Source organism: Leptospira andrefontaineae, from assembly GCF_004770105.1.
Taxonomy (GTDB): domain Bacteria; phylum Spirochaetota; class Leptospiria; order Leptospirales; family Leptospiraceae; genus Leptospira_B; species Leptospira_B andrefontaineae.
In genome coordinates this window covers 57,672-115,342 of the sequence record NZ_RQEY01000005.1, presented here as the reverse complement: position 1 = coordinate 115,342, position 57,671 = coordinate 57,672, and the positions used below count along the sequence as shown (strand labels likewise).

General features: G+C 40.3%; 48 protein-coding genes (1 of these 48 only partly in view). 25 read left to right on the top strand and 23 right to left on the bottom strand.

What is annotated here, in order from left to right:
- Positions 1–103 precede the first annotated feature (103 nt).
- Positions 104–1,285 (bottom strand): MFS transporter, encoded by a 1,182-nt coding sequence (locus EHO65_RS02325; protein ID WP_135772603.1) that lies wholly within the window; start codon positions 1,283–1,285, stop codon positions 104–106.
- A gap of 105 nt (positions 1,286–1,390) precedes the next feature.
- Between EHO65_RS02325 and EHO65_RS02320 the strand changes: the two genes are divergently transcribed.
- From EHO65_RS02320 to EHO65_RS02305, 4 genes are all read left to right on the top strand, one after another.
- Positions 1,391–1,870, top strand: a complete 480-nt coding sequence (locus EHO65_RS02320) for a hypothetical protein (RefSeq protein ID WP_135772602.1) — start codon at positions 1,391–1,393, stop codon at positions 1,868–1,870.
- Between the two features lie 313 nt (positions 1,871–2,183).
- Positions 2,184–3,458, top strand: a complete 1,275-nt coding sequence (locus EHO65_RS02315; protein WP_135772601.1) for a hypothetical protein — start codon at positions 2,184–2,186, stop codon at positions 3,456–3,458.
- Between the two features lie 81 nt (positions 3,459–3,539).
- Positions 3,540–4,220 (top strand): hypothetical protein, encoded by a 681-nt coding sequence (locus tag EHO65_RS02310; RefSeq protein WP_135772600.1) that lies wholly within the window; start codon positions 3,540–3,542, stop codon positions 4,218–4,220.
- Between the two features lie 5 nt (positions 4,221–4,225).
- Entirely contained in the window at positions 4,226–5,839 is a 1,614-nt protein-coding gene (locus EHO65_RS02305; protein WP_244243410.1) for a HEAT repeat domain-containing protein, read from the top strand.
- 69 nt (positions 5,840–5,908) lie between these two features.
- Here the strand turns inward: EHO65_RS02305 and EHO65_RS02300 are convergent, their stop codons facing one another.
- On the bottom strand, positions 5,909–6,295 hold the full coding sequence (locus EHO65_RS02300) for a DUF1304 domain-containing protein (RefSeq protein ID WP_135772598.1): 387 nt from the start codon (positions 6,293–6,295) through the stop codon (positions 5,909–5,911).
- A 910-nt stretch (positions 6,296–7,205) separates the two neighbouring features.
- On the opposite strand from EHO65_RS02300, the gene EHO65_RS02295 reads away from it, so the two are divergent.
- From EHO65_RS02295 to EHO65_RS02265, 7 genes are read left to right on the top strand one after another with little or no spacing between them, the layout of a single operon-like run.
- Entirely contained in the window at positions 7,206–7,568 is a 363-nt protein-coding gene (locus tag EHO65_RS02295; RefSeq protein WP_135772597.1) for a response regulator, read from the top strand.
- A 24-nt stretch (positions 7,569–7,592) separates the two neighbouring features.
- A complete protein-coding gene (locus EHO65_RS02290) occupies positions 7,593–7,907 on the top strand; it encodes an STAS domain-containing protein (RefSeq protein WP_135772596.1) in 315 nt (104 codons plus the stop codon).
- Positions 7,897–9,927: a chemotaxis protein CheA gene (locus EHO65_RS02285; RefSeq protein ID WP_135772595.1), complete on the top strand. Its 2,031-nt coding sequence runs from the start codon at positions 7,897–7,899 to the stop codon at positions 9,925–9,927. Before EHO65_RS02290 ends, EHO65_RS02285 begins: the two co-directional genes overlap by 11 nt.
- Positions 9,928–9,960: 33 nt before the next feature.
- Complete coding sequence (locus EHO65_RS02280; protein ID WP_135772594.1) at positions 9,961–12,912, top strand: methyl-accepting chemotaxis protein; 2,952 nt, start codon at positions 9,961–9,963, stop codon at positions 12,910–12,912.
- Between the two features lie 12 nt (positions 12,913–12,924).
- The gene (locus EHO65_RS02275) at positions 12,925–13,446 is read left to right on the top strand and encodes a chemotaxis protein CheW (RefSeq protein ID WP_135772593.1); all 522 of its coding nucleotides are present in this window, start codon (positions 12,925–12,927) and stop codon (positions 13,444–13,446) included.
- Positions 13,443–14,252, top strand: a complete 810-nt coding sequence (locus EHO65_RS02270; protein WP_135772592.1) for a CheR family methyltransferase — start codon at positions 13,443–13,445, stop codon at positions 14,250–14,252. The genes EHO65_RS02275 and EHO65_RS02270 overlap by 4 nt, the downstream gene beginning before the upstream one ends.
- On the top strand, positions 14,249–15,319 hold the full coding sequence (locus EHO65_RS02265; protein ID WP_135772591.1) for a protein-glutamate methylesterase/protein-glutamine glutaminase: 1,071 nt from the start codon (positions 14,249–14,251) through the stop codon (positions 15,317–15,319). Before EHO65_RS02270 ends, EHO65_RS02265 begins: the two co-directional genes overlap by 4 nt.
- Here EHO65_RS02265 and EHO65_RS02260 read toward each other — a convergent pair.
- On the bottom strand, positions 15,316–16,611 hold the full coding sequence (locus tag EHO65_RS02260; RefSeq protein ID WP_135772590.1) for a sensor histidine kinase: 1,296 nt from the start codon (positions 16,609–16,611) through the stop codon (positions 15,316–15,318). The two genes, EHO65_RS02265 and EHO65_RS02260, sit on opposite strands and share 4 nt — an antisense overlap.
- A gap of 129 nt (positions 16,612–16,740) precedes the next feature.
- Here EHO65_RS02260 and EHO65_RS02255 point away from each other — a divergent pair, with 129 nt between their 5' ends.
- Positions 16,741–17,793, top strand: a complete 1,053-nt coding sequence (locus tag EHO65_RS02255) for a helix-turn-helix domain-containing protein (protein WP_135772589.1) — start codon at positions 16,741–16,743, stop codon at positions 17,791–17,793.
- Positions 17,794–17,898: 105 nt separating this feature from the next.
- A complete protein-coding gene (locus EHO65_RS02250; RefSeq protein WP_135772588.1) occupies positions 17,899–18,717 on the top strand; it encodes a sterol desaturase family protein in 819 nt (272 codons plus the stop codon).
- A gap of 46 nt (positions 18,718–18,763) precedes the next feature.
- Here EHO65_RS02250 and EHO65_RS02245 read toward each other — a convergent pair whose 3' ends face one another.
- Positions 18,764–19,339 (bottom strand): class I SAM-dependent methyltransferase, encoded by a 576-nt coding sequence (locus EHO65_RS02245; RefSeq protein ID WP_135772587.1) that lies wholly within the window; start codon positions 19,337–19,339, stop codon positions 18,764–18,766.
- Between the two features lie 74 nt (positions 19,340–19,413).
- On the opposite strand from EHO65_RS02245, the gene EHO65_RS02240 reads away from it, so the two are divergent.
- Positions 19,414–20,094 carry an ArsR/SmtB family transcription factor gene (locus EHO65_RS02240; RefSeq protein ID WP_135772586.1) on the top strand — a complete coding sequence of 227 codons (681 nt, stop codon included), beginning with the start codon at positions 19,414–19,416 and terminating at the stop codon, positions 20,092–20,094.
- Between the two features lie 42 nt (positions 20,095–20,136).
- On the opposite strand, the gene EHO65_RS02235 is transcribed toward EHO65_RS02240, so the two are convergent.
- Together EHO65_RS02235 and EHO65_RS02230 are read right to left on the bottom strand one after the other, a co-directional pair.
- Positions 20,137–21,396 (bottom strand): circularly permuted ATPgrasp domain protein, encoded by a 1,260-nt coding sequence (locus EHO65_RS02235; RefSeq protein WP_135772585.1) that lies wholly within the window; start codon positions 21,394–21,396, stop codon positions 20,137–20,139.
- Positions 21,397–21,438: 42 nt separating this feature from the next.
- On the bottom strand, positions 21,439–21,768 hold the full coding sequence (locus EHO65_RS02230; RefSeq protein ID WP_135772584.1) for an ArsR/SmtB family transcription factor: 330 nt from the start codon (positions 21,766–21,768) through the stop codon (positions 21,439–21,441).
- Positions 21,769–22,034: 266 nt separating this feature from the next.
- Here EHO65_RS02230 and EHO65_RS02225 point away from each other — a divergent pair, with 266 nt between their 5' ends.
- Positions 22,035–22,538 (top strand): hypothetical protein, encoded by a 504-nt coding sequence (locus tag EHO65_RS02225; protein WP_135772583.1) that lies wholly within the window; start codon positions 22,035–22,037, stop codon positions 22,536–22,538.
- A gap of 99 nt (positions 22,539–22,637) precedes the next feature.
- Here EHO65_RS02225 and EHO65_RS02220 read toward each other — a convergent pair whose 3' ends face one another.
- The 7 genes from EHO65_RS02220 to EHO65_RS02190 all read right to left on the bottom strand — a co-directional run bounded on the left by EHO65_RS02220 (position 22,638) and on the right by EHO65_RS02190 (position 27,892).
- Positions 22,638–23,177, bottom strand: coding sequence for a hypothetical protein (locus EHO65_RS02220; protein ID WP_135772582.1), 540 nt, complete (start codon positions 23,175–23,177; stop codon positions 22,638–22,640).
- A 143-nt stretch (positions 23,178–23,320) separates the two neighbouring features.
- Positions 23,321–23,785: a hypothetical protein gene (locus tag EHO65_RS02215; RefSeq protein ID WP_135772581.1), complete on the bottom strand. Its 465-nt coding sequence runs from the start codon at positions 23,783–23,785 to the stop codon at positions 23,321–23,323.
- Complete coding sequence (locus EHO65_RS02210; protein WP_135772972.1) at positions 23,785–24,699, bottom strand: PdxA family dehydrogenase; 915 nt, start codon at positions 24,697–24,699, stop codon at positions 23,785–23,787. The genes EHO65_RS02215 and EHO65_RS02210 overlap by 1 nt, the downstream gene beginning before the upstream one ends.
- A 76-nt stretch (positions 24,700–24,775) precedes the next feature.
- Positions 24,776–25,219 (bottom strand): bactofilin family protein, encoded by a 444-nt coding sequence (locus EHO65_RS02205; RefSeq protein WP_008592184.1) that lies wholly within the window; start codon positions 25,217–25,219, stop codon positions 24,776–24,778.
- A 104-nt stretch (positions 25,220–25,323) separates the two neighbouring features.
- Entirely contained in the window at positions 25,324–25,788 is a 465-nt protein-coding gene (locus EHO65_RS02200) for a GNAT family N-acetyltransferase (protein WP_244243409.1), read from the bottom strand.
- Positions 25,785–26,555 carry a hypothetical protein gene (locus EHO65_RS02195; RefSeq protein ID WP_135772580.1) on the bottom strand — a complete coding sequence of 257 codons (771 nt, stop codon included), beginning with the start codon at positions 26,553–26,555 and terminating at the stop codon, positions 25,785–25,787. Before EHO65_RS02195 ends, EHO65_RS02200 begins: the two co-directional genes overlap by 4 nt.
- A gap of 56 nt (positions 26,556–26,611) precedes the next feature.
- Entirely contained in the window at positions 26,612–27,892 is a 1,281-nt protein-coding gene (locus EHO65_RS02190) for a hypothetical protein (RefSeq protein WP_135772579.1), read from the bottom strand.
- Between the two features lie 58 nt (positions 27,893–27,950).
- Between EHO65_RS02190 and EHO65_RS02185 the strand changes: the two genes are divergently transcribed.
- The 7 genes from EHO65_RS02185 to cfa all read left to right on the top strand — a co-directional run bounded on the left by EHO65_RS02185 (position 27,951) and on the right by cfa (position 37,007).
- Positions 27,951–30,206 carry a lytic transglycosylase domain-containing protein gene (locus tag EHO65_RS02185; RefSeq protein ID WP_135772578.1) on the top strand — a complete coding sequence of 752 codons (2,256 nt, stop codon included), beginning with the start codon at positions 27,951–27,953 and terminating at the stop codon, positions 30,204–30,206.
- Positions 30,207–30,360: 154 nt separating this feature from the next.
- Entirely contained in the window at positions 30,361–31,647 is a 1,287-nt protein-coding gene (locus EHO65_RS02180) for a citrate synthase (RefSeq protein WP_135772577.1), read from the top strand.
- A gap of 68 nt (positions 31,648–31,715) precedes the next feature.
- Positions 31,716–32,969 (top strand): class I SAM-dependent rRNA methyltransferase, encoded by a 1,254-nt coding sequence (locus tag EHO65_RS02175; RefSeq protein WP_244243408.1) that lies wholly within the window; start codon positions 31,716–31,718, stop codon positions 32,967–32,969.
- Complete coding sequence (locus EHO65_RS02170) at positions 32,942–33,844, top strand: class I SAM-dependent methyltransferase (protein ID WP_425269318.1); 903 nt, start codon at positions 32,942–32,944, stop codon at positions 33,842–33,844. The genes EHO65_RS02175 and EHO65_RS02170 overlap by 28 nt, the downstream gene beginning before the upstream one ends.
- Positions 33,841–34,641: a TrmH family RNA methyltransferase gene (locus EHO65_RS02165; RefSeq protein ID WP_135772575.1), complete on the top strand. Its 801-nt coding sequence runs from the start codon at positions 33,841–33,843 to the stop codon at positions 34,639–34,641. The genes EHO65_RS02170 and EHO65_RS02165 overlap by 4 nt, the downstream gene beginning before the upstream one ends.
- A complete protein-coding gene (locus EHO65_RS02160; protein WP_135772574.1) occupies positions 34,641–35,756 on the top strand; it encodes a glycosyltransferase family protein in 1,116 nt (371 codons plus the stop codon). Before EHO65_RS02165 ends, EHO65_RS02160 begins: the two co-directional genes overlap by 1 nt.
- A 132-nt stretch (positions 35,757–35,888) precedes the next feature.
- Positions 35,889–37,007: a cyclopropane fatty acyl phospholipid synthase gene (gene cfa, locus EHO65_RS02155; protein WP_135772573.1), complete on the top strand. Its 1,119-nt coding sequence runs from the start codon at positions 35,889–35,891 to the stop codon at positions 37,005–37,007.
- A 6-nt stretch (positions 37,008–37,013) separates the two neighbouring features.
- Here the strand turns inward: cfa and mdoH are convergent, their stop codons facing one another.
- The 4 genes from mdoH to gltB form a co-directional block, all read right to left on the bottom strand.
- Positions 37,014–39,188: a glucans biosynthesis glucosyltransferase MdoH gene (gene mdoH, locus EHO65_RS02150; RefSeq protein WP_135772572.1), complete on the bottom strand. Its 2,175-nt coding sequence runs from the start codon at positions 39,186–39,188 to the stop codon at positions 37,014–37,016.
- Entirely contained in the window at positions 39,185–39,595 is a 411-nt protein-coding gene (locus tag EHO65_RS02145; RefSeq protein WP_135772571.1) for a hypothetical protein, read from the bottom strand. Before EHO65_RS02145 ends, mdoH begins: the two co-directional genes overlap by 4 nt.
- Positions 39,582–41,144, bottom strand: coding sequence for an OpgD/OpgG family glucan biosynthesis protein (locus EHO65_RS02140; protein WP_244243407.1), 1,563 nt, complete (start codon positions 41,142–41,144; stop codon positions 39,582–39,584). Before EHO65_RS02140 ends, EHO65_RS02145 begins: the two co-directional genes overlap by 14 nt.
- Before the next feature lie 186 nt (positions 41,145–41,330).
- Complete coding sequence (gene gltB, locus EHO65_RS02135; protein WP_135772569.1) at positions 41,331–45,818, bottom strand: glutamate synthase large subunit; 4,488 nt, start codon at positions 45,816–45,818, stop codon at positions 41,331–41,333.
- A 225-nt stretch (positions 45,819–46,043) separates the two neighbouring features.
- Between gltB and mdtD the strand changes: the two genes are divergently transcribed.
- Positions 46,044–47,453 (top strand): multidrug transporter subunit MdtD, encoded by a 1,410-nt coding sequence (gene mdtD / locus EHO65_RS02130; protein WP_135772568.1) that lies wholly within the window; start codon positions 46,044–46,046, stop codon positions 47,451–47,453.
- Positions 47,454–47,552: 99 nt separating this feature from the next.
- On the opposite strand, the gene EHO65_RS02125 is transcribed toward mdtD, so the two are convergent.
- The 5 genes from EHO65_RS02125 to EHO65_RS02105 all read right to left on the bottom strand — a co-directional run bounded on the left by EHO65_RS02125 (position 47,553) and on the right by EHO65_RS02105 (position 53,545).
- The gene (locus EHO65_RS02125) at positions 47,553–48,827 is read right to left on the bottom strand and encodes a hypothetical protein (protein ID WP_135772567.1); all 1,275 of its coding nucleotides are present in this window, start codon (positions 48,825–48,827) and stop codon (positions 47,553–47,555) included.
- Positions 48,828–48,897: 70 nt separating this feature from the next.
- Complete coding sequence (locus EHO65_RS02120; protein WP_008592154.1) at positions 48,898–49,215, bottom strand: hypothetical protein; 318 nt, start codon at positions 49,213–49,215, stop codon at positions 48,898–48,900.
- Between the two features lie 323 nt (positions 49,216–49,538).
- Complete coding sequence (locus tag EHO65_RS02115; protein WP_244243406.1) at positions 49,539–51,620, bottom strand: NHL repeat-containing protein; 2,082 nt, start codon at positions 51,618–51,620, stop codon at positions 49,539–49,541.
- A gap of 50 nt (positions 51,621–51,670) precedes the next feature.
- Entirely contained in the window at positions 51,671–52,567 is an 897-nt protein-coding gene (locus EHO65_RS02110) for a hypothetical protein (protein ID WP_135772566.1), read from the bottom strand.
- Positions 52,568–52,918: 351 nt separating this feature from the next.
- Positions 52,919–53,545 (bottom strand): hypothetical protein, encoded by a 627-nt coding sequence (locus tag EHO65_RS02105; RefSeq protein ID WP_244243405.1) that lies wholly within the window; start codon positions 53,543–53,545, stop codon positions 52,919–52,921.
- 191 nt (positions 53,546–53,736) lie between these two features.
- Between EHO65_RS02105 and ispG the strand changes: the two genes are divergently transcribed.
- Both ispG and EHO65_RS02095 read left to right on the top strand, forming a co-directional pair.
- Entirely contained in the window at positions 53,737–55,743 is a 2,007-nt protein-coding gene (ispG, locus tag EHO65_RS02100) for a (E)-4-hydroxy-3-methylbut-2-enyl-diphosphate synthase (RefSeq protein WP_135772564.1), read from the top strand.
- Positions 55,744–55,925: 182 nt separating this feature from the next.
- Complete coding sequence (locus EHO65_RS02095) at positions 55,926–56,993, top strand: Lcl C-terminal domain-containing protein (protein WP_135772563.1); 1,068 nt, start codon at positions 55,926–55,928, stop codon at positions 56,991–56,993.
- A 51-nt stretch (positions 56,994–57,044) separates the two neighbouring features.
- Here EHO65_RS02095 and EHO65_RS02090 read toward each other — a convergent pair whose 3' ends face one another.
- Positions 57,045–57,671 carry the 3' end of a C45 family autoproteolytic acyltransferase/hydrolase gene (locus tag EHO65_RS02090; RefSeq protein ID WP_135772562.1) on the bottom strand. 1,125 nt of this gene lie beyond the right edge of the window, so only the last 627 of its 1,752 coding nucleotides appear in the window; its start codon lies off the right edge, out of view; the stop codon is at positions 57,045–57,047.

The following is a 57,671-nucleotide window of genomic DNA, read 5'->3' as shown; positions in this document are numbered from 1 at the left end:
AACTACGTAAGGAAGAAAATCTAAAATTACTAAACCTCTACCACCCGCCACGACTCTTTCGTCTTTAAGTGAGAAAACTCTCCATTCTGCCCTCTCCGCGTCTCTAATAATGGCTTCTTACCTGGTCCATTCTCCAACTGAGGTAAACCAATGCTCCCATTTCCAAAAACCCGGACCAAACAAATGTAGAAGGAATTCCAATCCTATCCGAGAAAAATCCGGATAAAATTCCGGAGAATGCAGGTACCAAAAGAAAGACCAGGCTATAAAGAGAAAGTATCCTTCCTCTGATATGATTTTCCGTATTTTGTTGGATCCCCGCCGGAATGAGAGTGATGATCACACCGGTCATAAACCCAAACACAAAAAAACAAACCGCAGTCAGCACCAAACTATCCGCAAGAAAAGGGATCAGTGAAAATAGAAAACAACTGAATAACGCGGATCCGAAAAGAATATGCCCCTTCTTCCTTAAACCATGAAGAAGAAATGTAGCTCCTCCTCCGATCACAAGGCCTACTCCCAAAGCGGAAAGCAAAGCTCCTCTTTGTCCTTCACTCAATCCCAAAATTTCCTTGGCGTATTTAGGAAGAAGGACCTGGACCGGACCGACTAACAGAACCACTGCACCCATAAGCAATAAGAACTGAGATACTAAAGGAGAATCTTTTAAATATGTAATTAGTTCAGAGATCCCAGGTCCGGAAGAAATTTGGCTTCTTTCTCTCATCTGGACCGGGATCAAGATCAAAAAGAAAACACTCAAAACATATGCGGAACCAATGCTTATAAAAACATATTTAAAGGAGAAGTATTCCTTAAAATATCCGGCGACTAAAGGAGCGAGGCCGTATCCAAAAAGAACAAGGGTGTTTAACCAAACACTATGTTTTCCTATTTTAGAATGTTCTAATAGATCTCCGAGTATAGCGAATCTTCCAGGCATCACGAAAGAAAGTCCGATTCCGGAAAGAACCGAGGACACAAGAAGAAGATAGGGTTTTCCCGGAGAGATCCAACCCAAATGTAATGCCAAGGCTGCAAACCCGGAACCGCAGGCCATCGATATCTGTGCGGCTGCAAGAAGCCATTTTCTGGAATATTTATCCAATAATCTTCCTGCAGTAAAACTCAAAAATAGAAGAGGAAAACATACGAAGAAGAATACCCATCCGGAAAAAGTATCAGAATTAGAAATACTTTGGGAAAGAATAATGGCGGTATAATTGAACATATTTCCCGCGAGTAGGCCAAGGATAGAGGATAGATAATAAAAAAGAATCACGTAAGGAGATTGATAAAAATCAATTCCCTCGGCAAGCGCAATTCAGCACCCAGAAGTGAGATAAAAAGTATTCAAATATCGAAACTTGGGCATGTTGTTTACAAGATGAAGTTATGCAAAATCGCGGTCCTGATTTTCGGCCTTACATTTTTTGCCTGTAGCGAAGAATCGAAGGATATTCCGAATTCATTCCTTTTTCCTTTATTACAAAATTTTGACATAACCCCTGGTACAAATTTGGCCCAGGTGAGTTTCGATACTTTTACCGCCGACAATCAATTTATCACTTCCTGTGATGTGGACAATTCGTCCGGACAAGGAATCGTAGTGGACCTACCGGATATGTTTCCTTCTAACTATGTAGTCAAAATCGAAACTGTTCCTTCAGTTTCACCTTTTACGTTCCCGATAGGAGGAGCACTCGATCTGTATTTAGGCTCTTCTCACAAACCGGATGATCCGGCTAACTGTGTTTTGACTAGAACTTCCAACACTATCTTTCGATATTCAGCGACTTTATCAACTAACTGCACTGTGATGAATCACACCCTAACTCGATTGGAAATAGATTGTATCCCGAATTAAAATCTACATCCTAAAATTTATCATAGGCCCTTAAGTAGCGCTCGAACAAACCGAACACTGTTTAAACTTATATATCCTGCCATCCGGTCACCTATTCGAGGGATCATAAACTATATTACAAAAATTTAATTTTAAATCAAACATTAAGTTCTAACAGTGTTCAGTGAGAGACCACTCACTGTAATATTACGAATGTTCAATATACAAAAAAATATTTTCCATTTGAAAATTGACTTCATAGTACACAGTTCCATGCTTTGGCTCGAAGAGAATATAGAAATCTCCTTCAATAGAGAGTGGAGTTAATTTAAAAATGAACATTCGAAACTTTTGGAAAATCCTAAGCGGGACTTTCCTAATCGTGGGAGCGTCTACGCTTTCGGCACAAAGCCAGGCGCAAATGTTTTCCAGACCCGGAGTAATCGGAGACTCCTTAAGCCAGGGTTTTTATGGCGCAACTGTAGAAGAAAAAACTCAGAACTGGGCTTACCCGGTTTTAGTTTCCAAACAAGCTGGTTCCAACGTTTCGTATAACGTATTAAAGGGACCATACTTAAATTTCGAAGACGTGCTTAAAGGTGATTGCGGGGTATTCTGCATTGCTGCTTCCATCATCGGTGGAAACGGATCTACTGTTGGACTTCCAACTCATGCAGGGATCACCGGCGCGGATTACACTACGGTTCTACAAACTTCCGGTCAGTGCGAAAACATCAACGCAACTACTTGGGCAAAACAATGGTATTGGGAAACTTGGTACTGGTATACGTATCGTTGGGTGCAAGTCCCTGATTGCCAATCTCCTGATAAATTCCATCAGTTTGGTTTAAGAAGTTCCGGAACCCAAATGCAAGTAATGCAAGCTGTGAAGCCTAGTTTCTTATTCGGAACTGCTGCAGCAAACCATGTTCTTTGTACTGCATTGAGCACTTCTACAGATTGTTTAGACCAAGCAAGATTTGTCCGAGATATTCGTTCTACCATGTCCAAAATGGCTGCGATCGGTTCTATCAAAGGTGGGGTTCTATTCACCGTTCCGAATGTAACTTCTATCGCATTTTTGGAAAACTATAACGATCCCCAAGGAAGAGTAAACTATTCCGGTTTGAAAGCATTCTTCCGTTCTTCAGTTTCAGATCCTTCTCAAGTTTTAGATAAGAATGAAGTGGCAACAATCACTAACTTCTTAACTTCTATAAACAACGAAGTAAAGGCTCAGGCTGTGGCTATGGGATTTGCATTAGCAGATCTTAAAGTTCTTTTTGACGACTTGAAAGAGAATGGCCGTTTGATCAAAAGCCCTTCCGGTTATAGCCCTGGTTATGCAAAAGCGAACTGGCCTCTTCCTGGCCAACCAGGTATTTTCGGATTGGACGGTGTACATCCAAATATGTACGGTCATGCGGTTTTTGCGAACGAGCTGATCAAAGCGATCAATTCCAAATACGGTTATTCCATTCCACAAGTGAGCGAATACACCGCTTGGTACTACGATTCCTTAAATCGTAACCCGGTTGACTTGAAAAAATTCCTGACGGATACTCTGTTCGGTCAGTTTATTTCTTGGGTCATCGGAATTTTCGTCTAACATTCCGAAATATTTCCCGCTCTCGGTATAGGGCGGGAAATATTCCAAATTCAACATTCTAATTTCAATCTTTTTATCATAATGCAATTCTTTCGTTCTTATTGGCCCTGGATCTCAGGTGCAGTTATTTTTGTTATTTGTATTTTATTTATATTTTGGCCGGAAAGAAAAACGAATTCTCCCAGTTTAGGAGAAGAAGCTTCCGAGGTAGTCGATCGAAAATATGGAAGCGGCGGCTTGGAATTCCCGGATGCTCCCCACCCTTTTGAAGAAGATCCTGATCTGGAAGGCCCCGCCAAAAGACTTTGGCCTGCAGCTTTTAGAGAAAAGAAATCGGAAGAAGAAAGAGAAAAGATCAGAGAAGAATGGATCGATTTTGCTGCAAGATACCCTCGTAATATTTATATTCCGAGTGAATTCCGCCCTCAGCTCACTTCTGAAGATGAGAAAAAAGCGAGAGAACAACTAGATAAAGTTACTTCTGCTGAATCTAAATTTGCATTGTCGAGGAATGAAGGTAAATACGCGCAACCTGGATCGGTTCCTACTCGTCCCACTGATCCTAATGTAACTCCGGAAGAGCAAAAGGCTTATTTCTCATATAAAATTTCCGAACTAGAATCCAGGATACAATTAGTCCAATACGCGATACAACAAGGCAGAATGGATGTTTCTCAGATCCCTCAAGCAAATTCTGATATAAGTTCTTGGCAGAAGGAATTACAACAATTAAGACAAGCCTCCGAGTCGGTGCCTAGATAATATTTATGAAATTACTAGTATATTCTATTTTTATGATATTTAGACGCGCTATAATAAGTATAATATGCGGCGTTACGGTTTTTAGCTTGATGTTGGGATGTTTCGGTCCTCCTCGCCCAGACCTTTTACCTGAAGCCGAGGAAGAAGAAAGCCCAAGCTTAGAGCAAGTAGTTTCCGATCTAAAAAGCCAAAATCCAAGAATGAGATCCCAAGCAATTTTAGAATTAGCTTCCTTAAACGAAAGGAAGTATATTCCAATCGCTCGAGAATGGATGAGATCATCCGAAAAGATTACGAAAGGTCCCGCTATTTTAGCATTAGGAATTTGGAAGGATAAGTCCTCTCTTCCTGAAATCTTAAATTTTTTAGATCCTAAATCAGAGATTGATATAGCAACGGTTCTGGAATCCATCGCAAGAATGGAAGATCCTGGGGCAGGCAATCGGGTTTCTTCTCTTTTAAACCAAGAAGATGGAAGTATCCGATTATTGGCAGTAGACACCTTAGTCCGGATCAATGCAAGGCAATCCGGAAAGATCATCTTAGCTTCCGCCAAATCGAATAAAGATCCGGATAAGGCCAAAACGTTTGCAATGGCATTAGGGAAATTGAATATTATTGAAGCAGAAGATTATCTAATTGATCTTGCTTCCAATTCTGAGCCTGGTCCTAGTTTAGCCGCATCCTATCTTGCTCTAGGAAAGATCAGAAGCAAAAAATCCATTCCACTTTTAGTAAAAGCAATTCAGTCTAATTTCGACAAGGGAAGGGAAAATTCTTCCATCGCTCTTGTAGATATTAAAGACCCTAAAATTTTACCTTTGGTCCTTCCTATTTTAGAGAACCAAGATAGAGAGATCCGATATAGAGCGGCTGATGTTTTGATCGGAATCCCGGATCCTGGATTTTCAACTCGCATTTTAGAAGTTCTAATTAAAGGGAAAGCAGCAGCAAAAGCTCCGGCTTCTCATGTTTTGGGTCGTATCAAATTCTCAAAAGCAAGGGAAGAAATAGAAAAAACATTATTAGATCCTAATATTCCAGATAGAGAGATTATTGCTCAATCATTAGGATATTTAGGTGATAAAAAGAGTATTCCAGTACTTGTTAAAATATTAAAAGAAGATCAGACCGAAGCAAAATACGGAGCTGTTTGGGCGCTTGGAGCAATCGGCTCGGAAGAAGGCCTCCCTTATGTAGAAGAAGCTTGTAAATCTAAAGATCAAAAATTGGCGAAGATCGCTTCCGAAAGTTTAGGGATGATCGCTTCTCCTAAATCTTTGTCTCTATTAGATAAAAAAACAGAAGATTTTCCGGATTTAGCTCCCATCACTCTTGCTGCAATCACCTCTATCCCAAGCGAAGAATCTCGTAAAATTTTGGAAAAATATGCGGAAAGCGAAAACATCAATCTTCACCAGGTAGCTGTTTCCCAATTAGGAGCTAAAAAAGATCCGGCGAGCGTGCCTGTTTTAATTCGATTGCTTCAAGAAGATTCAAGATCTCGAAACAGAAAGTTGCTTATTTCTGCATTAAAATCGGTGACCGGATTGAAGTTTGCCTCTAAGAATGAATGGATCAATTGGTACATTCTAAATTTTTCTAATAAACATCCGTAAGTTTAAAAGTTTCGCCCGAAAAAATCCTAAGAAGTATCTTAAAAATTTTCGGGCGAATCTATTAGAATTTTATCCGTTGATAGAAATAAAATACAGTATAACTGCAATCAAAGGAGGAAGTCCTTGGATGATCGCAGCTCTTGCCATCGCAGGTTTAGAAACTAATAATACAAGTCCCGCACCAAAGACAGAAAGACAAGAGAATACAAGGATTGATGGGGCAAAACATGTGTGCATCTCGAAAAAGATCGCTCCATACAACGCACCGATCGCAAGAAATAAATTATAAAATCCTTGATTTAAAAAAACGCCCTTCATCGCTTCCGCCAATTTTGTATCGGTTACTCCGAATCTTCTGTGAATACGAGGACGCATCCATAACACACTTTCCATAATGAAAATCCAAACATGCAATAAGCCGACGATAGCCGCTAAAATCCTTGCTGCTAATATCATTTAAGTTCTCTCCCTGGACATAAATCCCGGGGAGTTATAATTCAGTAATATTTTTTGTAAAGAGTAATCTTATACAAACAATTCCGTCCGCCCATCCCAGAAATTGCACCACCCTCCGATGGGCATAGTTTAGATGAGGATTCGCTTCATGATATTTAGTGAGTTATTGATCAATTCTTTGGAATATTCTTCCAATCGTTCGGACATTTACATTTCGATTTCTGTGGATACCTGAACAATAATCTTAAAAACGAGTTCGAAGTAAGGTCGATCCCAGGTATACCTAAAAACAAGGAATTACCGTTACAGTTTCTTTACCTATTAAAGATTAGAACACGTTTAATTCTCAACGCGCGTCATCTCTTCCGGTTTTCTAGACTAACGTTATCCGAAAGACAAATTACGCAGAAAATGTTCCCATTTCATTCATATTGATCTCCAAGAAATTGATAAAGATCAATTTTCACCAAAATGTTTGAAACCAAATCAATCTTTGGAAATTTATTTTCTAATCCAAAATAACTAACGTATACCGAGAAACTTGATTCTTAAATCATCATACCTCAGAAGAGGTATCGATCTTGTACTAATCTGCCTCATTTGACATGCAATGAACTTCAACACAACACTCTATCGAATCTATTATTAATTAGAGAGAAAAATCACACACGTTATTCTGATTCTATTAAGGCTGTTTTTTATAATCTGTTCCACAAAATAATTATTTCTATCAAATGAAATTAATTGAAAGATTTTCGTTCTCCAATCGTCCTATTTCATCCAGGAAAGCTTAGTAGCAACTCTCTCCCTAAGTTAAAATCCAGAATAAGATTCAACTATATAAAGAATATCTAATCCGATTACGTAAGGTCGGATAAATAAACCCTATTCCGGATGAGGTGTATATTGTATGTCCAAAAAAATATTGATCGTAGATGATTCTCCTGCTCAGAGAAAATTAGTGAAGGTAACCCTCGAGTCAAAAGGGTACGAAGTTTTAGAAGCCGAAAACGGTGCTCAAGGTTTAGAGTTATTAAGCTCAGATCTCAAACTAATAGTCTGCGATGTGAATATGCCTATCATGGACGGAGTCGAGTTTGTCGAAAAGATCAAATCTTCCGGTAACTATCAATTCCTTCCTATAGTTATGTTAACAACCGAGTCCCAAACTGCAATGAAGGAAAAGTTAGTTGCTCAAGGAATTCGGGCTTGGATCACAAAGCCGTTTAGTATGGATCAACTACTTTCTTCCGTTTCCAAACTAGTAGTGTAAAGAACGGACTTCCACTATTCATCGATGGATATTAACCGTAAGAATAAAATTAAGATCAAGGGAGAGCTGAGGGCGCGTAGGTTAGCTGCGATGCGCTCTAAGTTACTTCCATACACGGATTTAGATCTATGTTTGGATCTTTCTGAAATAAGCGAGTTCGATACATCCTCTTTACAATTTTTACTCTCCATCCAAAAGGAATTGGAATCAAAGGGAAACAAACTAGTCGTAGTTTCACCATCCGAATCTGTGGAAAGAATAGTAAGATTTTATAATAAAGATTTTTTGTTAGGCCCGTATATTGCATCCGCTAACGAAGGAATAAATCATGGATCCTAGGGAAAAACCCGGGTTCAGTGATTTCGTTTCGGAGACTAGAGATATGCTCGAGTCTCTGGAAAGAGATTTAGTTAAGATCGGAGAAGGAAACAGAGAAAAGGAATTATTGAATTCGTTATTCAGATCGGTTCATACAATCAAAGGAACCGCTGGAATGTACGATTTCTCTAAAATCGCGGACTTCGTACATTTTTTAGAGGAAACCTTGGATAAGGTACGCTCTGGCAGCTTAGAACCGTCCACTGATCTTATCCAGATAATCCTTCAATGCAAGGATCATTTATTTCTCCGCTTGGATACTTTTGAAACGGGAGAATTCGAAAGCGAAGAGATCTTAAAAGAAGGTGAAAATCTGATTTTCAGCCTTTCTAAACATAGTCCTAATTCTTTCCATTCAGATCAAAAAACTTCTGACAAAAATTCGAATACTATGGAATCCAAAACTTGGAAACTCCATATTTCATGTGGTAGCAATCTTTTTGTTAATGGACTGGATCCTTACCCTTTTCTCAGATATCTTTCCGAAAAAGGCGAACTGAGCGAGATCAAATTAGATGAAGAAAAGATACCTAAATTTTCCGATCTGGAAGCAGCCAGTTGTTTTTTCGATATAGAAGCCGTTTACAGATCTGAACTTACTAAGGAAGAAATCGTAGAATCCTTCGAATTCGCAAGCGCGGACATGAGTATCCAACTCGAATCCGCTTCCAGTCCTTCTTCTATTATTTACTCCGATCAAAATGAGAGCACTTCGAAGAATGTATTTCAGGGAAAATCGGATACTGGGACAAAAAAAAAGACCTCTGCCTCGAGAAGTATACGTGTAGATGCGGATAAATTAGACTTAGTAGTAGATCAAGTGGGAGAAGTTGTAGTTATCTCTTCCGCTCTTCAACAGATAGCGTTAGGATTAAAAGACGAATTCTTAGAAGAACTCACTCATAGAATGTCTCGCCTCTTGGAGGAAATACGTTCCAACAGTTTAAAACTCAGAATGGTCCCTGTACAAACCTTATTCAGCAGGTATTCAAGAGTCGTCTTTGAATTAGGAAAACAAACAGGTAAATCCGTCCGTTTAGAAATTAAAGGCGGAGAAACAGAACTTGATAAAAACTTAATAGACAACCTAGTCGATCCATTGACGCATATGGTCCGAAATTCCATAGATCATGGAATTGAGTCCTCTCAAGAGGAAAGGATAAATTTAGGAAAACCTTCCGAGGCATTAATAGTATTAGCGGCTTCTCATAAGGCTGGAGAGATCTTCATAGAAATATCCGATGATGGAAAAGGAATAGATCCTCAAGCAGTCCTTGAAAGAGCGAAAGAAAAAGGCTTATATAAAGAAGGAGACGCAATTAATGAAGACCAGATCTATTCACTTTTATTCGAACCAGGATTCTCCACTGCGGCAAGTGTAACAGAACTCTCAGGAAGAGGAGTCGGACTTGATGTTGTAAAGAAGAACGTAGAATCCTTAAGAGGAAGAATTGAGATAAGCTCCGGAAAAGGAAAAGGTACTACTTTTAAGATCATACTCCCTCTTACTCTCGCGAATATAGACGGATTCCTTTTGAGGATCGGAAAAAACAAATACGCGATCCCATTGGACATGGTGAAGGAATGTATGGAATTCCATCCTCAGGAATTCCTAGTCGGAGAGCAAAATTATATCAAAGTTCGGGATAAGATCATGCCTTACGTCGACATGAACGATTGGTTCGGCGAGCCGATCGGAACGGAAGGAAGAAGAAACCTGGTCATCGTAAACTCCGGAAATCTTCAAGCAGGACTGATCGTTAACGAACTTTTAGGCAGGATCCATTCCGTTATAAAACCGTTAGGTGGTCTTTTTGAAGATACTCAAGGCGTCAGCGGATTTGCTCTCATGGGAGATGGATCCGTAGCAATGATTATAGATACTACAACGTTGCTTTCCAGAGTTAGGATAAATAACGAGAAAACACTAAATAATGAACTGAATCTGCAAATCACCAGCCTCTCGGAGGCTTCGAAATAATATTAACGTCCCAATCGGGAGTTGGAGGATAATATGAGCATTGCACAGAAGTTACTTGCAATCATTGTAATTGGGTTAGTCGGTCTTGGAATTATAGACGGACTTTCCATCTATCAAATGAATCAGATACAAAAAGGTGGAAATGGGGCATCCGCTTCTTCTAATTGGGAAAATATATCCGCTTCTTTTTCTGAATTAAGATCTCTAGTCAGAGAAAATTATTGGAATAAGGACCAGAACCGAAGATCGGAAATTATATCCCAAATCCAAAAAGATCGGGAAACAATCTCTTCCACCTTATCCGAAAACTCAGATATAGTTTCCGATAAAAAGGAAGCAGAACTTATTTCCACTGTGAAATCGGCTTCTGAGGAATACTTACAAACCTTTGCAAACGGGATCCTACTAGAAAACGCGAATAGTTTAGAAGAAAGTGAATTCAAAGCGAAGGAAGAAATAGCTGCGAAGAAGTTTCTTTCTTCACTGAAAGGTAGATCAGAATATGCGACCGTTTCCTTTAAACAAAAAGGTATAGAAACTGAATCTTCCGTTTTATCAGCATCCATTCTTTTGATCTTAATTTCCATAGGGATTATAACGTCTTTCGCCATCCTGAGCTGGAGGATCGGAATTCAGATCAGCCAACAGTTAGGTGGAGATTATTCTCTTCTTTCCAAGATTACGAAAAAAATTGCCTCAGGAGATCTGACTAGCGAGATCGATACGGACCATATGAACCAAAACGGTCTGCTATTACAGTTATCTATCCTTCAATCTTCCTTAAAGGATCTTTTGTTCGAAATGACAAAAATGTCCAAAGAACATGAAGCCGGGGACATCGACGTTAAGATCGATAGCTCCAAGTTCACCGGTGCATTCAAAACAATGTCGGAAGGCATTAACGATATGGTCTTTGCTCATATCGCAGTTAAGAAAAAAGCGATGGAATGTTTTAAACAATTCGGCGAAGGAAATATGGATGCCGATATCGAAAAACTTCCAGGTAAAAAACAATTCATTAACGAAACCATCGACCAAGTTAGAGCTAATATAAATGGTTTAGTAACTGAAATGAGTAAAATGTCCAAGGAGCATGAAGCCGGAGACATCGACGTTAAGATCGATAGTTCCAAGTTCAAAGGCACATTCAAAACAATGTCGGACGGCATTAACGATATGGTCTTCTCTCATATCGCAGTTAAGAAAAAAGCGATGGAATGTTTTAAACAGTTCGGCGAAGGAAATATGGATGCCGATATCGAAAAACTTCCGGGTAAAAAACAATTCATTAACGAAACCATCGACCAAGTAAGAGCTAATATAAAAGGCCTGATCGCGGAAATGACAAAAATGGCCCAAGAACATGAGGCCGGAGACATCGACGTTAAGATCGATAGCTCCAAGTTCAAAGGCGCATTCAAAACAATGTCTGACGGCATTAACGATATGGTTTTTGCTCATATCGCTGTTAAGAAAAAAGCGATGGAATGTTTTAAACAATTCGGCGAAGGAAATATGGATGCCGATATCGAAAAACTTCCAGGTAAAAAACAATTCATTAACGAAACCATCGACCAAGTTAGAGCTAATATCAAAGGTCTGATCGAAGAGATGTCAAAAATGGCCCAAGAACATGAGGCCGGAGACATTGACATTAAGATCGATAGCTCCAAGTTTAAAGGTGCATTCAAAACAATGTCTGACGGCATTAACGATATGGTCTTCTCTCATATCGCAGTTAAGAAAAAAGCGATGGAATGTTTTAAACAGTTCGGCGAAGGAAATATGGATGCCGATATCGAAAAACTTCCAGGTAAAAAAAGATTTATCAACGAAGCGATCGATCAAGTTCGTGCGAATATTAAAGGTTTAATCGCGGACGCTAACGAATTGGCGGAAGCGGCAGTATTAGGAAAACTTGATACCAGAGCAGATGCAACCAAACATAAAGGAGACTTCAAGCGGATCATTGAAGGTGTAAACGCTACTTTAGAGGCGATCGTCGGACCGATCAATGAAGTAATGGATATCCAATCCTCCTTAGAACAAGGGGATCTTACCCAATTCGTCAAAGGAAACTATAAAGGTAAATTAGGCGAACTAAGAGATTCGGTAAACAGTACAATAGACAAACTTTCCAGAAGCATTTCGGAAGTAGGAAAAGCCGCGTCTTCCTTTGCGAGTGCTGCCGAAGAAGTAAGTGCTACTTCCCAGACAATGAGCCAAGGTGCAACCGAACAATCGGCTAACGTAGAGGAAACAAGCGCTTCCTTGGAAGAAATGACTGCGACTATTGAGCAGAATGCGGATAACTCCAGACAAACCGAAGTGATGGCTTCCAGCATGGTCAACCATGCGAACGAAGGTGGAGAAGCGGTCCGTCTTGCGGTTCAGGCCATGAAAGATATCGCGGAAAAGATCACGTCTGTGGAAGATATCGCCTATCAAACGAATCTTCTTGCATTGAACGCAGCGATTGAAGCAGCTCGTGCTGGAGAACATGGAATGGGATTCGCGGTAGTGGCTAATGAAGTAAGAAAACTTGCGGAAAGAAGCCAAAGTTATGCGGGAGAGATCAGTCACTTTGCCAAAAATTCGGTTAACGTGGCAGAAAGAGCAGGAAGCCTGATAGAGGAGATTATCCCGAATATCACCAAAATTTCAGATCTGATCAGAGAAGTTTCTGCAGCGAGTAGAGAGCAAAAGCAAGGCGTGGGACAGATCAATACTGCGATGAGCCAGTTGGATCGAGTAACCCAACAAAACGCTGCCGCTTCTGAAGAGTTGTCCAGTATGGCTGAAGAGTTATCCGCGCAGGCTCAAGGTTTGCAGAAAGTCGTTCAACATTTCAAAATCAACGGAATGGAAGAAGTTTACTCAGGCTCCTCTTTTGAACCTGTTCACTCCGGCAAATCCTCAGGAAACTCCAAAGAATATCGGAATGGAAACCATACCTTCAACGAATCGAAGTTCGGAAGATTCTAAGGAGATGTTCCGATGAGAGCAATGCAAATTAACGCAAACCAGTATCTCACATTTCGACTTGGTCAGGACGAGTTCGGAGTGGAGATACTTAAGGTAAGGGAGATCTTAGAATTTCGCGAACCTACTAGGGTGCCTAGAACATCCAAGTTCATCAGCGGAGTGATCAATCTAAGAGGAAATGTAGTCTCGGTAATGGACCTTGCAAAATTATTCCAGAACCGCGACATAGAGTCCACAAAACGTACCTGCATTATCATTTTAGAAATTCCTAATGAAGAGAATAAAGTGATTGCGGGAGTTTTAGTGGATTCAGTGAACGAAGTGGCTACCATTCCTCCGGAATGCGTGGACCCTGTTCCTGCTTTCGGGGCTAATATCAAGACCGATTTCATTCGAGGAATAGGAAAACTGGAGAACAGGGTGATCATTCTTCTTAATCCGGCGATGATGCTTGATTTTAACGAAGTAATTTCCTTATACGGTAAAACCGAAGAAGAAATGGAAAATCTTACTCCGGTAGGCCAGGAAGGATGAACGCCAACCTCAGTATCAGCCAGTCGGAATTTCTCTCCTTTGCGGCCCTGATATTTAAATATACAGGTATTCGTATGGGGGAGAAGAAGAAAAATCTGATCGTTAGTCGTTTATCCAAACGAGTTCGGGCTAGGAATTGCAACTCTTACGGAGAATACTTGGATATAGTCAAAAGTGATTTTGACAAAGAAGAAAGAAACATTTTCATTAGCCTGATTACTACGCATGTAACTCATTTTTTTAGAGAGCCTGCTCATTATGACTTCCTTGAAAATATATTAGAAAATCGAAATAATCCGCCCACTAAGATCTGGAGCGCGGCTGCTTCCACTGGGGAAGAGGCTTATAGCGCCGGATTGATCATGCAGGATAAATTAGGTTCGGACAATTGGTCGATCTTAGGAACCGATATTTGCACGGACAGTGTAGAAAAAGCGAGAGATGCTTTTTATCCTATTCAAGGTTCGGAACAGATACCTAACCATTATCTAAAGCGTTATTGTCTGAAAGGAAAAGAAGAATTCAACGGGTATTTCACTTTTGCTAAGGAGATCAGATCCAGGATCCGTTTCGAAGTTACAAACCTTACAACTTTTGAAAGATTACCGGGAAGTTTCAAACCGGATATAGTTTTTCTTAGGAACGTTATGATCTATTTTGAACCGAAGGAAAAACAAATGATAATAGATAAGATCGAATCCATTCTTTCTCCAGGAGCCATCCTTATTATAGGTCATTCCGAATCATTAACCGGCATTCGTAGTAATTTCAAATTAATACGGACTTCCGTGTATCAAAAAATATGAGCGGACATTATTCAGTTATGATAGTGGACGACTCTGCAGTCGTTCGCCAAAACTTAACAACGATCCTAACGAAAGATCCGAATGTTTCCGAAATTTTTACCGCTTCGGATCCGATTTTCGCTCTTCAAAAAATGCAAAACTATTGGCCAGATGTAATCGTATTGGATATCGAAATGCCTAGAATGGATGGAATATCCTTTTTAAAAAAAATTATGGCGGAGAGACCTACTCCAATCGTGATCTGCTCTTCCCTGACACAGGAAGGAGCCGCCGTCACTATGGAAGCCTTTAGTTCCGGAGCTGTGGATATCATTTCGAAACCGAAATTAAATGTAGGCGGTTTTTTGGAGGAATCTGCGGAAACCTTTTTGAGGATCGTTCAAGCGGCTTCCCAATCCAGAATTTCTAAATTAGCGATTCCTAATACTAGTAAACCTCAAATACACAAAACTAATACTGATAATAAAATATCTGCGGATACAACTTGGAAATTAGTCGCCATAGGAACTTCTACAGGAGGAACAAACGCCTTAGAGACTATACTAACGGAACTTCCTCCTCTTTCCCCTCCTATCGCGATCGTCCAGCATATGCCGGAAAAGTTCACGGCACAATTCGCCAAACGTTTAGATTCCATTTGCCAAGTAGGAGTAAAGGAAGCGGAACAAGGTGAGGAAATCCCACCGGGAAAAGCTGTGATCGCTCCTGGAAACAGACATATGACGATCCGAATGAGTGGAGCTAGATTTTACGTCGACCTAAAAGATGGGCCTCCGATCAATCGGCATCGACCTTCTGTAGATGTACTTTTTCGATCCGTCTCCCAACAAGTTGGAAAGAACTCAGTGGGGATCATTATGACAGGAATGGGAGACGATGGAGCTAGAGGATTATTAGAAATGAGGAAGACTGGAGCATACACTGTTGCCCAGGACGAAGCTAGCTCTGTCGTATTCGGAATGCCTAAAGAAGCGATCGAATTAGGCGCAGCAGAAGCGATATTACCTTTAAGAAGAATGGCCTCCGAAATCCTTTCGAAAGGCGGACACGCCGGAAGTCGATTCTAAGATTCAACCATTTGGAACTGAATAGAAATACAGACTTCACGTTCTTCTTTTTCGTAGATATTGGATTTTGTGACGGTAAAATAAACTCTCGCATTCATATCTTCCGCCAACTTTCGAACGATAGGCAAACCTAGACCGATCCCGAATTCTTCTTTGGTATATCTTTCATCTACCGCTTTTTTTAATCTGAAAAAAGGTTGGAATAAGGCGATCTCTTCCGAGTTTTTACAATCCAAGTTCTCTATCTCCTTGTAATTTGGAGGATTGATAAACTTCATTATAAAATTGTTTTCTGTTCTAAGATAAAGAACGATGATCTCCGCTCCTTCAGGAGAATATTTCATCGCATTGATGAAGATCTCTCTGACGATCGTCTTTAAAGCATCTTTGCAAATAATGATCTTTTGCGATTCTATGTTCTTCAAAATGGACATTACTACATTCTGCTTCTTGATCTGAAGCATATCCTGCATATAGTCGACTTGTTCATCTACAACCTTCAGAACTTCCGCTAAGGATAGCTCTTCAGTATTCAGAGAATTTTCCTCAAAGACAATTTGGGCATCGGCCATTGTTTTGATCAGTCTTTTAGTAACTTGAAAATTCTCTTCTAGTAAATCCATAAAGGCGAGAGGAACGATTGCATTTTTCTCATCTCTCTGAGCGGTATCAAACAAAGCTCCTAAGGAAGTAATCAAAGCCCCTATACCGGAACCTTGCATGAGGGAAGTATTCAAGTTCGGAAGAGCTTGTCGCATCCAAATCCGATTTCCGCCCTTACCTTCTATCTCCTGTCTCCAGTTAAATATAGAAATAATCTCCCTATATAAAGATTGCTCCTGCTTGAGGAAGGCGATCTGCCTTTCAGTAAGATTCGAAATTTCTCCCGTTTGATTAGTTTCGTCACCTAGTTCATTGCATGCCAGAAAGATCAGCTTCGAATCATTATCGGGGAACTTAAGAAGAGAGATACGGATCCGAAACATCCTATTTTCAAAATTACTATCGATTTCGAAAGAAGTCCCTTTTAGAACATGTACAAATCTATCATCATCGATAGGTAAAAAATTCGAACCAAATTCGGAGTATTTTTTTCCTAAAAAACTTCCTTTATCCGAGCCTTGACCGAAAGAAGACAATCGAAAGTATACACATCTTAGGTCTGAATCAAAAACGGCGAATTCTTCTCTAGGAAAAGAGGAAGACCAGACGTCGAAGATCGGGATCAATTTTGATCCAACAAAATTATCTGAAGATATGTAATCTGCACTGGAAGTATTGGAAACCGACATCGATGCCCTCGCTAAGTTATATGACGATTTGTTAGGTAAAAAAGCCTTTCCCACTTGAAATATTAGTTAGATACGTAAAGTATTCTTTCCCAAAAGAAGCCCCCGATAAAATATATATTTTCAAAACAAATGTTCGAAACGACCGATTTAATCCTTTATCTAAAAGCGGCCACGATCGCTCAGTTGGGCTTTCTGATCTTAAACTTTCTGGTCCAAGTAAAACTAAGTACGCGTAGTCTCCTCGGAAGTTTATTCACTTCTTCTTTGATCGCTTATTTTATTTGTCCCTGGTTGGATCATTCTACAAACATATTTATTCTGATACTTGTCCATACGGGTTGTTTTTCGGTTTCCATCTTTTTCTATCTATTTGTATCCAGCCTATTCGAAGACGGATTCAAACTAAAGATCTGGCATGGGGTATTATTTCTTTTTCTGAATATATTCTGTTTTTATGTTTTTCTGGCTTCGGATATCAGAAAGCAAGCCTCTATATTTGCCAAAGTTTTATTCAGCATGCCTCAGGTATTCTATCTTACACTTATCTTACTCACCTTAGGGAAAGTTTTAAAAGATAAGAATATAGACTTACTTGAATCTAGAAGAGAATTTAGGGTCATCTTCTCCTGGGTAACCGGACTCTATAGTATGTCAGTCGTATTGATGGAAGTGATCACAAAGGATGCCGGTTATTCCGCTCAATTAGACCTGATCAATTCTTCTTTCATATTTGTATTGGTATTTTTCATTTCCTTTCGGATCTTCCAATTCAGAGAGAATGTATTCCCCAATGAAGAAATACAAAAAGAAGAAGAAACCGAAGATCCTTTAGACGAGAACCTTTTACAAAAACTGAATTCTCTTTTGAGAGACAAAAAGATATTTCTGCAAGAAAACCTAACCATCTTGGCCTTGGCTAAACAGTTAGCCGTTCCAGAGAAGAAGGTCCGTAGGCTCATAAATAAAGGTCTGGGATATCGAAACTTCAACGAATTCCTAAATCATTATAGGATCGAAGAAGCGAAGTTTATGCTCTCTAATCCGAGCAAAAACGATTTCCAGGTGCTCAGGATTGCAATGGATTTGGGCTACGGATCTCTTGCCCCATTCAATAGAGCCTTCAAAGAAATTGTGGGAATGACTCCAAGCGATTTTAGAAAACAAAACAATTCCGCAAAATAACCGATCGAATCCGGAATCGATCAGACATTGTCCGAAATCCATCGGATTCAAATCTGAAAAAATGTTCTAATCCATCAAATCCGACACAGGAGCGAAGGATCGAACATGTGCTTTCACAAACAATTATTTCAATACATGATGGATTTGGTTCCCCAAATCCCAATCATATTCCTAATAGATTTTCTAAGATACTTTATATTTGCGGGTATCGCGTTTTTGATTTTCTATATTTGGAAACATCCGTTTCAATTTAGAAAGATCCAAGATAAGAATGCAAAACCATCTCAGTTTAGAAAAGAATTCTTATATTCTGTTTCTTCAGTAATCGTTTATACTTCGGTAACTCTGATCGTATTCTTATTTAGAAAATACGGCTACTTTAAGTTTTACGAACGTATAGAAGATTATGGATGGGGGTATCTGATCTTAAGCACAATATTGATCTTAGGCATACAAGATTTTTATTTTTACTGGACTCATAGATTAATGCATACTCGCCTATTCTATAAAAGAGTTCATAAGGTGCATCATGATTCAGTCACACCTTCTCCTTGGACGGCCTACTCTTTTCATCCCTGGGAGGCTTTGATCCATTCTCTCATCATGCCGATCGTGGCTTCAATCTTTCCTGTCCATCCTCTGGCCTTGATGATCTTTATGACTTTTCAGATCATACGGAATGTTCTAGGTCATAGCGGATATGAAATTTTCCCAAGCTGGATGGGAACGAATAAGATCTTAAAATTGGTAAATTCAAATACCAACCATGATATGCACCACCAAAGTTTCAGATATAATTACGGACTTTATACCACAGTTTGGGATTATCTCTTTGGAACAGTTCATCCGGAGTACGAAAAAACTTTTGCGAAGATAACGAATAAAGAACGCAAGCAAACACAACTACAAGAAATTAAAACCTAATAGAAACAATGATAGTTCGTCGCGTCTGGGATTAGACGCGAATTTTTTACATAGGTTTAGTAGCGATAAACCCATAATGATAAGGAGGCAGATCGATAGGTTTTTCCGAATCAATTTTAAATCCTGCTTTGATAGCCCAACTATAAATCTCATCAGGTTTAGGACGGATCTCCATCTTAGGTCCTCGGGGAGTATTAGGATCATAATTCCAATGCATGAGTCCAGCAATTCCTCTAGGTTTTAAAATCCGAAACGCCTCTTTTAAAATGGAAACAGGATCTTCATGATGTAATAAATTAAAGATCATTACGTAGTCCACGGAGTTTCCCTCCAACCCGGTCCCTGAAGCTACAATATCCCTTTCACGAACCGAAATATTTTCATAATGGTATAAATTCGCCTTTTCCATTAATTCCCGAACCAGTTCCGGTTCGATTTCGAAAGCAAGAATAGTACTTTTATTTTTATCCGCGAGCGGAAGGGTAAAAGTCCCGTATCCGGAACCGAATTCCACGATATTCCCGTTTATTCGGATCAAATCCATTCTTTCCAATGCCAACGAGACATCGAAAAGTGTGTCCCAGTAAGCTGCTTCTGGCATTCCGCTATCCCTAACTTTCATAAATCCTATTTCTAATATTTGATTGACTAATGTCAATCAAATATTCAAATGTATATTTGAATATTTGAGGAAATATGAACAATTCGAAAACCGGAAGGGAATTTAAGAATTTCATCTATTCTTCCCTTTCCAAATACGGAAAGGCACTTTCCGACCCAAAACGTATAGAACTATTGGATCTTCTTGTTCAAGCGGAAAAGAACGTAGATCTTTTGTCTAAAGAGATTGGCATGAGCGTCGCTGCGACTTCCCACCATCTACAGGTCTTAAAGGAAACGAGACTAGTAAGAGATAGGAAGGAAGGTCGAAGTATTTTTTACCAAATAGAAAAAGCGGGACTTACTATTTTCCATACGATCTCCTCTATAGGTCAAGAGTTCAACGCGGAAATACAAGTTGAAATGGATTCTTTTTTCAATCCGGAGAACGAGTTAAAAGAATTGGATTATAAGGATTTTCTAAAACGTGTATCCTCAAAAGACGTACTTCTTCTGGATGTAAGGCCGGAAAACGAATATAATTCTGGACATGTTCCCGGTTCGGTATCCATACCGCTAAACGAGCTCAAATCCAAATTGGACAGCCTACCTAAACGCAAAAAGATCGTGGCCTACTGCCGTGGAAAGTATTGTATTCTTTCAAAGGAAGCAGTGGAAATCTTAAGGAAGAAGGGACTGGATGCATATCGTATCTCCCAAGGTCCTTTGGAATTTTCGAATATAGGACTTCGGCTGACTAAACTAAGAGAAAACTAAAGTAAGAAAGGAAATAGGTTATAGATTCAATATTCTTTGGTATTATACAATCTCAGGCAATGTATACAAAGGAGAAAATCCTCCTCCAGGAGTCCTGAAATTCGTAGTCTGGCCTTGGTATAAGCGACTTGCTAAAACTAAGATCTCATCCTTATAAATATATGCCCTGATATCCATTTTTAATTCTTTTTCTTCTCCAGAAATGGATGTGACACGAACGGAAGGCGGAACAAACTCCTGACTTATATATTCTCCATTTACGATCTCAGAAAACTTATTCTTTGTAAGTTTTCCTCCGTAATAGGTTGCCTTACTGCCGAAACCTTCTTTAGGTTTAAAGAATATACTCTTTCGTTTCTCCCAGAGTTCGCTTGCGTTCGCAGAGGTTACGATTTTGGTATCCGGAATAGCTGATATTAAGATTTCCGAATCCTTCTTATTAAGACCTGCCTTTATCAGAAATTCATTATCCGAAAGAACGTTTAGATTTGTTTTTCGAGCATATAAATCGTAATCAATCGGGTTCGGAGTGATGATTACATTTCCATTCTGCCAAACCTCTCGAATTTTAGAATTCGGAACTTCTGATAAATGAAAATCGGTCAATCTATTATAGATCAAATCGATCTTCTCTCCCTCGAAATAAAGACTATCTCCGATTCGTTCGATTTGACTCGGATCTAAAATTTCAGAGCGGATACCTTTGGATCTGAATAGATCTCTAAATAGCAAGAACTCAGGATATAAGAACTGACCGGAAGGATTTTCGTCCACGATAGCAATAAAGTCCGGTCTTCCGGGCCGCCCATTGGAGTTCCATTCATCAAGAAATATAGAATAGAATTTTTCTTCTAAATTTCGGAGAGCTTCCGCATTCTGAATAGCAATATCAACGATCTCACAACATTTAATCTGTGCTTCTAAAAGTTTTAGCTGTAAATAAGCCCCGCCCGCGTTCGTATTAATCTCGATGAGCTTAGGGCCTTCTTTTGTATGATGAAAATCTAAACTAAGAAATACTCCTCCTGTAATATTTCCCGCCCTAACTTCGGGATCATAATTCGATAAAATTCGATCTCTTAGTTCAGGCAAACGTAAAGCGTTCCGGATAGAATTGAGAATTTGGCGGATCTTATTCTTATCCGAAATATTAATGAAGGAAGGTGTTTCGGAATAAAAATGTTCGATCCCTTGGGCTCTTACTTCGGGAACTGTGAATTTGTATGCTTCCGCATTTAGGCGTTCTTTATTCAAAGTAGAACAAGAACATTTTTCATTTAATATTTCTGCTAAAGAAGACATTAATCGTTAAATCGCAATATTACGATTAATAGTCAAGCGGTTTTAGCAGGAATTTCCGCTTTCGGGGATCTGGGTAAGCAATGGACCAAAATAACCTCCAATCTCTTCCCATGTTTTTATATTGATACAATAGCATACAGAAGAGCCATCTATGGTCCCTTGCAAAATACCCACCTCCTTCAGCGCTTTTAGGTGCTGGGAGATCGTGGCCTGGGCAAGCCCTAATTCGTCGACTAAGTCACCACAAATGCAGGCTTTTCTTTTGAGGATAGACTCGAGGATTGCAATACGGGCCGGATGCCCAAGGGCCTTTGCATAGGAGGCAATCTTATTCTGCCTCTTATTGAATAACTCTGTCTTGGTAATTCCCACAAATTGGATGTGGAATTAGGTTAAGATAATTTCAATTCAAATTTCATCGGTTTTGGATCCGGATCGAGTGATTTATTCGACAATCCTCCATTGGATGGATGATTCTATCTACCGACTTTAATACATTTGGAATGTTTAGAATTGACGCAGACTCGGCAGTGAAGAAAGAAATTCCACTATCCATAAAAATCCAGTATATTAAATATACCTAAAATCGAATTTCCGAATTTGAGTATATAAGGTTTAGCGGAATTCTCAGAGGTTCAATGAAAAAAGTTCTGTGTGTTATTTATTTTGTTTCCTTCTTTTATACTTGTAGTTCTGGGAATGTCAAGCAGCAGGAAGTTCCATCTGGATTCAACTTTGCAAGCTATCTCCCATCTTCTTTTGAAGAAATCATAAAGCTGACTGACGGAGTAGATGCCGAAAAAGACCATGGATTGTCCATATTTACAAATAAATATAGAATCCAAATGAAATGGACTGAATTTCCGAAAGGCATTTCAAAAGAGTCCCTGGGATCTGCTCAAGTTCTTTCTAAGTTTATTAATTTAGACCCTAGATATGTAGCTCTATTCAAATACGAACTCAAGATGAAGGTGAAAAATAAGAGCTTCACTTTGCTCTTTCAGGAAAACCTGGTTCCCTTTCTTCACCAAGAAGTAAAAAAAGGGGACTCTATTGCCTTGTTCGTATTTTTCGGAGAGTATAATACCTTTGGAAAGGAACATGTCCTATTTGTAAATGAGTTTCAAACAGGAACCAAATAGGAAGATATTTTTTTTAGCAAGTATAGGCATCCGCTCAAGGAATTCGAATTGGAGCGGATGATGAGTTATTATAAAAATTAGTTTTTCCGAAACATATATCTAATCAAAACTAACCTGCATATCTTTTCCCGTATTATTCCGAATAAATACATGCTGATTTTTAAGAATTAGTCTTCTGTCATCCTTAACTTCATGATCGACTATCTCTTGGAAGTGTTCAGGGAATATACTAAATTTATAAAATTCGTTTCCACCTGTCTCAAAGGTAGTAAGATCCTCAAAATCAAAGTTTGTCTTCTTCTGTTTAAAGTCGCCAAAGCCTATTAATTTCATACTACCCATATTTAAGATAACGAGCTTCTCATCGAGTTTTACATTAGGATCTCCCGATCCGCATTTCTTTTCGATTTTTTCCAGATTGCCGCCTTCCAACTGGAGAAATTTATAAAAATAAATATGAAGCCCTATTTTGCTGAGAACATATTCTCCAATCATTGCTCTCTCTTTTTTTACACAAATAGCTGGATCTATATAATAAACAACAGCTCCTCTTTTAGAAAAGACGAAAGTATTTCCGGATCGTAAATCGTTAACACCTACCTCCTTCCAGACTCCGGGCATTTCAATAGGATATAGCAATTGATTGTTTTGCGGTTCTTTGTGACAAAAAAGAAAGAGAAGAAAGGAACTAGTTATAATAAATCTTTTATAACGGATCATTAATGAGTTTGAATACTTTTATTGAAACGGTTTTTAGCTTTTAAGATAAAAGAAAAACCTTCTCACTTCCCAGTCGGAACGATCGTAATCCATTCAATAAACTTTGTCTTAAAAAACTCATCGATCTGCCCCGTGAACTGATGATACACCAAAAAGAAAATCCAATACGCCAAGGTCGCTGCAACCAAAGTCCTCGCAGTCATATTGGCTAAAACAGGAGAAGCAGTGTAATACATGCGGATTACTGCGATTGGCCAAAGGAATAATAGGAAAAAATAAATCGCTCTCGGGATCCCATAGAGCCAGCTCAAAATCTCGGAAGGATAAGATTTAGATAATCTTTCATAAGCTTCTTTTAATTCAGGAAAGAATTGGAAGAAGTAAAATACGAAAACGAAAAATGTAGCGATCTTCCAAATGATCTCTATATCATTTCGGATCAATACCAAAGTCAAACCAACGAACCAAATCAAAAAAATGGGAAATACGATCTGCTGCAATAAGGAACCTGACTGGGCGAGAAACATCAATGAGATCTCCTAAGATCATTTTCGGCAGAAATCCGCCCGGACACCCACTCTAAACATTGCAGAAAACTCTCCGGATCCGCTTTTCCGAGACCTGCGATATCAAAAGCAGTCCCATGATCCGGAGAAACCCTGATAAAATCCAGTCCCAAAGTTACATTCACTCCAAATTTTCCCTCCCACATTTTGAATGGGATGAGCCCTTGGTCATGGTAACATGCCAAAAACAAAGAATATTTTGCCCTGGAAGTTTCGCTAAACGCACTATCTGCAGAGATCGGGTCCGTAACATCTAAGCCGGCCTTCCTCATCTTTGAGATGATCGGCATTAGTATCTTCTTCTCTTCGTCGCCGACTTTTCCACCTTCTCCTGCATGAGGGTTTAAACCTAAGAATGCGATTTTTCCTTTTGAGATAGGAGCAGAACCGACTGCAGAGATGAAACTGGATAAGTGGATCTTCTTTAAATAAGAAGGTACCTTCTTCAATGGAACATGAGTTGTTAATGGAAGGACATTCAGTTCTTTTCCTGCCATAAGCATATACGTTTTTTTCTTATATACTTCTGCCAGATATTCCGTATGTCCCGTGAATTTTTTTACTCCGGCCTTGATCACCCATTCTTTACTTAATGGAAGTGTAATCAAGTTGCCACCGATCTTCTTTTGGATGCGGATCGCTTCTTCTAAACTTGCAAATGCAGCCTTACCGGATGTAGAACCAGGCTTACCGATCACCAAAGATTTTTGTTCAGATGAAGAAAGTGCGGAGGTTCTCCAAAGATAAAGCCCAGGAGAGCTGAGTAAAAACGGATCTTGGATCTCCTGCCAACCAGGATAAGAAAGAGAAGAATTGGAACTAATGAGTAGGATTTGTCTTTGCCCGGAGAAGGTTTTCAACTTCTCCCAAGACATCTGAAGAATTTCAGGCCCGATCCCACAAGGGTCTCCCTCTGTGATAAGGATGGGAATCAAGGCCTATACCGGAAGATTAAGCTTCCTTAGCTGCTGTTTGTTTACCGAAAAGTCTTTCTAAGGTTAAAGAGTCCTTAGCATATTCCAATTCGATATGATCTTTGTTGGAATGTTTTAGGTCGCTGGAAATGATACAACGTCCTTCAAGCACCACTCCGTTTTGGATGATCAATTCCGGTGTACGGATATCTCCCAAAATTCTGGAGGTAGGAAGAAGCATCACTCTGTTACGAGCAGTGATATTTCCGATTACGATACCTTCTATAATGACGCTGGCAGCAGTGATGTTTGTGCGAACTTTACCGGAAGCTCCGATATACAATTGTTCCGCTTGGAGAGATTTTCCTTCGAACTTTCCATCAATCTTTAAGGATCCGTTGATGAAGAATTTTCCGTTAAAGTAGGAATTTTCGCCGATTGTGGAGTTTGTAACTTCGGAGGAGTTCTTAACAAGTGCCATGAATATAAAATCCTATTTGCGAAAGACCGCAGGTTTTCGGTTTATACACTAATAAACCGGACCCGCCCCTTCCGAAAAGGAATTTTTTAAACTGGGAGCTATTTTTACAGGTCCAGACTCAATCGGATCATGTCCCGGCAGTGGATCCCGTTTTCATAGATCGGCTCCGGATAATTTTTGGTAAAAAAATCGAAATCGATCCCGGTAATTCGAAACCCGCATTTTTGATACAAGCCCAACTGGCCAATTCCTGCATTGCCTGTCCCAATTTCGAGGGTATGAAAACCGTCTTCTCTTGCCTGGGAAATCGCATGAAGCACCAATTTTTTTCCAAACCCCTTGCCTTGCTCCCCTTCTTTCACTGCTACATTAATGATTTCAGAAGTTCCCGGACGAGTCGTCAAAAGTACATAAACTCCTAAAATTTCCGAATTTCCAGACTCGAGTACATAACAGTTTGCTCTGTCCCAGTACGACTGTACAATTTTTTCATTCGGATCTGCGAGAAGTAACAAATCCATAGGAGGAGTTTCATCGGAAGAAAGTTTTCTAATTTTAGTATTTATCAATGTTTGATATTCGGAACGTTGATCCGATCCAAAACTTCTGCGGTGAATTCTCTAAATTCGTCCAAGGCTTCCGGAATAGATTTGCCTTCCAGCTCAGTTGCCTTCTCGAAACGAGGATTAAAAGTGATCCTATCTTCTATATTCATGATCACTCCCCCGCCGGCTTTAAATTCTCCCAAAACCTTGGAGAGGAATTCATTAAACTTTTGGAACATCTCGAATGCTTCCGCGATAAAAATACGGGTTTGTTTATTCTTCATCCGGCTAAGCTGTTCTCTGAAATCTTGTTTTTCAGCGGCTTGGTATTCTTCGATAGTCTCCGTCAAAACTTTGATATTTCGGCGGATATTCTCCATATGTTTGACCACTCCGTCCTTCTCATTTCCATGAGAGAAGTCGAAACGAATATGAGTTTCATTTAATATAGGAAGATATTCCCGATCTAATACATTGATCCAAGTCCCGATCTGGTTCACCTCAGTATCGTTAGAATTCGGAGAAATTTTCATGATCGGATACTTGGCCAAGATCCTTCCTGCAGCATCCGGATTTTCACGGAACATACGTATCTGCTCAGCAGCAGTTTCGAGATTATCCGGGATCCCCTCCGGAGAAATTTCCCTCATTCGATTTCGATATTTATCCAAATCCCGAGTGGCCCTATACTTCTGTTCGTCGTTTTTGGAAAGTCTTATGATCTTCTCCAATTGTTGGATCATCTTTTGATGACGTTGGAGTTCTAGGATCTGTTCTTGGGTGATGGCCATAGGGTCTTGGGCAAATTTTAGAAAATACTTATCGTTTGAGCAAGAACATTCTTTTCTTAACTCTTGCCCTTATATCTGTCCAGAACCAATCTTAAAAAATCGGACTGCGTAAACTTATGGACCAAGGACTCCATGAGCTGGACTCCTTCTTCCACAGGTCCGGTTTCTAAAAGAGAGATCGCTTTTAGATAAACCATTTCAGGAGAATATTGGAACCTTCCTGTTTGAATTAATCTTTCTCTGAACGCTTCGAACTTTTTGTCCTTAAATTCTTGGACTGCAATGGCTCTTTGAGTTAAATAAGAACCCGGAGTTTGGGATCGGACAGAGATCATTTCAGAATCCAATTCCCCGGCTAAGGTGGAATTCCAAAGAACCAAAAGTTCGAATGGTCTGAGCGTGTAAGACATCCCCTGTTCTTTTAGGATCTTATAACGTTCGAATAAAGAATCGTCACTCCCTTCTTGGATAGAATCACGTAGAGTTTCTTTTAATTCTTCTCTACCGTTTTTCTTTTTTTCCTCGGAGATCCATTCAAATACGAAGTCTCTCGGCTTACATTTTTTGACTAAGAAGAATCTATCCAGAATTGGATGTCTGAGAGAATACTGATCTAAGAAGAAGTCTGCTTCCGTTCTGGAAAATTCTTCTATCCTTCTTGCGATACTTGCATCTAAAACTTTTATGTTTCGGATACCTTCTTTTTTATCTTTGAAATAGAAATAGGCAAGTCCGGCCAGATCAGGCTCTTGGGAAGAAATTACCAAATCGAATAATTCATTCTGTTCTTCTTGGTTTAGCCCTTGTTGTTTATGACGATACGCAAGTTTCTCTTTTCTTTCCAAACCTTCTTTCAGAAAACTTTCTGATTCTGAGATTGCGCCTATGAAGTATAATAATCTTCTTCCTTCTTTTGCTTCTTTCAAATCTTCTCCGAAAGAATATACCAATTCTTGGTAATCTCGAATTCTATCTTCACATAATAAGAATGCAGAACATAAAAAGAATAATTCGGGGTCCCAAACTAGATTTCCTTTTAGCTCATCCAGCAATTCTTGGAAGAATAAACGTAAAAGTTTTTCTTCCCTTTCAGTGATACCATCTTCTCTGATCCAATCTAGGCGAGGAGAATGGAATACAAATCTTCCGAATAAGTCCGATCTGAAACATTGAGAAGGCCTCAAATGTGTGAGAATACTTCCGCTATAATGATCTAAAATTTTTGTTTTGAGTCGAATGACTTCCGAATCAGGTTTTCGATCCTGTTTTTTACTTACGAAGTCCGGATGACTTAAAGTTATTTCAGGCCATTCTGTATTTGATACCGATATATGCATAAAGACTCCTTTTTTGGAGTTGAACCCTTTTTAAGGCAGATTAAGTGAGAAGAATCGCATGAAAAAAACGATTCTGGGGTTACTCCCGTTTCTAGTTGTCGGCAGTCTTTTTGCGGATGAAGACCTAAAATACTTGGTCAAATCCTATAGTTTAGAAAAAATCCGCAGGATTTTCCGGGAAAGGTCCCCTTCCAAAGAATCCGAGGTGTATGCTCTTGTCCGCTTCCATGAAACCCATCCGGACGGAGATGAAGGTAATAAATTCAGATACCTGGTCTCTCTTTTAAAAGGAAGGCTTGTCGTAGGCGTTACCAAGGACGAACTTCATAGCCTGATAAAGAACCCTCTTCCTCCGATGAATGCAGTCTCCAAAATGAGTTTTTGGAAATTATATGAGGAAATGGTAAAAAGAAAAAGTTTATCTTCTTCCGAACTTATCTCTTATCTCAAAAAACTCCCTCCTGAGTATGATCCTATTTATAAAAATGTGATTGGGGAAATCCTTCGCATCCATTACGAAAACGGAGAATTCAAAGAAGCAAAAGATTACGCCGAAAGTTTTTCGGAGAGGGATAAAAAAGAATATTTCGGTGCTATGGCTTATTACAGATACGCCAAGGCATTATATAAATTCGGAGAAGTCCAGAAGGGAGAAAATCTTTTATACGCCCTTGCAGAAGATGCGAATGTTCCTTCTTATGTTAAAAAAGATATTTATACCGATTTAAGGACCTGGAAGGGAGAATCTTTTTACAAACAGATCCCTTTGGAGAAAGGAGTTCTATTTCTTCCTTTCTTAGATGCAAGTGATAAGAAATCGTTTATATCTTCTCACCAATATTTCAGCTCTATCAGTTTCGAAAGACCTGAAAGTTGGAAGGCCGCCGCAAGAGGTTTAGTCCAATATTATCCGGAAAGACTTTCCTCTCTTTTCTCCAAACATAAACATTATGCTGAATATTTTCCTGAATTTACTGCTGCCATGTCTGTGGAACTTTCCAATCAGAACCTTGCTAAATCAGGTTTGGATCTATTAGAAAAAACAAATCTATCTTCCTCCGAATCCGTGGAGTATGCATATGCCAGGGCTTATAAACGATTGGGAGAAAGGGATAAATATTTTAACGGTCTACTTTCTTCTCTCGAAAAAAATCCTTATAACCTGATCCGCCAAGACGAGCTGATCGATCTTTTGATCGGGGACCATTCTCATTTCTTAGAAGAATTGTATTGGAAAGAGGCTCTAAAAAGGATCCCGAATCTTCCCGTAAAAGGTAGATTAGTCTATTGGTATTTGAGAAGTTTAAAATCCAAAGGAAAACAGGATGAACTTCTTTCTTGGTTGAAATCTTATTATAGATCTATTCCCGGTTCCTATTATACAAGAGTCATCCGAGAAGAATTTGCAACTGAGATCTCTTCTATTCAAAAACCGGACAGTCCTCTTAGAAATAAGGATACATTATTCGAATATCTTTCTTTGACAGCCGGTGATCCAAAATATTCGGATAAGATCATAGGAAGAGATCTTGAATTTGCATACTTTCCGGATTCATTCTCCTTGGATGTTCGGATAGATTCTGCTCATAGTAAGGTCAGAGGAAATACTCTATTACAAAACGCTAAAGAATATTTAGAGATCGGAGAGATGGCGTATGCTAGTTCTCTGGTGGATAAATTCGTCTTACAAACCGGAACTTCCGAAGAAGAAAAAGACGAAATTTTTGCGGCTCTCGGAGAAGTTACCGGCAACCAATACCTGACTGTATTCCATACAAGAAATCTAATGAAAAGAAGAAGGATCCCTGATGATGTGATACTTCTCCCTTCCAAACTAGCCTCTAGGATCTATCCAAGACCTCATAGGGATATTGTTTCTCATTATTCCCAATCTTTCGGGATCGAAGAAGATATTGTGTATGCAGTGATGAGACAGGAGTCCTTTTTTAAGGAGAATGCCGTATCTTCTTCCAATGCGAGAGGTCTCATGCAGATTATGGGACCTACCGGAAAAGGGTTAGCCCAAGGTTTGGGACTCGGTCCTTATTCTCTTTTTGATCCAGAAATTTCTATCCAAATGGGTGCAAAATTCCTAAAATACCTTCTTTCTTCCAATGAAAACGATTTGAAATGGGCCTCAATCGCTTATAACGGTGGTCCTGGAAATCTCAGAAAATGGAAACGAAATCATTATCATGGAGATTTTAATCACTTTTTGGAAGAACTTCCCCTAAAAGAACCCCGTGATTATTGCAGGATCGTAACGTCGAACTATTATAATTACCAAAGTTTAAGGCAGTACAAAAACCGCTAAGCAGACAAGACGGATTCTTTTTTTTGGATTGTCTAGAATTTCAGATCCATGGGATAGTTCTAAGGACCGGGCAGAATTTTCAATTTCGCTTCTCTGTCCTCAGGTCTACATTATGCCGGTTCGTCCGATATCATTCATCTAACAGGAGTAAAAAATGGCAAGCACCGCAATCTTAAAAATCGACGGTAAAGAATATGAACTACCCATCATTACGGGAACAGAAAACGAAAAGGCCATAGACATCTCCAAACTCAGACAGCAAACAGGATACATTACATTAGATAACGGTTATTTAAATACCGGTGCCTGCACTAGCGCAGTTACATTCCTGGATGGAGAGTTGGGAATCTTAAGATACCGTGGGATCCCGATAGAACAATTGGCCGAAAAATCTAGCTTCACCGAAGTAGCTTACCTTTTGATATACGGCCGTCTTCCTTCCGATAAGGAATTACAAGAATGGGACAAAGAGCTTACCATGCACACTTTGATCCATGAAGATCTAAAACGTCTTTATAATGGATTTCCTAAAGATGGTCACCCAATGGCGATCATGTCCACAATGATCGGTTCACTTTCTACTTATTACCAAGATTCTTATGATCCAGAAAATCCGGACCATAGACATATCTCTATGGTTCGTCTTTTAGCGAAGTTCCCTACGATCGCTTCCTTCGCGTATAAAAAATCATTGGGCCAACCTACAGTTCATCCAATGAATCACCTGGATTATTGCAGCAATTTCTTGAATATGATGTTCTCAGTTCCTAGTGAAGATTATTATATCGATCCTGAAATTGTAAAAGCCCTGAACCTTTTATTAATCCTTCATGCTGATCACGAACAAAACTGTTCTACTTCCACAGTTCGTTTAGTTGGTTCTTCTCTCGCAAACTTATACGGAGCGATCTCTGCAGGTATCTGTGCACTTTGGGGACCTCGTCACGGTGGAGCAAACCAAGAAGTCTTGGAAATGCTTTTGGAGATCAAAGCTTCCGGTCTTCCTGTGAAAAAGATCGTAGAAAAAGCAAAAGATAAGAATGATGCATTCCGTCTTTCCGGATTCGGACATAGAGTTTATAAAAACTTCGACCCACGCGCTAAGATCATTAAAAAAGCATGTGACGCAGTTCTTTCCAGACTGGGAGTAAATGACCCTCTATTAGATATTGCTAAAGAATTGGAAGAAGCAGCTCTTAAAGACTCCTACTTCGTAGAAAGAAAATTGTATCCGAACGTAGACTTCTATAGCGGTATTATCTACCGTGCACTTGGAATTCCTGTGAACATGTTCACTGTAATGTTTGCTATGGGACGTCTTCCAGGTTGGATCGCTCAATGGAAAGAAATGATAGAATCTCCTGATATGAAAATCGGTAGACCTCGCCAGATCTATACTGGAGCAACTGATACTGCTTACGACGACGCTAAGAAAAAGTAAAATTTTTCAAGGCTGATATTTTGAAAAGGACAGGGTTATTTTCTCTGTCCTTTTTTATGTACTTTGTAATGAATCGATTTCGAAGATACCAATTAAACAAAACAACCGAATCAGTCTTGAATTCAGGACATCCTTGGATCTTAAACGGAAAATTATCCACTGCAATCTCCGCATTCCAAGACGGAGATTGGATGAGGCTTGTTTCCGGATCGAATGAAACATTAGGATTCGGGATCTATTCTTCTTCCGGTCCGATCGGAATACGTATCATACAAAGAAGAAATGAATTCTCGCTTCTCCAACTAAAACAAACGATCCAAAGATCATTAGAACTCAGAAAACCTCTTCGAGCAAAAACAAACGCATACCGACTCTTACACGGGGAGAATGATCTTATTCCAGGAGTCACAGTGGATCGATATGGCTCAACCTGGGTTGTCCAAACCTATTCTAAATCATTAAGAACATTTTCCAGATTAGTGGTTCGATATCTATATTCTGCCGCTTCCAGATCGGAAGAGCCAATTCCAGAACAGATCGTATGGATCTCTCCACATCGTATCGGTTCCGAAAAATCTTTACCAATTCGATTCTTACGAGGTAAAAAAGAAATTCCTTATGAAGAAGGGATTTTTCTAAATCAAGTACGATGGAAGACTAAGATCCCGGGCCAGAAAGGAGGATTCTTTTTAGATGTAAGAAATCTTCGCCAATACATATTAGAAAAACCGGAATTAGCTATAAATAGGGAATGCCTACATCTATTTTCACATACCGGTCTAACTTCGGTATGTTTGGAAGAAGCAGGGGCAAAGTCGGTCTTCTCCGCCGATGGCGCTAAAGAAGCTTTAGAAGAATTTGCATCCCATATTTTACCGGAAAATGAGATCTTAAATTTCGAGAAGAAGAATACGATCCTTACAAAAGGAAAACATCATCTTATCCGAGCCGATCTATTCCAAGACTGGGGATTTTTAGAAGATAGAAAATTTTCACTGATCGTTTTAGATCCACCCAATCTAACTCCGAACCAAGCCGCAGTTCCCGCAGGTAAAAAGGCATATCGAAGTCTAATTTCTAAGGCACTCTTTCATCTGGAACCTGGAGGAGACCTGATCTTATTATCTTGTTCCGGAAGAATCCTGGAGTCCGAATTCGAAAAGATTGGCCGGGAAACCTTAACAAACAAAGGATGGAAGTACAAGGATCTTTTCAAATTAAGACCCGAACCGGATCATCCTACACGTAAGGAATTTCCGGAAGGGAAATACTTCAAGGTGCATATCTATAAAAAATGCGAGCCCTTGGATCAGAACATATGAGCACGAATAAAAATACATACCAACTCATCGATTCCGGGAATTTCAAAAAGTTAGAACAAGTGGGTCCATATAAAGTGATCCGCCCTTCTCCGGTTGCAGCCTGGCCGCCGACTCAGGGCACGCTTTGGAAAGATGCTGATGGAGAATATCATAGAAGTGATAAAGGTGGAGGAAACTGGAGCTGGAAAGGATCCGGCGCTTCCAGACCTGATTCAGAAGACGAGTTCCTGATCCAATTACCACCTTTGACCGTTAAGATACGTTTTACTCCTTTTGGACATCTAGGGATTTTTCCGGAACAATTGAGCAACTGGGATCGTATTCGAAATGTTTCTTCTCAACTTGCAGGACAGGGAGAAGTTCTAAATTTGTTCGCTTATTCAGGACTCTCCACCTTATCCGTATTAGCCGGCGGATTAGACGCATGTCATTTGGATTCTTCCAAAGGAATGGTAGAATGGGCCAGAGAGAATGCGCAAGTTTCCGGCCTAGCAGGTAAAAAAGTACGTTGGATCATAGAAGACGTATTAAAATTCCTGAATAGAGAGATTCGCAGGGAAAAAAAATATATAGGTTTCATCTTAGATCCTCCTACTTTCGGACGAGGTGCTAGCGGAGAAGTTTTTAAAATAGAAAAAGATCTACCCGAGATGATGGATCTGCTTATGCAACTTTGCAATAATAAGCCTGAGTTCGTATTTTTAACCTGCCATTCCACTGGATTTAGTCCTCTTGCTCTTAGAAGAATTTTGGAAGGTAGGATCAAAACTCCTGGGAATTATCTAACGGAAGAACTTTCCATCTCGGAAACTACAGGAAGATTACATCCTGCGGGTTCCAATTGTGTATTTTATTCTAATAGAGTAAAACTTTGAAAAAGAATATTTTGGAAATCAGCAGTTTTTCGAATGAAAAGCTGAAGTATATCTCCGGATTAAAAGAAAAAAAGAACAGAGAAAAGTCCGGCACATTTTTCATTGAAGGTTTTAGAGAGATCCAAAGAGCACAAGTTTCCGGCAAAGTTAAATTCGAATATTTGCTCACATGCCCTGCATGTTACTTAGGAGAAAATGAAGAAGATCTTGTATCTTCCATCGATGCAAAAACAATCCTAGTTCCGAAACAGATTTTCGAAAAGATCTCCTATAGGGACAGACCTGACGGTTTGATTGCTACTGCTGAATTACCGGACTTCTCCTTATCTTCTAAAACAAAACTTTCAACAGATCCTGTTTTAGTCATCGAAGGTGTGGAAAAGCCTGGAAATCTAGGAACCATTTTAAGAACAGCAGAAGGTGCCGGATTTCACAAAGTATTTGTTGCCGACCCAAGATTAGATCTATTCAATCCGAACGTTATTCGCTCTTCTACAGGCACATTATTTACACTAGATGTATATCAGTCTGATATTAAAGAACTATACCCTATTCTTAAAAATGCCGGATACAAAACAATTGCAGTCACCCCGGAGGCCAAGTCACTTCATTGGGATGCAAATCTGAAAGGAAAGGTCGCACTTGTTTTCGGTAGCGAGCAGTACGGACTAAGCGAATACGCAAGATCCCAAAGTGATCAATATATTTCTCTTCCGATGAAGGGAGTGGCAGATAGTCTAAACCTGGCCATGTCTGCCGGAATTCTAATGTACGAAGTTCTTAGACAGAATCGTTAATGAAAAAGATCCATATTTCCGCATTTGTAAGCGGCCACGGTTTCGGTCATATCAGTCGCAGCTTAGAAGCAATCCTCCAGATATTAATTCAAAATCCTGAATGGACCGCGACCATTCATTCTCCCAGAGGAGAGGAATTTGCAAACTCTTTAGATATTTCCGGAATTTGGGGAAAAGTCAGACATAAGATCCAATTCAGAAAAACAAAATCGGATGTGGGTATAGTCCAAAAAGATTCTCTCGGAATGGATCTGGATTCTACAGAGTCTGAAATTATAGAATTTAAGAAGAATAAAGAATCCCTCTTAGAATCAGAATCGGAATATCTCAAAAAGGAAAGGCCGGATCTTATTTGGTCTGATTCTTCTTCCTTTCCGTTTAGGATCTCTTCCGATCTAAAGATACCTTCTTTGTTTTTGGGAAATTTTACTTGGGACTATATCTATTCATATTATGAATCTTCAATATTCCAAACATACTCCGAAGAATTAAAAGAAGAATATTCTCTCTGTGATCTCGGACTTATTCTTCCCCTTTCCTGTCCGATTACTTCTATTCGTTCGACCAAAAATATAGGATTATTAGGGCGTAAACCGAATCTAAACAAAGAAGAAGCCAGAAGATATTACGGTTTCGAAGAAGGTATAGAGTATTATCTATTTTCCTTCGGTGCTTACGGGATAAACTCTTCTCATTTCGATTGGAAAGAATGGGATCCATCAAAAAGAAGGATCGTGATCGGAGGAATTGAATGGAAGATAGAGGCAAAAAATAATCTTGGTATTGTCACCATTCCGAATTGCCATTATCCGGATCTACTTAGGGCATGTGACTTTGTACTGACAAAACCTGGTTATGGTATCTTAAGCGAGTCCTACTTTGCAGGAACTCCTATACTTTATACGGATAGAGGTAACTTTCCCGAATATAAATATTTGGTAGAAGCGTTACAATCTCAATATAAATCATCATATATCTCTCATAATGACCTATTTTCTTTCCGTTGGGAAGAAGCTTCCAAGTCCGCAATTTCCTCTAACGTGAATCCGGATCCAAGATTGCAAAAAGATACAATCCAAGAGATCCAAGATTCGATCTTAGATCTTATCAAATAAGTTACATCATTCGACTAACAGACGTTTGGTAGAATAGAATAAAGTCTAATACCTTCTTCTATCTTTTTTACTTTTCTTCCTTTCAAAAATCGAGTATTTTATCGGCGACTGCGATTGTTTAGGGAGGGCGTCATGTGGAAAGAAAGAGTTCGCGGTAAGGTAGAAGAATTATTTGCGAAAGCGGGAGTCAACTTCGGAGGAAATGCAGATTGGGACATCCAAGTAAAGGACGATAGATTATTCGAAAAAATTTTCAGCAACGGTTCTTTAGGTTTAGGAGAAGCTTATATGAACGGCTGGTTCGAATGTGGAAGATTCGACGAAACAGTCAGAAGATTATTAGATAAAGGAATAGAAAAGGCCGCTAAAACATGGGGGAACTTTTTTCTATATCTTGAATCCGTAATATTAAACCGCCAATCGAAAAGAAGAGCGTTCGTGATCGGGGAAAGACATTACGATCTCGGGAACGACCTATTCGAACTAATGTTGGACAAAGAAATGGTCTATTCATGTGCGTATTGGAAGAATGCAAATACCTTAGACCAGGCCCAAAAAAATAAAATGGATCTGATCTGCAGGAAGTTGGACCTCCAACCAGGAATGAAAGTTTTAGATATTGGATGTGGCTGGGGAGGACTTGCTAGGCATGCTGCCAAAGAATATGGAGCGGAAGTATTTGGGATCAGCGTTTCGAAAGAACAATTGGCACTTGCTGAAGAAAGATCCAAAGATCTAAATATAAAATACGAATTTAAGGACTATCGAGATCTGAAAGATAATTTCGATTCTATCCTTTCCGTAGGGCAAATGGAACATGTAGGTTATAAGAATTACAGGACCTATATGGAAATAGTTTATAGATCTTTAAAGAAGAAGGGATTATTTTTGCTTCATACGATAGGGTCCAACAGTTCCAATAAGGTAACGGATAGATGGATCGAAAAATATATCTTTCCGAATTCACATCTACCTTCCGCGGCACAGATCACTAAGGCGAGCGAAAGCCTCTTTGTATTAGAAGATCTTCATAATTTCGGCCCTGATTATGATAAGACACTTATGGCTTGGTATAATAATTTCGAGAAGGGATGGGATCAGATCCAGAAGAAGTACGGAGAAAGATTCAGACGTATGTGGGAATTCTATCTTTTAAGCTGTGCCGGTGCGTTTCGTTCTAGAAAGATCCAACTCTGGCAGTTCGTATTTTCTAAAGGGGATAGAGAAGAGATCTATAAAGCAGTGAGATAACTTGTTCTACCTAAACCAGGAAACGATCTGTTCTTTGCGTATCCTGGTTTGGTATTCTAAAAATCTTTCCTTCCACCAAGGATGTGTTTTAGAAAGATCTGTTTCCCAAAACCAGAAATGAAGGTCATTCAAAGTACGTTTGTCCCAAAGAATCCGGTTCATCTCTTTGGAATTTAAAGAATCAGGACCGTATTCTTTCCAGTTAGAAACCAGAGCATTCATATATCTTTTACGAGCATCTGATTCTTTTTTCCTAGATCTCAAACGAGAAGTATGAAAACGAAATAGTAAAGGATCTACAACGGAAAGAAAAATCCCTCTTCCTGATCCCATTCCATCCAAGAATTCGGAATATTCTTTTTCTAAATTTTCAGTATCCGACAAAAGAGTATTCTGTTTGGTTTCTTCAGGAGTTAAAAGAAATCCTCGTTTTTTCCAAATTTCTCCTTGTTTAGAAGAAGAAGTCCATACTCCCCAGAAATAAGAAAGAAGCCAGCCACCTGTGATTGGTAGCAGCCAATAAAAAAGTACAGGATAATAAACGAATAACCAGATAGAAATTCCAGTGCCATAGAACGCTTGAGGAAGTAATGCGCGAGCAGCGGCCATTCTATCAATCCCTTGTGCCGGGTCCCTGTTTTGAGGTCCCCATTCAATCTTTCTATTCCAGAAAGTCATCCAGAGGAATCTAGTATACTGAACCATATACGCTGGAGCCAAGATCACCGATTGGATAAATTCTATAAAAAAAGAAATTATAAATGAAAAAAATCCGATCCCACTTTCTTTCCTGCGAAAAAACAAACCGTCCAGAAAAGAAAGAATACGAGGCATGAATAATATTAGAATAGTATAAATCTGTAATCCATAGAAGACGGGAAGATACATACTCTCCTGGAATTGAGCCCATTCTTCCGGAATAGATGCCAGACGGTAATAATCAGTATCCGCCATTACGGTAAAGCTGGTCGCAACCAGTAATAATGCCCAAAGAAGAGAACTTCCGTAAGAAAGTATCCCCAAAAGAATATGGATCCTACTAGAGATCCGTAGTCCACCTACGAATAAAAACCAGAAATGCTGTAGGTTTCCTTGGCACCAACGATTGTCCCTTTTCAAACTTTCCAGAAGATTAGGCGGACATTCCTCGTAAGAACCTTCTAAATCATAAGCAAACCAAACAGTATATCCGGCTTTTCTAATTAATGCAGCTTCTACCGTATCATGAGAGAGTATCTTTCCACCGATGGCACCTTCTCCAGGCAAACCGGGAAGACCACAATGTTCCATAAAAGGTTTTAGCCTTACGATCGCATTATGCCCCCAAAACGGTCCTGAAAATACCTGCCAATAATAAGAGCCTGCGCCAAAAATTGGATTTCCAAGCCAAGTCCCGAATTGGGCCAATCTTTGGAATAAACTTTTTCCTCGAATGATCTTAGGGACTGTCTGTATGATACCTGCGTTAGGCACTGCTTCCATGAGTTTTATCAGGTTTAGCATACATTCGCCAGTTACTAAACTGTCCGCATCCAAAACGATCATGTATCTATAACGTCTTCCCCATCTCCTGCAAAAGTCCGCGATATTCCCCGATTTTTTGTTCAGGTTAATCCTTCTTTTTCTGTAATATACCCTTCCCTTTGTTTCCGGTTTTCTGGAAAGTTTGGAGAATGCCTTCTCTTCTTGTAGCCAAATATCAGGATCTGTCGTATCGGATAATAAGAAGAAGTCTAGGTTTTCCCCTAAGCCAACAGAGGCCGCGGATTTCATCATGGATTCCAAACCTGCGGCGACTCTCGCCACATCTTCGCAATGGATTGGAATCACTACTGCGGTTGGTGGGAGTTCCTTCGGGCTTGCTGTTTGCCCGGCGATCAAACCGGAGATACGCGTAGGATCTCCTCCCCTTATTCTTTGGATCGTTCCAAAAATGGCAGTAGTTGCACCGAACGCCAATAGAGGAAATAAAAAGCAGAAAAGCAAAAGTGTTGCCCATTCCAAAGGAGAGATCCCGTTTATTAGAAGAAAACGATATTCTAAATAGATCCCGAATAAGGATAGAAGTCCCAAAACCCCGACGAATCCTAACCTTCTATACGTAAATTTCCTGGAATCGAACGCTTCCCTTAAGATACCACCCGGCTCCGGTATACTAGTGGGAAAAATTTCCGCGTTCATGAGAAATACCAAAATGCAAGAGAGATATAAACTGCAGCCCAGAATAATGCTGTTAAAACCAATGCAACGGGCTCTGGTTTTTCTGCAGAAGGAGAAGCAAGATCTGCAAGTGGTCCAAAATCGATCGGTCTAGGGACCATAGAACCGGGCTCAAGCGGAGGAAGACTACTTTCCCAATCGCGATGAAGTTTGACGGAAGTTTCTTCCTTAAAAATTTCGAATATGTTTTTTTCAGAGGACTTGGATTTTTCAAAAACATTAGAAAGAATATTATGGATCTCTAAACTATCTTCTATCCCCATTCCTCTTAAGTAAAGTTCCAGACGTTCCCATTCTTTCGAGAGATCGGATTTTTCTGAAAGAACCGAGCTGCCCAAGTTTTCTTGCTTTTTCTTAGTTCGGCTCAAGTACGAAATTCCATGTTTCAGAAATGATCTCTTGGTTTCTGCTTAATGCAGCTTTTAGATCAGAAGGCCTAAATTTATTTTTAGGATACACTCCGAAAGTAAGTCTCCATACCCCGGTCTCTTCTATCTTTTGGACAGAATATTCGGATAATTCGGCGTTTTCTCCGGTGTCTATTCTTGCCTGGATATATGCAAATGGATCCAAAGAACTTAAAGAAGAACTTTTGAAATCCACATAGAACATTTTCAGATCAGGTTCTCCTTGTGCATCACCTATCCGAGTCGCCACCACTTTTGCCATAGAATCAGGAAGTGGATCAGTATCCGGCCAACGAACTGTATAAGAAAAATCGAATGGAGTTCCGGGTTGAGGAATAGGCTCCGGCATCCAGTATGCTCCCATATTATCATCCGAATCTTGGATAGTAGGATTTTCTAAAAGATGAACTGAACCTTTTCCAAAAGGAAGTTCAGGTTCCACCCAAGCACTCGGCCTGAGCTGGTATTTCATCTCACTATGTTGGTAATTTTGGAATTCCCTGTCTCTTTGGATCAGTCCGAACCCTCTTGGATTTTCATCCGGGAAAGAATATGTTGTACTACGTCTTGGATTATCCAGAGGTCTCCAGATCCATTCTCCTTTTCCTGAATGGATCAATAATCCGTCGGAGTCATGAGATTCAGGATAAGCCTGGCCTTTAGGAATTCCTCTGGTCTCACTATACCAATACATACTGGTCAAAGGAGCAATCCCTAGTCGATCCACCTTTGTCCTAAGAGTCACCTCTGCGTTTACTTTTACTGCAGAAACTTTTCCAGGAGTGATCTGGAATTCGTATGCGCCGGTTGCAGTCCTTCCATCTAAAAGAGCATAAACAGTGATCGTAGAGTCAGTCTTATCCGGTTTAACTACGTAAAATTCCCGGAAAGAAGGAAAGTCTTCCGGATAAGGCATACCGGTATTGACTGCGATCCCTCGAGCAGAAAGCCCATACCATTGTTTTTTGGAAATGATCCTATAATAACTTGCGCCTTGGAAAACTGCAAACTCGTCCGTATGCTCTTGTGTATTGATCGGAAAATGGATCTTAAATCCCGAATAACCTAAATTAGGCGGAAGTTCCCCTACACCTTTTAATTTAGAAAGGTCGAATGAAGAAGGATCGTATGGGATCTCTCTCGCAAAATCACCTCTCACCTCGAATACTCTTACATTCGTATTATATAAATGTCCAGGATGTAAAAACTGTAATTGGAAAGGATTTCCTTCTTTCTTCCATACCGATTTTTCAGGACGAAAAAATATGTTCTTATATTGATTCCAAGGAAGACCTTTCAAAAAGTCCGTAGTGGAATGTTTAGGTGGAATGTAACGTAATTTAGATAGTGCTCTAGCTCTGCCCTTGAGATCTGAAAATGAGAACTTGAATGTAGGATGAGTATTGTGGTCGGAAATTTCTCCCTCCATCACACTCAGTAAGGGAGAAGAAGAGAAATCAGGTTCTTCTCTGTCCCGCCTTTGCTGTCTATCTGCGACTGCAAAGAGCAAGGCTGTTGCCACAAAGGCCAGAATTATATGCAATCGTAACAATTCGGATCTTTCCTATCAGCAAGACGAATGCTAAAACCAGTCTATCATCCGTACATAGAGAGGGCAAGGTCTTTTAAGCTCGAATTCACATCGAACTCATTGCAACCTTGCCCTTTGGTTTACAGAACTAATTCTTGAGTTACTTTACTTAGGAGTAACTTTCACGAAATATTTTTTAGAAGCATCCCAAGTTTTCAAGATCTCTTCTGAAAGTTCAGATCCGGTTAACTTAGTGTGTTCAGTAATCAAAGACTTTATGATATCGTAATCTTCATTTTCAAGATCCACGATTTTCACGTATTCTTTATTGATTAAAGGCTCCAATTCCCAGTCCTTTTGGAAGAAGTAAGCACTTCCTCCGGTCATACCGGCACCCATGTTCTTACCAACTGTTCCCAAACAGACGATAGTCCCGCTTGTCATGTATTCTAAGAAGTGGTCACCTGCTCCGCCTACTACTGCGTCTGCTCCGGAGTTTCTAACTCCGAATCTTTCTCCAGCTCTACCGGAGCTGAAAAGTTTTCCGGAGGTAGCACCGTAAAGACAAGTATTGCCGATGATCACGTTCTCATAAGCTTTCAGTTTGGAACGTCTATGTTTACGGATCACGATTGTTCCACCGCAGAGTCCTTTTCCTACATAGTCGTTTGCGTCCCCGTGGAGAGTGATCTGCACTCCTTTCACGAGCCATGCTCCTAAGGACTGACCAGCAGTTCCTTCCAGAATGATTTCCAGTTTTCCAGGAAGACCTTTGGATCCGTATTTACGCGCGATAATTCCGGAAACTTTTGCTCCCACGGTCCTGTTCGTATTCTTCACAGAATAAGAAAGTGACATGGAAGTTTTTCCTTCTAACGCAGGTTCCGCATCTTTCAAGATACGATCATCCAGAACTTCTCCGACAGATTCTCTTCTAACGAATCTGTCTTTTTTCTTCTTAGGATCGTAAAGAAGAGGAAGACGGACAAGAATCGGGTTCAAGTCCAAAGAATCTAAACGGTCTTGCTCATAACGTGTAATTTGTTTCAGAAGGTCTGTTCTTCCGACGATCTCGTCCATAGAGCGGAATCCTAACTTCGCAAGATACTCACGAACTTCCATTGCAAGAAGTGTCATCAGAGTAGCAACTTGATCGGGAGATCCTTTATATTTTGCTCTGAACTTAGGATCTTGGGTAGCAATTCCTGTAGGACAGTTATTCAAATGACATTTTCTTGCCATGATACAACCTAATGCTACGAGAGAAGCCGTTCCAATTCCATACTCTTCTGCACCTAAACATGCAGCGATGATCACGTCCCTTCCGGAAACAATACCACCGTCAGTACGAAGAACAACTCTATCTCTCAATCCATTCATTACTAAAACTTGATGTGTTTCAGAAAGACCTAATTCCCAAGGAGATCCGGCATGTTTGATAGAAGTAAGGGAAGCCGCTCCGGTTCCTCCCACATGTCCTGAGATCAAGATCACATCTGCGTTTGCTTTTGCAACACCCGCAGCAATCGTTCCCACTCCAGCTTCCGATACCAGTTTAACTGATACTTGAGCAGTATGGTTAGCTTGTTTCAAGTCGTAGATCAACTGAGACAAGTCCTCGATAGAATAAATATCGTGGTGAGGTGGAGGAGAGATCAGATCGATTCCCTGAGGAGTGTGACGGTTCGTCGCGATCTCCTCATTGTTCTTCTTACCTGGAAGTTGTCCACCTTCTCCAGGTTTTGCTCCTTGAGCGATCTTGATCTCCAACTCTTTTGCAGAGTTCAGATATTCTGAAGTTACCCCGAATCTTCCGGAAGCTACCTGCTTGATAGAAGAGTTCGCGAGGTCTCCCTTCTCATCTACAACGTAACGAGATGGACTTTCTCCACCTTCTCCGGAGGAAGACTTTGCTCCCAAACGGTTCATTGCTACGGCAAGGTCAGTGTGAGCCTCTATGGAAAGAGCACCGTGGCTCATACCCGGAGTTAAGAAACGTTTTTGGATCTCAGAAACAGTTTCCACTTCTTCAATAGGAACAGGTGCACGATCTACGAAATCGAATAGATCTCGGATATTGATCGGATCACTTTCTTCCATTAATTTAGAAGCTTCTAAGAATGCTTCGTAGTCATTATCAACCGCAGCCTTACGGATGAATTTTACTACTTTAGGGGACCATCTATGAGGTTGGTCGTCCTTCTCGGAGACAAAGTCTTCCGGGTTGATCTCTTTATTAAATGCAGAGTCGTGGTTACGAAGAATATTCTGCTCTATACCACCGATACCGATCCCGGAAATTCTGGAATAAGTACCTGGGAAGTATTTAGAGATCAGAGTTCGAGAAAGTCCGATCGCTTCGAATACCTGTCCACCCACATAAGAGGACATGATGGAAATTCCCATCTTGGACATGATTTTCAGAAGTCCGTCGTCCACCCCCGCACGGTAGTTTGTGCAAAGAGAAGCAAAAGAAGGACGAGTTCCGTCTTCTGCATCAAAGTCACCTTTGGACCATAAGTCATGAAGAGTGTCCCAGATCAGATAACTGTTCACTCCGGAAGCTCCGTATCCAAGTAGAACAGCCACATTATGGATTTCGAATGCAGATCCTGTTTCCACAAGAATGCTTGTAGCCGCGCGTTTTTTGTTACGGATCAAGTGGTTATGAACTGCTGCCACCGCGAGTTCCATTGGAATAGGTGCGCGATCTTTATTCAGTTTTTTATCAGAAAGAATTAGGATATTAACTCCTGATTCCGCAGCTTTTACCGCATCGGCAAGTAACTGATCCAATGCAAGTTCTAGATAATTTCTGGCAGCGCCTTCCTCATGATGAGCTTCAAAAGTAGCATCCAAGGTAACGACTTTATATTGTTTTCCGTCCTTATCCCTGATCCTTTGTAATCCAAGATTAGTCAGGTAAGGATGAGAAAGTACTAGACAGTTCTGAGGTTTTTCGTCCGCGAAAAGATTTGTCTTTTTAACAAGACGAGTGTAAAGAGAAGTCACTCCCTTCTCTCTTAGATAGTCGATCGGTGGATTTGTAACTTGCGCAAATCTCTGGCGGAAGTATGTATACAATCCGATACGAGAAAGCATCAAGATAGACAAAGGAGTATCATCTCCCATGGAACCGATTGCTTCTTTACCAGCGATCGCCTGAGGTTTGATTACCGCTTTTTGTTTGTATGGAGAATAGGCGAATAAGATCTGTCTTCTTCTTAACTCGTCCCCACTATAAGTTATAGTTTTAGCGATGGATTCGTCGATAGTTTGGTCCAGATATTCTACATTCTCTTTGGACCATTCTCTATAATCGTATTTTTTCTCGAATAACGCGTTTACATCTTCGTTAAAATAGACCTTTCCTTCTTTCAGGTTGATAGCGAGCATATCGCCCGGTCCTAATCTTCCCTTTTTGGTAATGATCTCTTCATCGATATGAACTAAACCGGTTTCGGAACCCATTACCACGAGTCCGTCTTCAGTGATCACATATCTCGCAGGGCGAAGTCCGTTTCTATCTAAACTTCCACCGACCCAGTCTCCTTCTGCAAAAGCAAGCGCAGCAGGTCCGTCCCACGGTTCGGTCAAAGTGTTATTATACTCGTAGAACGATTTCAGTCCTTCGGACATTTGAACGTTCTTACTCCATGCATTCGGAATAAGCATCGCTTTAGCGTGAAGTACGTCTTTACCGGAACGTACGATCGCTTCCATAGCATTATCTAAACTTGCAGAGTCGGATAAATGAGGTCTGATGATCGGATGGATCTCTTTTTGGAATTCTCCCCATTTTTCACAGGTAAGTTCTTCTTCCCTTGCGAGCATCCAGATCCTGTTTCCAACGATTGTATTGATCTCTCCGTTATGCGCAAGTACACGGAAAGGTTGAGCTAATGCCCAACTTGGGAATGTGTTGGTGGAATATCTTTGGTGGAAGATACAATAAGGAGAAACCATCTCCTCACTTTTTAGATCCTCATAAAATTGAGAGACCTGGTTTCCATTAAATAATCCTTTGAATGTGATTCTTTCGGAAGAGAAGGAACAAATATAGAAGTCCTCGCTCATGGATAGTTTGAGCGCATCTCTCATCACTTTCTTCTGGATCAGGAATAATTTAGTCTCGAAATCCTCGTTGGACATCCCATCCGGTTTTCCGATCAATACTTGTTCGATCTGAGGACGAGAAGCATTTGCCTTAGGTCCTAAAACCTCAGGATTTACAGGAACATATCTCCAAGCATACAGCTTGAAGTTAAATTGCATAAGTGCTGATTCAATGAGGCTTCGGCAAACATCTTGTTTGTCTATGTCCTCGCGTGGTAGGAACACCATCCCCACACCGATAGAATCTTCGTCAGGGCGTCTATGGCCCATCTCTTCGATGTACTTCGCAAACAGTTTTTTAGGAATACGGATCATGATCCCGGCGCCGTCTCCGGTTTGCATATCTGCATCTACGGCTCCGCGGTGGGTAAGGCATGCGACCGCCTTCAAACCCATTGATACAACTCGGTGATTGGACTCGCCCTTATAAGAAGCGACGAAGCCTACTCCGCAGTTATCGCGCTCGAAGGACTTGTCATATAGACCGTTTTCCTCCAAGTACTTTTGGATCCGCAACTGTTCGTCAAGGTTTAACATCCGCTAAGGTTCCTCTTTAGGGTTGATAGTAAATCCGGGACACTGCTCTTGCCTTGGTCCACGGACAGAGGAAACCCCCACCCACGCGATGTTTGGCTGAATTTTGTAGCAAATGTCCGATTCTTAGACCAGTAAATTTGCGAGTGCCTAGTTTGAAAACGATCTTTTTAAAGGAATCCAGAGCCAAATCGCATATATACGGCTTATATCAATGTCTAAGTTCCAATGACAGAAGAATCGAAAGGGTCTAAGGCATTACTCTGGCTCGTGGCCTGCGGCTTTTTTATGCAGACTCTGGACGGGACGATCGTCAACACAGCTCTGCCTGCGATCGCAAAAAATTTAGATGCAAGCCCTTTGAGAATGCAATCAGTAGTGGTCGCCTATCTTCTTACGATGGCAATGATCATTCCAGCTTCCGGCTGGATTTCCGACAAATTCGGAATACGACAAGTTTTTATCGGTGCCTTATCCTTATTCGCCCTAGGCTCTCTATTCTGTGCCCTTTCTCAGAATTTAACCCAGCTTGTTCTTTCTAGGATTTTACAAGGAGTTGGAGGAGCACTTTTACTCCCAGTAGGCCGTCTAGCACTTCTTCGTTCTATTCCCCAGGATCAATTTTTGCAAGCGATCAGTTTTGTGGCGATCCCAGGCTTGATCGGTCCATTGGTAGGTCCCGTTTTGGGCGGATGGTTAGTGGAGAAGGCTTCCTGGCATTGGATCTTTCTGATCAATCTTCCGGTTGGTCTTGTAGGGATCATTGCATCTTCCATCTATATGAAAGGAAATCCAATCCAGAATGCATCCGTATTCGATCTGAAAGGATATCTGCTTCTGGCATTCGGCATGGTTACTTTTTCTTTGGCATTGGATGCAGGGTCTAGTTTGGGTTTGCAAAAGGCAGGAGTCATTCTTCTTACCATATTCGGACTCGCAAGTATCGCAGCTTATTGGATCCACGCTGCCAGAACTTCTGCCCCACTTTTTTCTCCCCGGATTTTTTCTATCCCTACATTAAGTATCGGCCTTCTGGGAAATTTATTCTCTAGGCTCGGAAGTTCCAGTATGCCGTTCTTAGTCCCATTATTCTTACAAGTAAATGTAGGATATTCTCCGTTTAAAGCAGGCCTAATGATTTTGCCGATGGCGATCGCAGGTATAGGGATAAAAAGATTTGCTCCATTATTAATCTATAAATTAGGTTATAGGAAAGTTTTAGTAACTAATACCTTACTAATAGGCCTAAGCATGAGCAGCTTTTTCTGGCTAAACTCTTCAGAAAACTGGTGGATCTTTTCTTTTCAATTATTCTGCTTTGGAGCATTTAACTCTTTCCAATTCACCGCAATGAACACTCTTACTTTGAAAGATCTGAACGGGGAATTTACTAGCAGTGGAAACACGATGCTTTCCATGGTACAGATGTTGGCCATGGGAATGGGAGTCGCCTGCGCGGCTGGAGCCTTGGATGCTTTCAGAGATCTATTCGGTCAGGATCCGGACAATATGCTTTTAGCGTTTAGAAGCACATTCGCTTGTATGGGAATAATCACTCTCTCCTCTAGTTTTCTTTTTTGGCAGATCAAAAAAGAAGATGGAAGCAGTGTCGTCTTGAAAGATTCGGTACTAGATTGAAGATCAGAACTTTTTATTTCGCACGGAGAGCACTGAGTTCACAGAGATAAGATGGAATAAATAAAATCCCTCTGTGTTCTCCGTGGCCTCTGTGCGACACTAATTCCTACGAATAGAGAGAACCGGGTTCAGGAATAGATCAGTCAGGATTTTCCTTTGGCTTGCATCAGGGATGCGAGAAAGAAGTTGGTCCATCTTTCCTTTGATCTGTGTGAAATCGGGATATTCATCCATGACTCTTAGAATATGAGGCCATGCTTTTTTTACAAGTTCAGCTACAGCAGGACTTGCGGTCCTTGCTTTATTCCAAGAAGCTTCTAATTGATTTCTGATACGGAAAAAATCCCGCCCTAGTTCCAATACTTTTCTGAGCCTGGATTCGGAAAGACCAGTGCGAGTTCCAAGCTGGCCTAGAGTTCCATCCCATTCCACTACTTCTCCCCTGGATTCTTTCAAAAGTGAAGTTTGTAATTGAACAAGTGCGTTTTCCTCTACAGGTAAAGAAGCTACCCAACGTTTGTATTCTTCCAGTTGTCCTGCTTTTTGGAAAACCCGGACCTTTCCTACCTGATCCATATATTTCGAAAATGGAATACTTACAGGTGGTTCGGAGAAGCTAGGAGAATCTCCCCCAAAGTCCCCGTCGAAATGAAGATCCTCTACATCTGAAAGGATATCCTCTCCCATTTGGACTGGAGAATCATCTTCTTCCAATTCTTCTACCTTCATGATCAAAGGTTTACCGGAGAATAGTTCACCATATTTTTTTAATATTTCTTCTAGGATCGGGGTCTCAGGGCCTTTGCGGACGGGAACCGGGATAGGTCTTGCAGCTGCACCGGCTGCCGCAGTCTCTCTTGCAACTTCACCCAGAGCAGCAGCTTCTCTTTTTTTACCGGTAGAGATCTCTACCAGATAGATCATTCCTTCTTCCGATTCAAATCTATGCCCTGCTGGGAAAGTAAATCCGAGTCCTTCTAAGATCTCTTCGGATATCTTAGAATATTTTTTCTTACGAGGAGTTTGTTCTGCAACGGACTCTTGTTCAATAAGTTTGGTTTTTATCTTATTCAAGGCACCCAAGAAGTTTCTATTCATATAAGAAGAAAGTTCTTGGGAACCCATTCCTAGGAATTGAGCAAACTGAGGGAGCTGATCGAAAAAATGATCCGTCTTTTGGACGTTACTGGAAATATAAGAGCGAAGTTTTGCTTTGAGAGCTTCTTGTTCTTTTGCGGGAATTTTTTTAGCAGAGATCAATGTCCCGAAAAGTTGGATATGAGTATGGAAATAACTTAAAAATTCCCCGTACGCGGTTAGAACGTACTCTCCATGGGAATTTTTTTCTATGACCTTTTTGTCTTGGCCTGCCATAATCCGGATTCGCAGTCAAGTTTTTACAACCCTAGACCGGAATTCAAGACAATTAAGTTACGAATCCTTCTTAAACAGTCTTAGGTAAAGTTTCTTCCGTAGGACTTCCGCTGATAATCCTGTATCTCAAGAATGTGTTACAGGTTGCTTCTTCAGAATAGCGGACCAGATCATAATCGGGACGAGGAGAACGGAAAAAAGAAGAATGTGCCAGACGTTCTGTCACTTCTTTGCGGATATGAGCTCTCGCTTCATTCCTTCTCATATAAACCGAAGGAACTACTATATCATTCTTATAAGATAGAATATTATTTCTATAGATGGCAACAGTTAGGCGGATCCGGTAGGATTTATTTTCCGTCAGGTCTTTTGGTTCCAGAAATTCCATGCCGAGGCCCTTTGTTTCGAAAATCTTTCCAGACTTTCTATAACCAAAGTATCGGATTTTGCACCCCCCGATCTCAAATTTGGGAATTAGAATTTTTTTACTTTTGGAAAATTTAGAATAGGTCGATACGTTTCGTTTTTCACGCGAAAGTTTCGCACAAAGGCACGGAGGGTAAGAGGGTCTACGCCGGCATGTAGGAACTCCAACAAGTAGTAGTAACACGATGTTGGAATTCCTACAACACAGTCTCACGCGAAGCCGCTAAGATCACAAAGGTTTAACAAAAAGACCTTCTTCCCTTGGCGCCTTGGCGTGAAACCAAATCAAGGTAACATAATTTTGTGCAAACTCCAAGGAGTTGCAAGGAAAGAAGTATCACCTGTATCGGAAACATAAAACGCTCCAGTGGAGATCTGGTTCGTAGGTATAGATATTTGATTCAACTCAGTAAAGTTGCCGTCTCTTTTAAATATCTTATATCCATTATTAGAAGTTCCTTCCAAGGTATATAAATTCCCTGACTTATCGGTTGTGATCTGTTGGAAAGGTGTCGTCGCTGATTGGACTAAATTATTCCATTCTAAAGTATTGGAATTAAATTTAGAGATAGAAGTGTGGATATCAGTATCCCCAAATCCGATCAGCATATGATAGAAATTTCCAGCGTAGTCCGTCTCTAAATCTATAGTATTCATGATGAAAGATTCTCTATAAGAATTATCTAAATAATTGCCATCCCCTCCCCCATTAATAGAAGAGAAATTTAAATAAGTAAAAGAATCTTCTTCTCCAAGATCTACAAAATCACTGAACACTTTTCCGCCCGTTACGGCGATATTCGCAAAAGGAACAAATGAATTTGCAGGAAGCGCCCGAGTAGTCACCCCGGTAAAATCCGTTTTAACTTTTATTAAAACCCTTGTATCCGAAGAATTCCTGCCTGAAATATATAAGAAGTCACCATCGATTTCCAGATCCGAGCCTTGCACAGATGACCCTTGGAAAGAAGGTAAAACAAAACCGGAAATATGAGAGCCGTTCGGATTCAGTTTAGTGATCTGTTTTGTTGCATGAAGAATGTAAAAATTTTTCTTCTCATCTCTAACGATTCTTAAAGGAGAAATTCCGATTAAATTGGGATCGCAATTGGTAAAGATGGGAGCAGCACAGGAAAGGATAGAAGATCTTTCAGTATCGACTGCAAAAATATTTCCATTACGATTATCTGTTGCAATACTTTGGATGGTAGAAGGTCCAGAAGGATTGATCTTCATAGTCACTGATCCGCCAGACATTCCGCTATGGAATCGTACAAGGTAAGGTCCGTTGTCCGGAAAGGAATTCCGCTGGATAGCTACAAGGATCTGATTCCCGCTCATGGTCATATCAATGATCTGACCCACAGTAATTTGTTTAGAGGCGAGTTGAACGGGAGTGTCGCCCGTAATATCGTATTGGAACAAATCAAAGGAAGAATTATCTGCAACTAACAAACTATTATCAGAAGGATGGATATAGATCGCATACGGTTCTCTGAATGTTCCAGGAAGATCCCAAGTCTTAAGCAAATTTCCCGCAGAAGAATATTTGAAAATACGATCTGTCCCAGTATCAAAATTCGCTTCGCTAATATACAAATTTCCTGAAGTATCCAACGCGAGGTCCTTAGGCACAGAATCAGCAGGTAGATCAATCAAACTTGTTTGGGAACAATCCGAATTTAGTTCGAATATTTTCATTCCTGCCAAAGCAAAAATACGATTAGAAGAATCCACAACTATTGCCTTAGGTGAGATCCCAGTCCAAACCCCGATCATATCACCATTCACATTCAGTAAATATACATTCGATCCGCTTGCAACAAGCACAGAGTTTCCGAAGGAAGAAACAGAAATCGCAGTTCCAGGAAAACCATTCTTAAACCTGGAATAAAGAGAAGTTCCTCCTCCAAGAGAATTTAATTTTGTAGAACAAGAAGAATTAAATCCCACAGTCCCAGTATCAAAAATACTGATCGGAGAAATTTTACCTTCTAGATCCACAACCTGGATCGCATACTGAAATAAACTTTGGGAATTGGAAACCGTATCCGAAAAAATAGGATCAGTCACTGAACCAATCTGTTGAAAAGATGTTTCGAATATTGACTTTCTAAAAACGCGATACTCTTGAGCAGGCACCGGATCCCAACGGATCTCCACCTTATCACTGAATACTGCATCAGACGCACTTACCCATGCTGGAGTTCCTGCCTCTCCTGGAGGAGGATTTTCTCCCGGACCGGAAGATCCCGGAGAAATTACAGCAAGAAGTGCAGAAACTGGATCAAAGCCTCCCTCTTCGGAAGAACATCCTGCGAAAAAAGAAAAATTAAATACCAAAACAAATAAAAATAATCTTTTCATAAATACCGAAGAAACATTAAAATTTTCTAAAATTCGTATTCGCATCAAGATCAAGGAATGGTCACTTTTCCGCGGACAAAATAGTCCTGAAACGGATCATCCACATAAGAATAAGTCGCCATTTCCACACACATATAGTCAAAATTATTTCGATTCAAACTTGTCGTAGCGCTATAAGTCCCGGAAGCAATCGGATCAAATTTTTCAAACAACCCAAGGGGAACTGCTGGAATAGAAAAAGAGATAGGCTGAGCAGCTGATACATCTGTATACAAATAAGTGGAAGTATTTACAGAGACCGTGAATTCGGATTTAAACTCTACGATATCTCCATTCAAGGAAGCCTTTCCGCAGACAGGGTTACAATTTCCGACGGTCGCAGGAAGTGCAGCCGCCCCTGTGCAAAAGTGCCCCTGCCCTAATTGTTTTACTTTGGAAGAAATCCCGAATTCATTCCTTGCTACTATCAAGATCTTTAATTTTCGATCCACAGGCCCGACTAAAGCCGGAGGATTAGCTCCAGGTTGTGCAAGCTGCCCTGCAGTTACAGTCCAATGGGAGAATGAATTTATAACCGTATTCTCCGGAGTAAGAGCCATACTTCTTCCACCAATGAATGCAGAAATAGTCGTATTGTCATGAACCGGTAAAACAAAGTCTATCGACTGAATAGAGAACAACCCGATAAAGCTAAGCTCACTTTCATTTGAAATATCAAAACTTGTAATCGTAGAATCTTGAAGATCCGGTGCATTCTCAGGCTGTCCCGGAGGAGCAGGATTTCCAGGAGGAACTGGAACAGGAGCCGCAACTCCATCTAAAACCGCCTTTGCTGCAGCAGTAAGTTCCGCGATACTTTTTGCATCTTCGGAACAATATAAAACGCAAAAGATCCCGAGCACCGGTAAGATCTTTATAAAACGTTGTTTTCTATTTAAGAACTTCATTAAGATTCCCATCTAATATTTTTCCCAATCAGCTCGTCCCTGGTATATTTTTCCGAGTTATTTAAAAAATTCTCAGAGTCATTCGGAATGAACGACACAAATCGAGGAACAAACGTCTGTTATACGGATTGATCGAATGCTTTGGTATCAAAACTTCGGCCAAATCACAACGTTATGTGTTTATATAGATTCCCCGGCCAGTTATTAGCTCAACAAACCGTGATGATCTTATTTTTAGATTTTTTGATCTTCTCAGAAAAAAAGTGAGCAAAAGCTCAAAATTACCGTAACGTTCGCTACAGCGGACCTTCTATCCAAAACGCGTTCAAAAAACTGAATATAGACCGGAATTCAGGAAGGATTTTCGGAGATAGTATACATTCTTCTTTTTTTAGCCCAAGGAAGCCCCGGAAGTAAAAGAAGAATATAAGAGATAGGAAGAGATTCGAAAATGATCTCGCCATAAAGACTGCTCATTTCAGTGATCCCTAAAAATTTAGAGATCATTATAAAAGAAATAAATAAAGAAGAAGAAAGTATAAATGCAAAACCGATCGCGATCAGATGACGGATCAAAATATTCTTCCAAACAAGTTTGGTATCTGTAAGTTTATGAAATTGAAAACTTACCTGGGCAGTACGAACAGAAAGAAGAAGTAACAGTAATGCCAGAAATATATTATTCCCACCACCCGCAGCGATCCCAAACCAAGTCAGTGTTGTGCCAGCAAGAATGATCAAAGAATAAATACAAAGAAGAATAACGGAAACCCTACTTCTGGAAAATCGGATCACAATCCCGAAAATAAAAATAAGGAGAACATCCATATAGAAGTTCCTAAAAGATCCCAGAAGAAAGAAGAAAAGAATACTCTGTAGAAACCCGATCAAAAACAAAATATAAGAAGAAAAATTTAGCAAAAACTCTGCCTCTTCCGGAGATTCTATTTTGGCAATAAAACGTTTCAGTAGATTCATATTGGGTTCCTGCAATCCTGCTTATTCCGCTTTTCCAGTCAATTTATTCAATTTGCCCGCCCTTTTGGCTGTTATATCTCGAGTTAGGATCTGCTACAAATCCCCAAAAACCTTTCAGATTCGGGCTTATTCGGGAAAAATCCTAAATGACAAGTGATTCGGGCCCTTCTTAATGGAACTAGAGAGCACTCATGAACTTCCGATACAATCATTCTCCATTCTCTTACCAACGTCGTAGAACCAGAGAGGTAAAAGTAGGAGATGTTGGGATCGGTGGAAATAATCCAATCCGTATCCAATCCATGATCACTGCGGATACAAGAGATACGGAAAACTCGGTCAGACAAATTTTAGAATTAGAAGCAGCTGGATGTGAGATCGTCAGATTGACAGTTCCTTCTCAACCGGATGCCGATAATTTGCCAAATATTCGTAAGGAACTTAAAAAGTTAGGAAGTAAGGTTCCTCTTGTTGCTGATATCCATTTTACTCCAAGTGTCGCGATGAAATCCGTAGAATGGGTAGAGAAGGTCCGTATCAATCCCGGCAACTTCGCTGATAAGAAAAAATTCGCAATCAGGGATTATACAGAACTTGAATACAAAGAAGAATTGGAAAGGATCTCTGAAGTATTTAGTCCATTAGTACTTCGTTGTAAAGAGTTGGGAGTCTCTATGAGAATAGGGACCAACCACGGTTCCTTATCGGATCGTATTATGAATAAATACGGAGACACACCGCAAGGAATGGTGGAATCAGCGATAGAGTTTATCCGGATCGCAGAAAGTCTTTCTTATAAAGATATTATAGTAAGTATGAAAGCCTCTAATCCGCAAGTAATGGTTCAGGCTTATAGATTATTATGCAGTCGTTTTATGGAATTGCAGATGAATTATCCATTACATCTAGGAGTGACAGAAGCGGGTGATGGAAAGGATGGAAGGATCAAATCTGCAATCGGTATCGGCTCCTTATTAGAAGACGGGCTCGGAGACACAATCCGAGTTTCTCTTACGGAAGATCCTATCCACGAAGTCCCAGTTGCAAGATTACTCGCAGACAAGTATAATAGACTCAGATTTCCTGAAACACAAAGTACCGGATATTCTGAATTCAGAAATCCTTATTCTTATCAAAGATTTTATAGCAGACCGATCCAAATAGGAAACCTTCCGCTTGGAGAAAATAATGCCGTTCGAATCGAATCAGTTCTTCCTTTCGAATCAGAAAGCGGATTTTCCCAAAGTCTTTCTTCACTAAAAAGTTATGCAAGATCCAGATCCTTGGAATTGGAAATGGTTTCTGTGCCACTTCCTTCCGATGAATTCCTGAGAGAAGAATGTATTTCCGCTAGTAAATCTTCTTCCGTTCCGATGGGAATAATCGTAGAACAAAATGAATTATTACTCGAAGACGTATTAGAAGATCTAATTCCTTTTCCTAAAGTAACAGTAGACCCTTTCCACCATTTCCAAAACAGAGATTCTTTATTAGAATTTTTGAATAGAAGAGAAGGAAAAGGGATCACAGAGCTCAATGTCCAAGCCTACCAAATCGAAAGCCTAAAAGGACTACCGGAAGAGTTCAAGAATGCAGGGATAGAATCAGTAGCATTCTCTATCCAAACCTTCCACATATTGCACGATTATCGAAAACTCGCGCGTATACTCAGCGACTTTGATTATCCGATTTTCCTTAGTGCGGAATATCCTGACATGGAAACCGCATTATACGAATCCTCCATCGGGATCGGCGGAATGTTGACTGACGGGATCGGAGACATGCTCCGTATCAAGGTAATCGATAGCGAACCGGAAGCAGTCTTACAACTTGGGTTTGATATCTTGCAAGCAACTAGATTAAGGCTAACAAAAACGGAATATATTTCCTGCCCTTCTTGTGGAAGGACATTATTCGACCTACAGACGACAACTGCACGTATCAAAGAAAAAACGGGCCATCTCAAAGGGGTCAAGATCGCAGTTATGGGCTGTATCGTAAACGGCCCTGGAGAAATGGCGGACGCGGATTTTGGCTACGTAGGAGCCGGCCCAGGCAAAGTGCATTTATATCGCGGAAAAGAAATCGTGCTCAAAAACGTTCCTTCCGAAGAAGCAGACGAAAGGCTCGTCCAGCTTATCAAGGACTCCGGAATGTGGATGGAAAGAGAATCGGTAGCCAGCGAGAATTCTTTTTAGATCCTTCTTTATTCTAAATTTCGATACAACTTGAGATCTCTCTTTTGGGATATAGGTGTCGGATAACGTAAAAAATACCAACTTAACGGGAAAAATTTATCTATTTTTGCCGTTTCCTGTCCGACTCTCCCTCCTTTAAGATATATTAAACAATCAGAATATCTTAAAATTGGAATTCTCAAATGAAAAAACCGATATCCCTTAGCATTTTATTTCTTATATGCTTCATTCTTTGGAATTGTGAACCGGAACATAAAAAATATAATCTGGAAACTTCTCTACTTCTGGGTTTAACGAGTGCTGCAAGCCCTGCGGCAACATCTTTTCAATTGCCCGATTCAAACCAAACTACTTGTTACGATACAAGCGGAGTAACGCGCTCCTGTACCGGAACAGGAGAAGATGGAGAATTTACAAATACTCCAGCCCCTCTTGCATTTCAAATCCATGATTCGGGCGAAACAATACTAGAAGAAAGCTCAGGACTGATTTGGCAAAGATGTACGTTTGGAATGGTATGGAATGGTACCACCTGTGTCGGATCCAGCATAAGTTTATATTGGCAAGCAGCTAATGCTTATTGCAATTCCTTAGCAACTGCGGGAAGAATCTGGAGACTACCGAGCGCCAGAGAATCTTCCTTACTCGCGGACCATTCACAAAGTACTGCCTACCTGCCTAACACTTACTTCCCAAACGGTCAAGGAGCAGGTGGTTGGACCTCCACAGCTGCAGTAGCATTTTTCGGAAGATACTTAGTATCATCCGCTGGAAATGCAACACCTATGGATGAAACAACAAACTTCCCTGTCCGTTGTGTATCCGGCTCAAGGGCTCCTAATGCGGGTTTTGTGGACCTGGGAGATGGGACGGTACAAGAAACAAATACAGGACTTCTGATCAAAAAATGTGCGTATGGACAAGCAGAAGACTCAACTTGTTCGGGAAGCGCAAACCCGCTGAATTGGCAGCAAGCTTTAGATTATTGTAATAATCTAAACTTTGCTTCCAGAACAGACTGGAGACTACCATCAATAAAAGAGTCCTATTTCATATCGGAACCTTCGATAGGAAATTCGAACCTTCCGCTATCAATTTTCCCGAATAGCAGCCAAGCGGCCATTTCTTGGACTGGGACCACGTTCAATAGTACATTAACAACAGCCCATGCACAAATGATCTATCAAATGTATATATACTCGAAGACAGAATCCGCAAACGTGCGCGCTCGTTGCGTGGCTGGTCCTTAAATAGAAACGGACTTCTCCTCCTTTTTTCCAAGAAGAAGAAGTCCGCCTTTTTTAAAGCTCGTTCGCTTCTACGATAATAAAATTCGGAGAAACCTGTCTCAACTTCCTCGCAGAATATTTACCCTTGTCTTGAAACGCTTTCTGTTTCCAAACCTGAGTAGAAAATTCTGTTTTAGAATTTTTGATCTTATCGTAGAAATGATCCGCTATCTTTTGTTTACCCAAAACTGACTGAGTTCTTGCCAGCCACAATGCACTTTGCTGTTTTCTGAAAGAAGAAGTCTCTAAACTTTCCGCTTGTTCCAATAAGAATGAAGCCTTATTCAGATTCCCTTTTTCCAGATATAAAATTGCTTCTAAGAAGAGGATAGACGGGTCCTTACCCTTGAATTCTTCGTTTGCCTTCTGTAATTCCAGAAGGATATCATCAATTCCTCCCATTCCTGGATCATCATTAATAAGCATTGCTTTTTTATAATGTCGAATCGCCGATCCAACCTTAGGATTTTTAGAAGAGGCAATCTTCTTTCCTTTACCTTTTTTAATATCAGAAAGATCCAGAAGTTTATAACCAGGTTCTCCCCAGGCCATAGGGATTTCCATATAAGGCCCGCTACTAGTAGGAGCGGTGCCAACGGAGACAAAAATTTTACGAGCCTCTGCACTCATCACGACAGA

Bases quoted from the DNA above. Each gene is read 5' to 3' on its own strand.
- EHO65_RS02320 (WP_135772602.1), top strand. From the start codon at position 1,391: ATGAAGTTATGCAAAATCGCGGTCCTGATTTTCGGCCTTACATTTTTT.
- EHO65_RS02315 (WP_135772601.1), top strand. From the start codon at position 2,184: ATGAACATTCGAAACTTTTGGAAAATCCTAAGCGGGACTTTCCTAATC.
- EHO65_RS02310 (WP_135772600.1), top strand. From the start codon at position 3,540: ATGCAATTCTTTCGTTCTTATTGGCCCTGGATCTCAGGTGCAGTTATT.
- EHO65_RS02305 (WP_244243410.1), top strand. From the start codon at position 4,226: ATGAAATTACTAGTATATTCTATTTTTATGATATTTAGACGCGCTATA.
- EHO65_RS02300 (WP_135772598.1), bottom strand. From the start codon at position 6,295: ATGATATTAGCAGCAAGGATTTTAGCGGCTATCGTCGGCTTATTGCAT.
- EHO65_RS02295 (WP_135772597.1), top strand. From the start codon at position 7,206: ATGTCCAAAAAAATATTGATCGTAGATGATTCTCCTGCTCAGAGAAAA.
- EHO65_RS02290 (WP_135772596.1), top strand. From the start codon at position 7,593: ATGGATATTAACCGTAAGAATAAAATTAAGATCAAGGGAGAGCTGAGG.
- EHO65_RS02285 (WP_135772595.1), top strand. From the start codon at position 7,897: ATGGATCCTAGGGAAAAACCCGGGTTCAGTGATTTCGTTTCGGAGACT.
- EHO65_RS02280 (WP_135772594.1), top strand. From the start codon at position 9,961: ATGAGCATTGCACAGAAGTTACTTGCAATCATTGTAATTGGGTTAGTC.
- EHO65_RS02275 (WP_135772593.1), top strand. From the start codon at position 12,925: ATGAGAGCAATGCAAATTAACGCAAACCAGTATCTCACATTTCGACTT.
- EHO65_RS02270 (WP_135772592.1), top strand. From the start codon at position 13,443: ATGAACGCCAACCTCAGTATCAGCCAGTCGGAATTTCTCTCCTTTGCG.
- EHO65_RS02265 (WP_135772591.1), top strand. From the start codon at position 14,249: ATGAGCGGACATTATTCAGTTATGATAGTGGACGACTCTGCAGTCGTT.
- EHO65_RS02260 (WP_135772590.1), bottom strand. From the start codon at position 16,611: ATGTCGGTTTCCAATACTTCCAGTGCAGATTACATATCTTCAGATAAT.
- EHO65_RS02255 (WP_135772589.1), top strand. From the start codon at position 16,741: ATGTTCGAAACGACCGATTTAATCCTTTATCTAAAAGCGGCCACGATC.
- EHO65_RS02250 (WP_135772588.1), top strand. From the start codon at position 17,899: ATGTGCTTTCACAAACAATTATTTCAATACATGATGGATTTGGTTCCC.
- EHO65_RS02245 (WP_135772587.1), bottom strand. From the start codon at position 19,339: ATGAAAGTTAGGGATAGCGGAATGCCAGAAGCAGCTTACTGGGACACA.
- EHO65_RS02240 (WP_135772586.1), top strand. From the start codon at position 19,414: ATGAACAATTCGAAAACCGGAAGGGAATTTAAGAATTTCATCTATTCT.
- EHO65_RS02235 (WP_135772585.1), bottom strand. From the start codon at position 21,396: ATGTCTTCTTTAGCAGAAATATTAAATGAAAAATGTTCTTGTTCTACT.
- EHO65_RS02225 (WP_135772583.1), top strand. From the start codon at position 22,035: ATGAAAAAAGTTCTGTGTGTTATTTATTTTGTTTCCTTCTTTTATACT.
- EHO65_RS02215 (WP_135772581.1), bottom strand. From the start codon at position 23,785: ATGTTTCTCGCCCAGTCAGGTTCCTTATTGCAGCAGATCGTATTTCCC.
- EHO65_RS02210 (WP_135772972.1), bottom strand. From the start codon at position 24,699: ATGTCTTGGGAGAAGTTGAAAACCTTCTCCGGGCAAAGACAAATCCTA.
- EHO65_RS02205 (WP_008592184.1), bottom strand. From the start codon at position 25,219: ATGGCACTTGTTAAGAACTCCTCCGAAGTTACAAACTCCACAATCGGC.
- EHO65_RS02195 (WP_135772580.1), bottom strand. From the start codon at position 26,555: ATGGCCATCACCCAAGAACAGATCCTAGAACTCCAACGTCATCAAAAG.
- EHO65_RS02190 (WP_135772579.1), bottom strand. From the start codon at position 27,892: ATGCATATATCGGTATCAAATACAGAATGGCCTGAAATAACTTTAAGT.
- EHO65_RS02185 (WP_135772578.1), top strand. From the start codon at position 27,951: ATGAAAAAAACGATTCTGGGGTTACTCCCGTTTCTAGTTGTCGGCAGT.
- EHO65_RS02180 (WP_135772577.1), top strand. From the start codon at position 30,361: ATGGCAAGCACCGCAATCTTAAAAATCGACGGTAAAGAATATGAACTA.
- EHO65_RS02175 (WP_244243408.1), top strand. From the start codon at position 31,716: ATGAATCGATTTCGAAGATACCAATTAAACAAAACAACCGAATCAGTC.
- EHO65_RS02170 (WP_425269318.1), top strand. From the start codon at position 32,942: ATGCGAGCCCTTGGATCAGAACATATGAGCACGAATAAAAATACATAC.
- EHO65_RS02160 (WP_135772574.1), top strand. From the start codon at position 34,641: ATGAAAAAGATCCATATTTCCGCATTTGTAAGCGGCCACGGTTTCGGT.
- cfa (WP_135772573.1), top strand. From the start codon at position 35,889: ATGTGGAAAGAAAGAGTTCGCGGTAAGGTAGAAGAATTATTTGCGAAA.
- mdoH (WP_135772572.1), bottom strand. From the start codon at position 39,188: ATGAACGCGGAAATTTTTCCCACTAGTATACCGGAGCCGGGTGGTATC.
- gltB (WP_135772569.1), bottom strand. From the start codon at position 45,818: ATGTTAAACCTTGACGAACAGTTGCGGATCCAAAAGTACTTGGAGGAA.
- mdtD (WP_135772568.1), top strand. From the start codon at position 46,044: ATGACAGAAGAATCGAAAGGGTCTAAGGCATTACTCTGGCTCGTGGCC.
- EHO65_RS02125 (WP_135772567.1), bottom strand. From the start codon at position 48,827: ATGGCAGGCCAAGACAAAAAGGTCATAGAAAAAAATTCCCATGGAGAG.
- EHO65_RS02120 (WP_008592154.1), bottom strand. From the start codon at position 49,215: ATGGAATTTCTGGAACCAAAAGACCTGACGGAAAATAAATCCTACCGG.
- EHO65_RS02115 (WP_244243406.1), bottom strand. From the start codon at position 51,620: ATGAAAAGATTATTTTTATTTGTTTTGGTATTTAATTTTTCTTTTTTC.
- EHO65_RS02110 (WP_135772566.1), bottom strand. From the start codon at position 52,567: ATGAAGTTCTTAAATAGAAAACAACGTTTTATAAAGATCTTACCGGTG.
- EHO65_RS02105 (WP_244243405.1), bottom strand. From the start codon at position 53,545: ATGAATCTACTGAAACGTTTTATTGCCAAAATAGAATCTCCGGAAGAG.
- ispG (WP_135772564.1), top strand. From the start codon at position 53,737: ATGAACTTCCGATACAATCATTCTCCATTCTCTTACCAACGTCGTAGA.
- EHO65_RS02095 (WP_135772563.1), top strand. From the start codon at position 55,926: ATGAAAAAACCGATATCCCTTAGCATTTTATTTCTTATATGCTTCATT.